Annotated in this window: 56 protein-coding genes and 1 pseudogene (1 of these 57 cut by a window edge); 26 read left to right on the top strand and 31 right to left on the bottom strand. The window is 44.5% G+C overall.

Annotated features, from left to right (window positions below; genetic code table 11):
* Positions 1 to 96: 96 nt before the first annotated feature.
* The 13 genes and pseudogenes from AB8613_RS18205 to AB8613_RS18145 form a co-directional block, all read right to left on the bottom strand.
* Positions 97 to 639 (bottom strand): DUF3833 domain-containing protein, encoded by a 543-nt coding sequence (locus AB8613_RS18205; RefSeq protein WP_285953385.1) that lies wholly within the window; start codon positions 637 to 639, stop codon positions 97 to 99.
* Positions 636 to 1211 (bottom strand): chalcone isomerase family protein, encoded by a 576-nt coding sequence (locus AB8613_RS18200; protein WP_285953384.1) that lies wholly within the window; start codon positions 1209 to 1211, stop codon positions 636 to 638. The genes AB8613_RS18205 and AB8613_RS18200 overlap by 4 nt, the downstream gene beginning before the upstream one ends.
* A gap of 3 nt (positions 1212 to 1214) precedes the next feature.
* Positions 1215 to 1736, bottom strand: a complete 522-nt coding sequence (locus AB8613_RS18195; protein WP_285953383.1) for a DUF2878 domain-containing protein — start codon at positions 1734 to 1736, stop codon at positions 1215 to 1217.
* Complete coding sequence (locus AB8613_RS18190; RefSeq protein WP_285953382.1) at positions 1714 to 2994, bottom strand: cyclopropane-fatty-acyl-phospholipid synthase family protein; 1281 nt, start codon at positions 2992 to 2994, stop codon at positions 1714 to 1716. The genes AB8613_RS18195 and AB8613_RS18190 overlap by 23 nt, the downstream gene beginning before the upstream one ends.
* 117 nt (positions 2995 to 3111) lie before the next feature.
* Positions 3112 to 3917, bottom strand: a pseudogene (locus AB8613_RS18185) (DUF1365 domain-containing protein).
* Positions 3914 to 5185 carry an NAD(P)/FAD-dependent oxidoreductase gene (locus tag AB8613_RS18180; RefSeq protein ID WP_372385479.1) on the bottom strand — a complete coding sequence of 424 codons (1272 nt, stop codon included), beginning with the start codon at positions 5183 to 5185 and terminating at the stop codon, positions 3914 to 3916. The pseudogene AB8613_RS18185 and the gene AB8613_RS18180 overlap by 4 nt, the downstream one beginning before the upstream one ends.
* Positions 5186 to 5187: 2 nt before the next feature.
* Positions 5188 to 5919 carry an SDR family NAD(P)-dependent oxidoreductase gene (locus AB8613_RS18175; RefSeq protein WP_372385477.1) on the bottom strand — a complete coding sequence of 244 codons (732 nt, stop codon included), beginning with the start codon at positions 5917 to 5919 and terminating at the stop codon, positions 5188 to 5190.
* Complete coding sequence (locus tag AB8613_RS18170) at positions 5919 to 6350, bottom strand: nuclear transport factor 2 family protein (RefSeq protein WP_285953380.1); 432 nt, start codon at positions 6348 to 6350, stop codon at positions 5919 to 5921. Before AB8613_RS18170 ends, AB8613_RS18175 begins: the two co-directional genes overlap by 1 nt.
* A gap of 14 nt (positions 6351 to 6364) precedes the next feature.
* Positions 6365 to 7795: a deoxyribodipyrimidine photo-lyase gene (phrB, locus tag AB8613_RS18165; protein WP_372385475.1), complete on the bottom strand. Its 1431-nt coding sequence runs from the start codon at positions 7793 to 7795 to the stop codon at positions 6365 to 6367.
* Positions 7792 to 8739 (bottom strand): YbgA family protein, encoded by a 948-nt coding sequence (locus tag AB8613_RS18160; protein ID WP_372385473.1) that lies wholly within the window; start codon positions 8737 to 8739, stop codon positions 7792 to 7794. The genes phrB and AB8613_RS18160 overlap by 4 nt, the downstream gene beginning before the upstream one ends.
* 144 nt (positions 8740 to 8883) lie before the next feature.
* Positions 8884 to 9564, bottom strand: coding sequence for a ChrR family anti-sigma-E factor (locus tag AB8613_RS18155; protein WP_285953378.1), 681 nt, complete (start codon positions 9562 to 9564; stop codon positions 8884 to 8886).
* Positions 9557 to 10204, bottom strand: coding sequence for a sigma-70 family RNA polymerase sigma factor (locus tag AB8613_RS18150; protein ID WP_086714594.1), 648 nt, complete (start codon positions 10202 to 10204; stop codon positions 9557 to 9559). Before AB8613_RS18150 ends, AB8613_RS18155 begins: the two co-directional genes overlap by 8 nt.
* Before the next feature lie 110 nt (positions 10205 to 10314).
* The gene (locus AB8613_RS18145; RefSeq protein WP_372385471.1) at positions 10315 to 10935 is read right to left on the bottom strand and encodes an LON peptidase substrate-binding domain-containing protein; all 621 of its coding nucleotides are present in this window, start codon (positions 10933 to 10935) and stop codon (positions 10315 to 10317) included.
* A 252-nt stretch (positions 10936 to 11187) separates the two neighbouring features.
* Here AB8613_RS18145 and AB8613_RS18140 point away from each other — a divergent pair, with 252 nt between their 5' ends.
* Complete coding sequence (locus AB8613_RS18140) at positions 11188 to 11574, top strand: tautomerase family protein (RefSeq protein ID WP_017070218.1); 387 nt, start codon at positions 11188 to 11190, stop codon at positions 11572 to 11574.
* 130 nt (positions 11575 to 11704) lie between these two features.
* On the opposite strand, the gene AB8613_RS18135 is transcribed toward AB8613_RS18140, so the two are convergent.
* Complete coding sequence (locus AB8613_RS18135; protein ID WP_372385469.1) at positions 11705 to 12502, bottom strand: DUF4344 domain-containing metallopeptidase; 798 nt, start codon at positions 12500 to 12502, stop codon at positions 11705 to 11707.
* 325 nt (positions 12503 to 12827) lie between these two features.
* On the opposite strand from AB8613_RS18135, the gene AB8613_RS18130 reads away from it, so the two are divergent.
* Complete coding sequence (locus AB8613_RS18130; RefSeq protein ID WP_060980886.1) at positions 12828 to 13184, top strand: YibL family ribosome-associated protein; 357 nt, start codon at positions 12828 to 12830, stop codon at positions 13182 to 13184.
* Positions 13185 to 13500: 316 nt separating this feature from the next.
* Positions 13501 to 14727 (top strand): sodium/glutamate symporter, encoded by a 1227-nt coding sequence (gene gltS, locus AB8613_RS18125; RefSeq protein ID WP_146492613.1) that lies wholly within the window; start codon positions 13501 to 13503, stop codon positions 14725 to 14727.
* A 201-nt stretch (positions 14728 to 14928) separates the two neighbouring features.
* Here the strand turns inward: gltS and norW are convergent, their stop codons facing one another.
* The 4 genes from norW to AB8613_RS18105 all read right to left on the bottom strand — a co-directional run bounded on the left by norW (position 14929) and on the right by AB8613_RS18105 (position 19716).
* Positions 14929 to 16098, bottom strand: coding sequence for an NADH:flavorubredoxin reductase NorW (gene norW / locus AB8613_RS18120; RefSeq protein WP_372385468.1), 1170 nt, complete (start codon positions 16096 to 16098; stop codon positions 14929 to 14931).
* 1 nt (position 16099) lies between these two features.
* The gene (gene norV, locus AB8613_RS18115) at positions 16100 to 17605 is read right to left on the bottom strand and encodes an anaerobic nitric oxide reductase flavorubredoxin (protein ID WP_372385466.1); all 1506 of its coding nucleotides are present in this window, start codon (positions 17603 to 17605) and stop codon (positions 16100 to 16102) included.
* A gap of 264 nt (positions 17606 to 17869) precedes the next feature.
* Positions 17870 to 18526: an NAD(P)H-dependent oxidoreductase gene (locus AB8613_RS18110; RefSeq protein WP_123285028.1), complete on the bottom strand. Its 657-nt coding sequence runs from the start codon at positions 18524 to 18526 to the stop codon at positions 17870 to 17872.
* 323 nt (positions 18527 to 18849) lie between these two features.
* Entirely contained in the window at positions 18850 to 19716 is an 867-nt protein-coding gene (locus AB8613_RS18105; RefSeq protein WP_372385465.1) for a glycerol kinase, read from the bottom strand.
* Positions 19717 to 20291: 575 nt separating this feature from the next.
* On the opposite strand from AB8613_RS18105, the gene AB8613_RS18100 reads away from it, so the two are divergent.
* The 3 genes from AB8613_RS18100 to AB8613_RS18090 all read left to right on the top strand — a co-directional run bounded on the left by AB8613_RS18100 (position 20292) and on the right by AB8613_RS18090 (position 24103).
* Positions 20292 to 22184: a PTS mannitol transporter subunit IICBA gene (locus AB8613_RS18100; protein WP_372385463.1), complete on the top strand. Its 1893-nt coding sequence runs from the start codon at positions 20292 to 20294 to the stop codon at positions 22182 to 22184.
* Positions 22185 to 22367: 183 nt separating this feature from the next.
* Complete coding sequence (locus tag AB8613_RS18095) at positions 22368 to 23516, top strand: mannitol-1-phosphate 5-dehydrogenase (protein WP_146492603.1); 1149 nt, start codon at positions 22368 to 22370, stop codon at positions 23514 to 23516.
* A 50-nt stretch (positions 23517 to 23566) separates the two neighbouring features.
* The gene (locus AB8613_RS18090; protein ID WP_222433371.1) at positions 23567 to 24103 is read left to right on the top strand and encodes an MltR family transcriptional regulator; all 537 of its coding nucleotides are present in this window, start codon (positions 23567 to 23569) and stop codon (positions 24101 to 24103) included.
* A 346-nt stretch (positions 24104 to 24449) separates the two neighbouring features.
* Here AB8613_RS18090 and nagB read toward each other — a convergent pair whose 3' ends face one another.
* Both nagB and AB8613_RS18080 read right to left on the bottom strand, forming a co-directional pair.
* Entirely contained in the window at positions 24450 to 25250 is an 801-nt protein-coding gene (gene nagB / locus AB8613_RS18085) for a glucosamine-6-phosphate deaminase (protein ID WP_008216780.1), read from the bottom strand.
* 565 nt (positions 25251 to 25815) lie between these two features.
* A complete protein-coding gene (locus AB8613_RS18080) occupies positions 25816 to 26169 on the bottom strand; it encodes a DUF413 domain-containing protein (RefSeq protein ID WP_019819999.1) in 354 nt (117 codons plus the stop codon).
* 154 nt (positions 26170 to 26323) lie between these two features.
* Here AB8613_RS18080 and AB8613_RS18075 point away from each other — a divergent pair, with 154 nt between their 5' ends.
* Positions 26324 to 27214, top strand: coding sequence for a LysR family transcriptional regulator (locus AB8613_RS18075; RefSeq protein WP_017630336.1), 891 nt, complete (start codon positions 26324 to 26326; stop codon positions 27212 to 27214).
* 197 nt (positions 27215 to 27411) lie between these two features.
* Here the strand turns inward: AB8613_RS18075 and AB8613_RS18070 are convergent, their stop codons facing one another.
* On the bottom strand, positions 27412 to 27615 hold the full coding sequence (locus AB8613_RS18070) for a hypothetical protein (protein ID WP_146492599.1): 204 nt from the start codon (positions 27613 to 27615) through the stop codon (positions 27412 to 27414).
* A 236-nt stretch (positions 27616 to 27851) separates the two neighbouring features.
* Here AB8613_RS18070 and AB8613_RS18065 point away from each other — a divergent pair, with 236 nt between their 5' ends.
* The 3 genes from AB8613_RS18065 to AB8613_RS18055 all read left to right on the top strand — a co-directional run bounded on the left by AB8613_RS18065 (position 27852) and on the right by AB8613_RS18055 (position 30334).
* Entirely contained in the window at positions 27852 to 29228 is a 1377-nt protein-coding gene (locus AB8613_RS18065; protein WP_372385461.1) for an AlkA N-terminal domain-containing protein, read from the top strand.
* 65 nt (positions 29229 to 29293) lie between these two features.
* A complete protein-coding gene (locus AB8613_RS18060; RefSeq protein WP_146492596.1) occupies positions 29294 to 29776 on the top strand; it encodes a methylated-DNA--[protein]-cysteine S-methyltransferase in 483 nt (160 codons plus the stop codon).
* A 171-nt stretch (positions 29777 to 29947) separates the two neighbouring features.
* On the top strand, positions 29948 to 30334 hold the full coding sequence (locus tag AB8613_RS18055; protein ID WP_086714579.1) for a hypothetical protein: 387 nt from the start codon (positions 29948 to 29950) through the stop codon (positions 30332 to 30334).
* Here AB8613_RS18055 and nhaD read toward each other — a convergent pair.
* Positions 30331 to 31770: a sodium:proton antiporter NhaD gene (gene nhaD / locus AB8613_RS18050; protein WP_146492594.1), complete on the bottom strand. Its 1440-nt coding sequence runs from the start codon at positions 31768 to 31770 to the stop codon at positions 30331 to 30333. The two genes, AB8613_RS18055 and nhaD, sit on opposite strands and share 4 nt — an antisense overlap.
* A 235-nt stretch (positions 31771 to 32005) precedes the next feature.
* Entirely contained in the window at positions 32006 to 32176 is a 171-nt protein-coding gene (locus tag AB8613_RS18045; RefSeq protein ID WP_167373185.1) for a hypothetical protein, read from the bottom strand.
* A gap of 531 nt (positions 32177 to 32707) precedes the next feature.
* Here AB8613_RS18045 and AB8613_RS18040 point away from each other — a divergent pair.
* The 4 genes from AB8613_RS18040 (at position 32708) to AB8613_RS18025 (ending at position 35446) form a co-directional block, all read left to right on the top strand.
* The gene (locus AB8613_RS18040; RefSeq protein ID WP_048610036.1) at positions 32708 to 33445 is read left to right on the top strand and encodes a nucleoside recognition domain-containing protein; all 738 of its coding nucleotides are present in this window, start codon (positions 32708 to 32710) and stop codon (positions 33443 to 33445) included.
* Positions 33445 to 33912: a YjiG family protein gene (locus AB8613_RS18035; protein WP_004737023.1), complete on the top strand. Its 468-nt coding sequence runs from the start codon at positions 33445 to 33447 to the stop codon at positions 33910 to 33912. Before AB8613_RS18040 ends, AB8613_RS18035 begins: the two co-directional genes overlap by 1 nt.
* Before the next feature lie 608 nt (positions 33913 to 34520).
* Entirely contained in the window at positions 34521 to 34907 is a 387-nt protein-coding gene (locus AB8613_RS18030; protein ID WP_146492593.1) for an MAPEG family protein, read from the top strand.
* 8 nt (positions 34908 to 34915) lie between these two features.
* A complete protein-coding gene (locus AB8613_RS18025) occupies positions 34916 to 35446 on the top strand; it encodes a DNA mismatch repair protein (protein ID WP_146492591.1) in 531 nt (176 codons plus the stop codon).
* A gap of 34 nt (positions 35447 to 35480) precedes the next feature.
* Here the strand turns inward: AB8613_RS18025 and AB8613_RS18020 are convergent, their stop codons facing one another.
* Together AB8613_RS18020 and AB8613_RS18015 are read right to left on the bottom strand one after the other, a co-directional pair.
* Positions 35481 to 36107: an START domain-containing protein gene (locus AB8613_RS18020; RefSeq protein ID WP_146492590.1), complete on the bottom strand. Its 627-nt coding sequence runs from the start codon at positions 36105 to 36107 to the stop codon at positions 35481 to 35483.
* Positions 36108 to 36269: 162 nt separating this feature from the next.
* Complete coding sequence (locus tag AB8613_RS18015) at positions 36270 to 36746, bottom strand: YHS domain-containing (seleno)protein (RefSeq protein ID WP_327784589.1); 477 nt, start codon at positions 36744 to 36746, stop codon at positions 36270 to 36272.
* Between the two features lie 110 nt (positions 36747 to 36856).
* Between AB8613_RS18015 and AB8613_RS18010 the strand changes: the two genes are divergently transcribed.
* Both AB8613_RS18010 and AB8613_RS18005 read left to right on the top strand, forming a co-directional pair.
* Positions 36857 to 37681, top strand: coding sequence for a cupin domain-containing protein (locus AB8613_RS18010; RefSeq protein ID WP_372385457.1), 825 nt, complete (start codon positions 36857 to 36859; stop codon positions 37679 to 37681).
* 233 nt (positions 37682 to 37914) lie between these two features.
* Positions 37915 to 38793, top strand: a complete 879-nt coding sequence (locus AB8613_RS18005; RefSeq protein WP_285954839.1) for a 6-carboxytetrahydropterin synthase — start codon at positions 37915 to 37917, stop codon at positions 38791 to 38793.
* A gap of 413 nt (positions 38794 to 39206) precedes the next feature.
* On the opposite strand, the gene AB8613_RS18000 is transcribed toward AB8613_RS18005, so the two are convergent.
* Positions 39207 to 40247, bottom strand: coding sequence for an acyltransferase (locus AB8613_RS18000; RefSeq protein ID WP_285954838.1), 1041 nt, complete (start codon positions 40245 to 40247; stop codon positions 39207 to 39209).
* A 123-nt stretch (positions 40248 to 40370) separates the two neighbouring features.
* Positions 40371 to 41327, bottom strand: coding sequence for an AEC family transporter (locus AB8613_RS17995; protein WP_372385456.1), 957 nt, complete (start codon positions 41325 to 41327; stop codon positions 40371 to 40373).
* 163 nt (positions 41328 to 41490) lie between these two features.
* On the opposite strand from AB8613_RS17995, the gene AB8613_RS17990 reads away from it, so the two are divergent.
* Positions 41491 to 42084 carry a TetR/AcrR family transcriptional regulator gene (locus AB8613_RS17990; RefSeq protein ID WP_008216752.1) on the top strand — a complete coding sequence of 198 codons (594 nt, stop codon included), beginning with the start codon at positions 41491 to 41493 and terminating at the stop codon, positions 42082 to 42084.
* A gap of 225 nt (positions 42085 to 42309) precedes the next feature.
* The gene (locus tag AB8613_RS17985) at positions 42310 to 43158 is read left to right on the top strand and encodes an alpha/beta hydrolase (protein WP_285954837.1); all 849 of its coding nucleotides are present in this window, start codon (positions 42310 to 42312) and stop codon (positions 43156 to 43158) included.
* Between the two features lie 112 nt (positions 43159 to 43270).
* Here the strand turns inward: AB8613_RS17985 and AB8613_RS17980 are convergent, their stop codons facing one another.
* Together AB8613_RS17980 and AB8613_RS17975 are read right to left on the bottom strand one after the other, a co-directional pair.
* On the bottom strand, positions 43271 to 45811 hold the full coding sequence (locus AB8613_RS17980; RefSeq protein WP_372385454.1) for a glycosyl hydrolase family 18 protein: 2541 nt from the start codon (positions 45809 to 45811) through the stop codon (positions 43271 to 43273).
* Positions 45812 to 46237: 426 nt separating this feature from the next.
* On the bottom strand, positions 46238 to 46702 hold the full coding sequence (locus tag AB8613_RS17975) for a DUF2850 domain-containing protein (RefSeq protein ID WP_372385453.1): 465 nt from the start codon (positions 46700 to 46702) through the stop codon (positions 46238 to 46240).
* A gap of 307 nt (positions 46703 to 47009) precedes the next feature.
* Here AB8613_RS17975 and AB8613_RS17970 point away from each other — a divergent pair, with 307 nt between their 5' ends.
* Complete coding sequence (locus AB8613_RS17970; protein WP_017057600.1) at positions 47010 to 47291, top strand: pyrimidine/purine nucleoside phosphorylase; 282 nt, start codon at positions 47010 to 47012, stop codon at positions 47289 to 47291.
* A 201-nt stretch (positions 47292 to 47492) separates the two neighbouring features.
* Here AB8613_RS17970 and AB8613_RS17965 read toward each other — a convergent pair whose 3' ends face one another.
* On the bottom strand, positions 47493 to 48365 hold the full coding sequence (locus AB8613_RS17965; protein WP_065583562.1) for a pirin family protein: 873 nt from the start codon (positions 48363 to 48365) through the stop codon (positions 47493 to 47495).
* A 158-nt stretch (positions 48366 to 48523) separates the two neighbouring features.
* Between AB8613_RS17965 and AB8613_RS17960 the strand changes: the two genes are divergently transcribed.
* Entirely contained in the window at positions 48524 to 48805 is a 282-nt protein-coding gene (locus tag AB8613_RS17960) for a hypothetical protein (RefSeq protein ID WP_086714564.1), read from the top strand.
* On the opposite strand, the gene AB8613_RS17955 is transcribed toward AB8613_RS17960, so the two are convergent.
* Complete coding sequence (locus AB8613_RS17955; protein ID WP_372385794.1) at positions 48802 to 49992, bottom strand: diguanylate cyclase; 1191 nt, start codon at positions 49990 to 49992, stop codon at positions 48802 to 48804. The two genes, AB8613_RS17960 and AB8613_RS17955, sit on opposite strands and share 4 nt — an antisense overlap.
* 315 nt (positions 49993 to 50307) lie before the next feature.
* On the opposite strand from AB8613_RS17955, the gene AB8613_RS17950 reads away from it, so the two are divergent.
* From AB8613_RS17950 to manA, 6 genes are all read left to right on the top strand, one after another.
* A complete protein-coding gene (locus AB8613_RS17950) occupies positions 50308 to 50646 on the top strand; it encodes a DUF1840 domain-containing protein (RefSeq protein ID WP_372385451.1) in 339 nt (112 codons plus the stop codon).
* Positions 50647 to 51047: 401 nt separating this feature from the next.
* Complete coding sequence (gene uhpT / locus AB8613_RS17945) at positions 51048 to 52442, top strand: hexose-6-phosphate:phosphate antiporter (protein ID WP_102398465.1); 1395 nt, start codon at positions 51048 to 51050, stop codon at positions 52440 to 52442.
* Between the two features lie 217 nt (positions 52443 to 52659).
* Positions 52660 to 53268, top strand: a complete 609-nt coding sequence (uhpA, locus tag AB8613_RS17940; protein WP_017061545.1) for a transcriptional regulator UhpA — start codon at positions 52660 to 52662, stop codon at positions 53266 to 53268.
* Positions 53268 to 54764 carry a signal transduction histidine-protein kinase/phosphatase UhpB gene (gene uhpB, locus AB8613_RS17935; protein ID WP_372385449.1) on the top strand — a complete coding sequence of 499 codons (1497 nt, stop codon included), beginning with the start codon at positions 53268 to 53270 and terminating at the stop codon, positions 54762 to 54764. The genes uhpA and uhpB overlap by 1 nt, the downstream gene beginning before the upstream one ends.
* Before the next feature lie 8 nt (positions 54765 to 54772).
* The gene (locus AB8613_RS17930; RefSeq protein ID WP_372385448.1) at positions 54773 to 56113 is read left to right on the top strand and encodes an MFS transporter; all 1341 of its coding nucleotides are present in this window, start codon (positions 54773 to 54775) and stop codon (positions 56111 to 56113) included.
* Between the two features lie 293 nt (positions 56114 to 56406).
* Positions 56407 to 56469, top strand: partial view of a mannose-6-phosphate isomerase, class I gene (gene manA / locus AB8613_RS17925; protein WP_372385793.1) — the 5' portion only. Its footprint extends 1143 nt past the window's final position; 63 of the gene's 1206 nt are visible here — the first part of the coding sequence; the start codon lies at positions 56407 to 56409; its stop codon lies beyond the right edge, outside the window.

Genomic DNA, 56469 nt, shown 5'->3' with positions numbered 1-56469 from the left:
CAGCCCACAATTTTCGTTATGGGCTGTTACGTACTGTAGTTGTAGTTGTAGTTGTAGTTATTGCTTTGAAGCTGACAGTCAGAAACGGCAGTTAAATCAAATCTTCTCGATGTATAAGATGACCTCTCCCACTTTAAAGCCAAACTTGGACATCTCAGTTTTGTTGAACAAGCGTTTGTCGTCCATTAAGAACATCCAATCATCGAGCACCACCTCATAAGTGCTGCCGTCTACTTGGATTTCTAGGTCATATTTCCAATACAGAGCCGAACCTTGGGTCTCGCCATAGGCAGTACCCACTACATCATTGGCAGTGCCTGAATAGGTGTTTTCACCGGTTTTTATCAGATTCCAAACGCGAGTTGAGCGCTCGCCATCAGCAAAAGAGAACCACTCTTTTATCTCTCCGTTGTCACCGTCCCAAGTCGCGATAAGTTTGGCATCAAAGCGGCGCAGTAGGTTACCAGAGCGGTCGAGTACCATGCCGTAGGCCATTAGCTCGCCATTAAAAAAGGTTTCAAGTTTGAGCTCTGGCGTAGTGTCTACGTGATCTTTTAAACTTGCAGAGCCACATCCAGCTAGCCAAGTGAGAGAAAGCAGTGTCATAGCGAATTTTATCATTGTTGTTTTTGGATTCATTTATTTAAACCTAATAGTTGTTTGCGAAGACCGGGCTCGGATGTGTTTTCAGATAACCAGATCGCTAAGAAGGCCTCACCAAATTGTTTGTCTTGGATTACCCCAATTGGTTGCTCATCAAAGTAAAAGCGGCTGACATTATCTTCAGCTACGCGAATCGTGAGAGTGCTTCCTGCTTCTACGTTTGGCCACATCGCGTACAACGGCTTCAACCAACGTTGAATGTTGATGTTAGAGTAGCCAAGCTTGTTCCATTGATCTTCGGTTGCATCGACTAAGTCTTTGCTATCGATAGCGCGGTAATATTCAAGCTTGAGTGCGCGCTCGGAATTGGTTGGTGTGGCATAGAATTCAGCAGAGTAGAGTGTCCAAAATAGGTAACTCATTTCGCCTTGGCCGCGTTTATTTAAGTCATCGACGGCTGAGGCTTTTGCGCTTCCGGTAAATAGAATCGCTGCAAGGATTAGCGATAAAGTGATGAAGGCGAAGAGTTTGTTTTTTAGTTGTTGATGAGCGCGAACAATAACGCTCTCAGGTTTGAACGTTTGTCTCGGGTTGCGTGGATAAGCCATAAGTCACCTCGATAATGCCATTTTAGGTTGTACTAAGTTGGAGTAGGCGGCCACCAGTAAGGGCAACAAAATCCCCCAGCTTATTGCAAGGGCAGCAACTACCGATGCATCTGGCCAAGTAGTCAGAAGGGCACCTGCTTTGATGCCTCCCCAATAACTACTAGTACCTGCTACGAACCCTATGACAAACAAGATCACTTTCGAGCATTTTAAAAGCCAATTTAGGCTGTGATTGAAGCTGATTAAAAACATGACCCACAGGCATACAAGCCACACTGGGAATATGGTTTGATTGGCGATATCAGGATCAACAGCGAACACGCCAAAATGAAGCATCAAGCTATCGAGCAGTAGCCCCAAAGGTAACAAACAGAGGATTTTGAGATCGCTACTGCGAGTCGGTGATAGGAGGAAGTGAACCACTACAATCAGTGGTGTGACGAACGGGGCTTGCGCTGTAAAGAAGGCACTGCAAACCCAGGTCGCTTGAAACAGTACGAGATTAATAATCCAAAACCGTTTCATCTTTTGCTCCAAAGTAACGAGGTTTTCTTGCGACTAAATGGTGAGTGCTGATCACTCGCTCTTTGAATGCACCTTCACAGTAGCAGAAGTAGAAGATCCACAAGCGCTTAAACTCTTCTGAATAGCCGAGAGACTCAAGTTCTTCCCAGCTATTTTCAAAGGCGATGTTCCAGTCGTTAAGCGTTCGAGCGTAGTGTAGGCCAATGTCGTCAATCTTTTGAACCACAAGGTCGGTACTGGTCGCAAGGTGTTGTGTCATGACTGAAACGGAGGGTAAACAGCCACCTGGGAAGATGTACTTCTGAATAAAGTCGACGCCCTTACGGTATTTATCGTAACGGCTGTCAGCAATCGTAATTGCTTGAATCAGCATCTTGCCTGAAGGTTTGAGTAGCGACGAACATTTTTCAAAGAAGGTTTGTAGATATTCATGGCCGACCGCTTCTATCATCTCGATAGAGACCAACTTGTCATACTTACCTGCAAGGTTGCGATAATCCTCTTTAAGTAGGGTGATTTTGTCGGTTAAACCAAGTGCTTTGACTCTCTGTTCTGCAAGTGCGTGTTGGGCATCTGAGATTGTGGTTGTAGTGACATGACAACCGTAGTGTTGCGCCATGAAGATGGCTAAGCCACCCCAGCCAGTGCCTATCTCAACCACGCTATCCGATTCCGAAAGTTCTAAACGCTCGCAGATGGTTTTCATCTTGTTTTGTTGTGCTTTGGATAGGGTTTGTGCATCTTCGCTATAGATAGCGGATGAGTATTGCATCGAACTGTCTAGGAAGCGTTCATACAGCTCGTTACCAATGTCGTAGTGAGCCAGAATGTTGCGTTTAGATCCTTGCTCGGTATTGGCATTCTTACGGCGTAACAGCAGATTTTTGATGCGAGATATCCACTGTGTTTTGTCGTCCAACTCGTCTAGTTGCGCTTGGTTGCGCGCCATGATCTGAATAACACGAGTCAGATTCGGGCTAGTCCATTTACCATCAATGTAGGCTTCGGATGCCCCGATACTGCCGTTGATGACAACATCTCTAAAAAAGGTCGCGTCATGAATCACGATTCGACCTTTCAATTCGGCTTCTCGATCACCAAATACCGAATGTTGGTCGCGCTCAATGATCTCAAGCGTGGCGAATTGCAGGCTTTCTAAAACCTTGAAGATTAAAGCTCGATATTTACAGTTGCTTGAAACAGCAACGGCTTTAGCTTGTTGTTCAATGTTGTTGTTTTGTTTGGCAAGCTGTTCCATGTAAACCTCGCTGATAACTCATTCTAATATTTTGTGCTAATTAAGCTGAGTTCTGCTCCTTGGTTGGAGCGAATCCAAGCTTCATTGCGTTGTACTATTTAGTTGCTGTGAAGGCGCTTAAGATGTTGAGTCTGGGTGCGCCACAAATGGTACTTTTTTCAGGAATAATTTGAGAGCCTGATAATAAATTCCCATCACGACTTTTATCGTCATCGCCGGAGTCTTGAATACTGTCCGTCTAATGTTTGTCTTGGTTACTGACTGTTTCGTCAGAGCCAGTGTCGCATCGAAAAGCTTGTCGTCTCGGCGGCTTTCGATGTGGACTAATGTGCGTTTCGCTGGTGGCTTAATCTTCCAAAAATAAGTCATGTTCAAGTCCATGAACGGCGAAACGTGAAACTCTTTTTTTACCTTTAATTCTTGGTGCATGTCGATGAGATAGTAGTGTCTTTCTCGCCAAGGCGTGTTACTCACCTCAGCCAGCATGTACTTACAATCTCCAGTCTCGTCATAACAGAAGAAACAGTTGATTGGGCTGAAATAGATACCTAAACAGCGACACTGAGCCAGCATCGTCACACGGTTTGAATCAGACCAAACACCACCAAGTTGTTGCACTTTGGAAGCTATACGTTGCTTAAGTGATTTTGGTTCATCTGTTGAGACATTTTCTTTTTTTCAGCGAGATAATCCGATTCGACAAAGCGAATCGGGTTATACCATCGAGTTCCGAACAGAGCACTGCGCGCTGTGGTTTGGGGCAGTTCATCAAGATCTAACCCCATCATATAAAGCTGATAACTGAACTCGTGGGTGATGTCGCCAAAACGGCGATGTCTGACATTACCCCAATAGATACCGCTGAGCTCTTCACTCTTTTCGGATGTGATCCCCATGTCGGGTGTCATGGTGTGCGTGTTCATAATGTCGAACTCGTACTCAAATCTAAGCCGAAGCGTTTGGTCACATCAAGCGCGCTATGAACGCCATCTTCGTGGAATCCGTTGTACCAATACGCGCCTGCGAAATGCGTATTCTGTTTACCGCAAATTCGATCTCGCTGTTGTTGTGCGTTGACCGTGTTGGAGTTCAATACTGGGTGGTGATATACAAAGCTGCGAATGATTTTCTCTGGGTCGATGGCTTCGCTTTGATTCAAGGTGACGCAGAAGGTGTCTTGGCTTTCGATGCCTTGCAGAATGTTCATGTTGTAAGTCACACAGGCAGGTCGTTTACTGTCGCCATCCAACATGTAGTTCCAGCTTGCCCAAGCCAGTTTTCTGTCTGGTAATAAGCGAATATCGGTGTGCAGAACCACTTCATTGCGGCTGTATGGGATCTCGCCCAGTACCTGTTGCTCTTGTTCAGTTGCGTCACCAAGTAGGCGCAGGGCTTGGTCTGAGTGACAAGCGAATATCACTTCATCGAAGTCTTGTGTGCCGCCATCTTCAAACTCAATGGTAATGCCAGTCTCTTGGCGGGTGACCTGTTTGATCGATGTGTTCAATGCGACCGGTTTGTTCAAACGCGAAAGAATGATCTCAACATAAGAGCGAGACCCTTTAGGGATCACGTACCACTGCGGGCGGTTAGCAATGTCGAGCAGGCCGTGGTTGTAGAAAAACTGAATAAAGAACTTAAGCTCAAACTCTTCCATCTCTTCTAAGCTTGTCGACCAAATAGCGGCACCCATCGGCAGAATGTAGTGCTGGCTAAAGAAGTCGGAAAACTGGTTATCACGCAAGAAACTGCCCAAGGTAACATCCGGTGTGAACTTATTGCTTTCGAATTGAGCCTTACACAGTTTGTTGAACTTGAGAATGTCAGATACCAAAGACCAAAATTGAGGTTTGAAAATATTACTTCGTTGAGCGAACAGAGAGTTGATGCTGTGGCCGTTGTATTCAAACTTAGTCGTTGTGTTGTGAACGCTGAAACTCATCTCGGTAGGTTGCCTTTCAACACCGAGTTGTTCGAGTAGCTGATTGAAATTTGGATAGGTTCGATCATTGAATACGATGAAACCGGTATCTATCGAAAACGCCGAGCCTTGATGTTCAATATCAACGGTGGCTGTGTGGCCCCCAACATAATCGTTTTTTTCGAATACGGTCACGTCGTGGTGCTTATCTAATATGTGTGCGCAAGTGAGTCCAGAGATACCAGACCCAATAATGGCGATTTTCTTCATTGTTATACCATCCTTGAAGCGAGTTTTTGCCAAACTGGAGTTGGAAGCATTCTTAGTAGCTTCATCAACATGATGAATCGTCTTGGGAAATCGATTTCACTCTTTCCTTGAGCAATACCATTTACGATTCGCTGAGTTGCGGCCTCACTACTAATAATCATAGGCATAGAGAAAGTATTTCGCTCGGTTAATGGCGTTTCAACAAAGCCTGGGTGCACAATTGAGACATTAATATTGTGCTCGGCCAGATCAACCGACAGTGTTCTGCCTAAGTAGGTGAGGGCTGCCTTTGAAGCGCCATAAGCCTCGGCTCTAGGCAAAGGTAAAAAGCTGGCGCTGGAGCTTACCAAAACCAAGCGACCGCCGGGTTTGATGTTTTTGAGCCACGCTTTTAAGGCGTAGCCAATTGAGATTAGGTTAATGTTGATGACGCGCTCGAAAAGCTCCGCATCAAAATTCATTGGGTCGTCGATGTACTCACAATCCCCCGCGTTCAAAATCAACAGGTCGAGCGGTTGATCTTGATCTAGTACCGGAAAGTTGTGGTAGTCGGTTAGGTCAAAACAAAGTGGCTCTATTGATGAGTGGGATAAATCCGTCTCGTGGGAATCGACTAAGGCTTGTAGTTTTTCTGGGTTACGGCCACAAGCAATCACCTGATGCCCTTGTTGAGCATAATCGAGTGTCAGTGATTGGCCGATACCTGAGGTCGCGCCTGTTATCATAATACGCATTATCGGCTCGCTCTTTTCTTGATGGATTTGATTGCGCAGCCCAATACTGGAATGTGCTCATACAACATAGAGCCGACGTCGAGGTAGTCTCTGTGGTAGACCACTTGATCGTCGAGCATCTTAAGGTGACTGTGCCCTTGTACTTCGATCGGTTTTTGCCCATTTAATTGCTTGTGAGCAAACTGCATCGTCCAATAAACAGAAGCTTCGTCGTTCGCTTCGATAGTGTGCTCGATATGAAAGTAACAGCTCGTTACCTGGGTGTAGAGGTTCTCGAAGTAGTGAGTCAACGCCGAGATACCGCTGACATGGTGCAGCGGATCTTGGAATTCAATATCAGGGTGATAAACCGTCTTAAGTACGTCGAAATTGTCGGTTCCGAGTTCTCGATACATGTTGAGAAAGTTATCAAGCCATAGAGAGTTATCCATAATATTCACTCTAATTATTTGAAGAAGGCTAAGGCTCTCAATCGTGCTTCTTTGTGCTCAACGATGGGTTGCCAGTATTCGCTGTCTATTCCGTTTTTAGCGATAAAGTCATGTGGAAAATGTACATGCTTATCAGGGATATTTTGCAGCTCTGGTATGTACTTACGAATAAAAATTCCTTTTGGATCAAACTTTTCACTCTGGGTGATTGGATTGAAAATTCGGAAGTAAGGTTGAGCATCACAGCCAGTACTTGAAGCCCATTGCCAGCCACCATTGTTGGCACTAAAGTCACCGTCGATCAGGTGCGACATAAAGAAACGTTCGCCCCAACGCCAGTCAATAAGCAGGTGCTTGGTCAGGAAGCTTGCCACCACCATTCTTAGCCTGTTGTGCATCCAGCCCGTTTCAACCAGTTGACGCATTGCTGCATCAACCAATGGATATCCTGTTTTTCCTTCGCACCAAGCTTTGAAGCTTGGATGATCGTGATACCAATCTAAACCATTGTATTTTTGCTGAAAGTTCGCACCTTTAACCAGTTTAGGATGGTGGAACATCAAATGCTTATAAAAATCTCGCCAAATCAATTCATTGAGCCAACAAAAGGCCGGTAATTGCGTATCAAATAACAAATCGGGTTGTTGCTGAATCAATTGAATCGCTAACCAACGTGGACTCACTGCGCCAATCGCTAAATAAGGCGATAGGCCAGATGTTCCTTTGACTGAGGGAATATCTCTCAGACGCGCATAGTCGTTGACTTTATTACCTAAGAAATTGGGGATCACATTGCCTAATACGTCTTGGCTCAATGGCCAGCGACTTGAATCAACACGAGGAAAGTCGAAATCATAGTCAGCGGAGATTGTTAAGGCTTGTAAGTCGTCAGGAAGTTGCTCTTGTGAAGGCTGTGTTTGTTGAAGCTTAACGGGCGCGACAGGAGCTGGGCTACAGATGATGCCTTTCACCTGAACTTCTTTTAGCCACGCGTTCTTAAAGGGCGTAAAGACTTTGAACATCTCGCCTTGTTTGTTAAGAACACTACCTAATGGCAGCATAACGTCACAGTCGCTTATCTTCAGGTTTAGGCCGCTTGTTATCAGCTTTTTATCGCGGGCTTGTTCATCGACCTCAGGCTCTGAATTTGCGTACACACACTTGGCATTAAGTTGTCCGTATAATTCGATGAGCTGTCGGGCTTGGTCAGCAAAATCGCTGGCTTTGAGGTGCAGCAGTGTAATCCCATACTCAGCGAGCTGAGATTTGAACTGTTCTAGGTGACGATAGATGAAATCAGCTTTGATTGGTGCAAGGTTGTGTTGCTGCCATTGCTGCGGGGTTGAAATGAAAACGGCGGTCGTAACACCGTTTTCAACTGCCGCGACGAGCGCTGGGTTATCGTGAATCCGAAGGTCTCGTCGTATCCATAGAATGTCGCTCAATATCCGTATCTCAGTTTAAGTTCTTGTGGATGAGGGTTTAGGTAAACCTGTGACTCCAAGTACTCGTTTGGGTATTCCATTAGATAGTGGTTGATCAACGTCAGTGGCACAAGTAGTGGAATCACGCCCTCTCTAAATGAAGCGATCTGGTTGGTGAGTTCTTGTTTGTGAGCGCTACTCAGTTGTTTCTTAAAGTATCCTTGCAAGTGATGCAGCGTATTGGCGTGACTGCCGCGGTTTGCGTGATGTGATAACGCCGTCATCAAACCTTCAATGTACTGGTCTGCAAGCTCGTTAATGTCGAGCTCATTTCCTGCTAATAGCTTACCAAGGCGTTTGTAACCCTCTACGTGATGACACATCACTAGATATTTATGAGCACTGTGGAATTGAATCAACTTGTGCTTAGTAATGCCTTCATCAACAAGGTCTAGCCACTTCTGGTAAGTGAACACTCGAGTCATGAAGTTTTCACGCAGAATTGGGTCGTTAAGGCGACCGTTTTCTTCAACTGGAAGCAGCGGATTGCCATCCATGATCTGTTGGGTGAACATGCCCACACCTGTTGATTCAGAGCCACGGCCATGATGGTGATACACCTTCACACGCTCCATGCCACAAGTGGGACTCTTCTGACACACGATGAAACCCGCGATGTGTTGGTTATTCTTCGAATAGTTTTGACCGAATTCGATTAACTCATTGGTCACATCACCAGACCCGTCTGGGCGAGAAACGTGGATGATGTCATCTAACATTCTTGTTTGACGAATGGTTGGACGTGGAGTTGGAAGACCAACGCCCATCTCTGGACAAACGGGTTCCAATTCCACGTAATCTGCGAGGTCGTCTGTACAGAAGCGAGAACGTTTATGGCCAGTATCGAACCGAACTTTATGACCGGCGACACATGCACTAATGCCTATTTTTATTTTTTTATCCATTGGTCAATTCCTTACGCTCATTGCTCATTATTGTTTTTATATTATGTGGTTTGTTGCTTATACCAGATTACTTTAGTCCGGTTGTTACTTTTCTACCTAGCCAACGCTGTGCATCTTGTGATCTACCCGGTAAATCTTTCTAAACTAGTAAATGTACTTACCTAACGGGTTGAACAGTTGGCTTACACCTTTAGTGAAGTACAAGGCATCACTTGAAACGGTCAAGCACACACAACCTTCTTTGGTCGCAGGTTGGTGAGTATGATTACCATCCAACCAGATGAAATCGCCTTTGTTGTAGACGCCCATTTCGTCTTCGAAACTACCTTCTAGAAGCAGCGTGATCTCGAAGCCTTTGTGAGTGTGGCAAGGTACTTGTCCATCTTTATCTATGTGCAACAAACTGGAGTGGTGTGCTTCGTCATCGAAATCGAGTCTTGCTCGTGAAATTTTGCCTAGGTTCATCCAATCTTTTCTCGCCACTGAGTTCAGAGCGCGGGGGATTGTGAACGTGGTATCTGCAACGGTAACTTGTTCTACCTTTGGCTCAACTTCGACCGACTGAGATAAATCAGCAGTGATTTGATCAATCGCGTCGAAATCAAAGCCCATATCGTCCATTGAGAAGCTATTTAGGTCATCGCTTGAAAATACTGAATCCGCGTCGAATACGTTATTCGCCGCTTCAGCGGTAAGCTGCTTAACTTGCTGTTGGCAGTGTTCACACAGTTCTACGTGACTAGAAACAATCAAAGAAACAGAGTCTGCGAGCGTGCCATCGACAAAATCTTTCAAAATTTCAGCATTTGGGTGATGTTTAATCATGACTTTGTTCCCCCATATGAACCTTAAGTTTGGCTAAAGCAAGTCTTAGACGTGATTTCACGGTTCCAAGTGGGACGCCAAGTTGCTGAGCGAGTTGCTCTTGAGAGAGCTCTTGAAAGTAAACACCTTTGACAATGGTTTTCTGGGCCAGAGGCAGCTTCTCTATTTGTGTCATTACGTGTCGGCTCATCAAATGATCGCCAAACGGTAATTGATCACTCTGAGATTCCGCAACCATCGCGTCGATAGGCCAGATGTCGTCTGCGATTGTTTGTTCAGCCTTTGCTTTTACTTTGCGCAACATATCAAATGCAGCGTTTCGCATGACCGTGTAGACCCAAGTCGTCGCAGCGCCTTTGTCTTCTTTATACAGATGAGCTTTCTTCCAAACGTTGGTCATGGTGTCTTGAACTAGCTCGTTTGCAGCAGCTTCACCACCTAACTTGCTAATTCCGAAACGCTTTATCTTGGGAGCAAAGAACTTGAACAAACAGGTAAATGCCTGCTTGTCTCTGTCTGTACCAACCAAGATCAACCAGCTTGAAAGTTCTGCTGGAACCTTGGACTCGGTCGTTGTTTTTTTGTCTGGGATAATGACATGCTCCTTGCCTTTCCCTGAACTTCTACTTTCGACTTGCATAGTAAATAACCATCATGCGAATTTGAGTGGCACTACGTGTAAGTTGAAGGTCGGGATCACTTAAATTTAAATTAATTTCCACTATACAAAATTATAGTGAAGAAAAGTGCTTATTGCCCCGTGATGATTTGATTCAAAAAAGGAACTAGGGACGGAAAACTAGCAGGCTCAGTAAATTCTGTTTTCTTTTCCAATGGGATAGGCATCATTTCGAGCAATCGTGCACAGATCCATTGAGGACTCTCGAAATCTGGAGTGGGATAGAGTGTTCTTATCGAATCGTGGTCGCGAAACAACTGAACCAAAAATGCGGTAAACACGTTTGGCACTTGATATTCATGGGCTGGCCAGTGGGGCAACAAGCTGAACTTGCTTTTAATTAAGTCATCATTGTCTCGAAACGAGTCATGAAGTTGCACCAACTTTTCGCCTTCGACATCAATTTCCAATATCTGGTCATCCGACATATTGAAGTCGACGATGTTCACCTTTGTTCCCCAAGAACTGAGATGATCAGGGTTCGAGTTGTCTTGAGTGGAGATAATGAAACCATCGCTCTGCGCTGCGTGAGCAACCATCGCGAGATACTTTGGCTCAAAAATGCGCAGTCTTTGTCTGCCTCCGGGGAGAAGGAAGATAGGGAGAGGAAACACAGCGAGCTCGAAAGAAGACTCTATGGGTGTTTCTAGTTCGGCGTCTGTCGGCGTGGTCTTCCTCGGTGAATTCGGCACATAGCACTCCTTAGTTCAAATGTGATTTGAGAAGATATACGCGGGGAGGGTGGTGTTCGATCAATTCGCTTCGGCTTATGTTCGCAAAGGGATAGGTATTTTGTTGCACCTGTTCATAAATTCATTGTTTTTACCTTTTCTCATACGCGTCATTAGGTAATATGTGTACAAATAGTAAGCGAATGGGTGGTCGCAAGACGATGCTTCTATCTGACGTTCTTCTATACCTAACATTGCATCAAAGGAATGGTCATGATTGTTATTTATGGTATCAAAGAGTGCTTAAATCCAATTAAGTTGCAGCTCTCTAATGTGTTGCAGCAGTGCTTGAACAGTGAGATGGGTTTACCCGATGACAAGCGAGCACATCGATTTGTGCCATTGGAACGAGATGACTTCTTTTACCCGGAAGGAAGAACAGAAGCTTATACCGTCATTGAGATCAACATGATGGAAGGTCGGGCGGTAAACACCAAAAAGCGCTTAATCAAGAAGATATTTTCTGAGATAGAGAAGCAGTTAGCTATCTCTCCAATTGATATCGAAATCACCATTAAGGAACAGCCATCGCACTGCTGGGGATTTCGAGGTATGACGGGCGATGAAGCTCAAGATCTGAAATATAAAGTGAAGGTCTAGGGTTTAAACTCTTAACTCTTAACACGTAAGACTTAAGCCAACCTATCGGGTTACGGCTTTGGAATTTGATGCCAAAGCCGTTTTGTCTCGTTCTCGACACTAACCTCTAAGCATCTAAGCATCTAAGCATCTAAGCATCGTCACTCTCTTTTAAATACTGATGCCAATTTTCATTGATCACGTCAAAGTGCTCGACACAGAACTCTTTCCTATCTTTCAAATAGTCGTTTTCCACTTCATCGAGCAAGTTTTTATAAGCATCGGGGTCGCTGCCATACACCAAGCATAACGTGGAGAAGTAACGCTGCAGATCGAAACTGTGCTCGTCGATGTATTCCCCCAAGTCGTAATACTCCGGGCGGTCTTCTGACTCGAAAGCGAACATGTCTGCTGCGCTGATCGCGGCATCGGCGCCATGTTCCACATAGTTAAGTAATAGGATGGTTGCTAGGTTGTCTACCGCATCTTCCTCTTTGCCCAAGATGGCAATCTTTTGGTCTTCAATATAAGCATGCCCAGCTTCGTGTAGCAGGGTGTGTAGCAAGGTATCAATAGCGCCGGTTTGCGCAGATTTGCCATACTCTTTTTCATATTGGTTCTGCTCAAAGTAATTGAGTGACTCAGCGTAAAAGCGGTAAGGGATCAGCACTTGATGGGTTTGTGGATCGTAGAGCGGTCCTTCCTCCCCGCCATATTTAATGGTTAACGGCTTTTCAAACATGAAGAGTTGGCTTGATAGTTCAATCACGGTGTCATTAACGCCACTGCTTTGAATCTCGCGTTTGAGCTGCTCTTCTTCGGCATTTTTCGGTGCAAAGTATTCGACGATTAAGTTACTTTGGGCTGTTTGTTCACTAGATGCATAAGTTGCGGCAAACATTGAACTCAGAGCTAGGCTACAGGTCAATGTTCTTTTCAATAATGTCATCGGCTATCCTTGTGATTACGCTACGAATCAGAGTCGTTGCAGGAGTGGATACCCCAAGCTGTGTACCCTGAGTTAGTTACTGCGTTAGAGTATAAGTTTAGACGGAATTTTGATGCATCGAGGACTGCAATTTTTGAAGTAGGCGCTATCCTATCAATAAAAAACCGTTTAGATATTCGTTATAAAGGATAGGTGGGCTGAATGAGTGGTGTTCGTGTGATTCGGTTTTGTTGGTAATTAACAGATAAATTTCGGTTCAACAGAACCCTTGTGCTATACTCCGCGCCCCAATCCGAATTGGCTTGTTAAATCTTAGGAAATTATTATGAGTGTTAAAAACGAACTTCAACAAATTAACAACCGTCTAGACAAGTGTCGCCACAAGTTAGATGCTGCTAAAACTCGTAATGATCGTCCTGTTGTTCGTCAGTTCGAGGAAGAGATTAAGAAGCTAACTAAGAAAATTGCCCAGCTTAAACACAAAGAAAGCTACGATGTGAATCAAGAGCGTAAGTCTCTGATTGATATGCCATTTAGCCGCGAGATTACTAAGGCTGAGCAAGCGGATATGGGCAAACTTAAGAAGTCTGTAAAAGGGCTTGTAATTGTTCACCCAATGACAAAGATCGGTAAAGAGCTTCGCATTGAGGTTATGACTGGTTACGCACCGAAAAAATTCTAATTACCAGCGATGGTGATGAAAGAGGAGCTAGCAATAGCTCCTTTTTGCTTTTTTAGGTATTGAAAAAGCAGAATCAACGGCAAAAATACTCACGCCGTTTTTAACTTTTTGGAGGTGATTGTTGTCACAAATCCTTTTATCTCCTATAAAAGTTAACGTGCTACTAACATGGCACTAAGCGACCGCAGTAATGTGTTCGTTTTCTAATCCACAATTTCTCTCCAGTTTGCAATAAATATAGGTAGAGCAGCACAAATAATTACAGATAAAACTAGACTCATTAAGGAAGATGAGAACGTAAAAAAATAGAGGTTATATGAATCAATTAATTTCAATTGGACCACTAGAATCCTTCCTAATCGCGATTAGTGTTTTGTTTCTAGGTCATTTCGTCAATGCAAAGCTTCCGGTTCTCAAAAAGTACAACATCCCAGAGCCCATTGTCGGCGGCTTGATTGTCGCTTTTGCTATTACAGCCCTGCACTTTAATGGCCTTGATCTTGAGTTTTCTTTGCCCTTGCAGAACACCTTCATGTTGATGTTCTTTGCAACGGTCGGCCTTGCGGCTAACTACACGCAGCTGATGAAAGGTGGTGCCAAAGTCTTCCTATTTTTAGGGGTGGCGTCGGTCTACATCATTATCCAAAACGGTGTAGGCGTAACCTTAGCAACGGCACTAGGCCTTGAACCCTTGATGGGTTTGATTGCTGGCTCTATCACGCTTTCGGGTGGCCATGGCACAGGCGCGGCTTGGTCTCAAACTTTTGCAGACACGTTTGGCATTGCAAATACGTTAGAAATCGCAATGGCTTCAGCGACCTTTGGCTTGATCATCGGTGGTATTATCGGTAGCCCAGTGGCGCAAAAGCTGATTGACAAAAACCAACTTGAATCTGAGTACGGCACTGGCACGCAAACGCACGAACGCTTCCCTGAACTTGTTACTTACAACGAGTATGAAGAAGACAAAGTGACGGCGAAGAAGGTGATTGAAGTGTTGTTCATCCTTCTTATCTGTATCACGGGTGCGAGGTACCTAGAGCAGTGGGTGGCGACTTTTGAAATTTCTTGGTTGATGATTCCTGACTTCGTTTACGCGTTGTTTATCGGTGTGTTCATCACTAACGTGTTTGAAGTGACTAAGCTGCATAAGACTGACAGCGAAACGGTCGATATTCTTGGTACGGTGTCATTGTCACTATTCCTAGCAATGGCGCTAATGAGCCTTAAGCTTTGGAACATCTTTGATCTTGCGATTCCGTTCTTGGCTATCCTTGCGGTTCAGGCGGTTGTGTTAGGTATCTTCTCTTACTTTGTGACGTTCAAAGTAATGGGTTCTAACTACGACGCAGCGGTTATGGCGGGTGGTCACTGTGGTTTCGGCCTAGGTGCAACACCAACAGCGGTAATGAACATGGGTTCTTTGGTGAATCGATACGGACCATCGCCACAAGCCTTCATGGTGGTGCCAATTGTTGGCGCGTTCTTCATTGATATTGTTAACTTGATCATCCTGCAAGGGTATATCTCGTTTATCGGTTAATGTTCGCCTTTGCTTAAGTGCGATAAGCTCATCGCACTAAGATGAATACAAGAAAGCCAGTCTGTTGACTGGCTTTTTTATTGCTTGCTTATACTCGAGTTGCTCTAGTATAAGCATCAAATTTTCCCGAATTTGATGTGCATTTTTGTGTTGAATATAGCCGATCTATGTAATGCGTCGACTGCTTTTACACCTTTGTACTTATGATGGTGAACTTATTTGCAACTCCTTTAGTAAAGGAAATGCAGCCTTGATGTGCTCTCCTGTGACAATGAATCCAACCAACTGGTTATCTTCATTGAAGCCTTTGGCGACAATGCCTTTAGGATCGAATCGAGTTTCCCAGCTCTGAGCTGTGTGAATATTGCGCCCTGCCAGCTGAATAGGATAACTCGGTGTTTTCACCTTGGTGATGATATGAGGCAAGCTGAGATTTGCTTCACCCACTTTGAGTTCTCCTTTACCTATAGTCAGCTGCTTAGCCAATACGTTTGCAGACAAAATAGCGGGCTGCAGATAAGCCATCACACGACCTTCGATTTCGGCGCAGTCACCGATCGCATACACATTCTCGGCACTAGTTCTCATGGTGGTATCGACCACAATCCCTTTGTTTACATCTATTCCCGCTTGTGTGGCTAAAGCCGTATTTGGCCTTAATCCTGCTGCGGCAATCACGATATCTGCTCGTATTAATCGTGAGGCGGTAGTTTGTAGCCTGACTCCATCGTGGAGGTAAGTCGCTCGACAAATCGCAGAGTCCGTTTCAACGGTCACCCCTGACTTTCTTAATACTTGCTCCAATTCTAGAGAAACGAAAGGTGGCACCAAGCTGCTTAATAGATAGCTCGCGGGCTCGATGATCGTGACATCTTTGCCCGCAGTTTGAAGATCGAAGGCGAGCTCAACCCCGATCAAGCCTCCACCAATCACAGTGACTCGTTGGGCATCGTCAACTTGAGCCTTGTGTTTCTCGAACTCTTCCAAGCTATTGAGAGTAATGGTCGCGCTGCGTTTTAGCCCTTTTGCTGGTGGAATAAATGGTGTAGCCCCCGTTGCTAACACTAACTTTGTGTAGTGGATTGGTTGGCCATCGACACGAATATACTGTTGCTCGATATCTATTTCGCTAACGAGCGCTTTAGTTTTAATAACCACGTTATACTGCTCAGCTAACTGCTGAGCATTATGTACGGTGAGTGTTTCGGGCGTTTGTTCCTGACTGAACGCATGCGAAAGGTTCGGCTTACTGTACTCAACCCCCGAGTCCGCCGTGATCATGGTGATCGCGATATCTTGGTCGAGTTTACGTACCATCTTGATAGTTTGTAGGGCAGCGAAACCACCACCCACAATCACAATGTTCGACATGTTACTTCTCCACAAATACTTCTTTGCCTAAATGACACTCAGGGCAAAGGAAGTCGTCAGGCACTTGTGCCCATGGTGTTCCTGGTTCAACACCTTGGTACGGTTCACCTAATTGTGGGTCGTATACCCATTCACACACTGTACAACGCCAGCACGTGCAGTCTGCCGTGTGTACTGAGTTATCTTGAGCTACTTCTGTTTCCTGCTCTGTCGTGTCTTTGAGTTCGGCAGTGTTTTCTGCAGGTGCAGGTGTGGTTTCAAGCGGTGTTACATTGCGTGATACTTGTTTCGGTGCGCTTACTTCGTCTGCTTCTACACGCCAAACCTCGGCCAGTGTCATGCCGTAATCAATGCATTGACGAAGGGCATCTGTGTCTGGTTTCCAGTGGATGTGTTGTGGTGCACTAACCTCGAAGTTCGCTTCACGTAGGCGAGCATCAATGCGTTTTACAGCGCCACCAGTCCAACCTGAAGACCCGAAGGCTGCTGCTCTTTTACCTGCAAAGCGTAATCCGTGTATCTCTTCAAGTAAGGCTGCGATCTGCGGCATCATCACATTGTTCATGGTCGATGAACCAACGAGCACGCCTTTTGAGCGGAAGACATTGGCAAGGATGTCATTTTTATCGTGCTTAGAAATATTGAACACTTTGATTGCCGTTTCTGGGCTGCCTTTGCGGATACCCTTTGCGATAGCATCAGCCATCATACGAGTGTTGTTCGACATGGTGTCGTAGACAATGGTAATACGATCTTCTTTGTAGGCCTTAGACCACTCGTAATATTGCTCAACGATTTGAGTCGCGTTGTCGCGCCAAATACAGCCGTGAGAAGTAGCAATGACATCGATCGGTACGCCTAAGCTCAGCACTTCTTCAATCTTTGCTTTAACCAGCGGCGCAAACGGCGTCAGGATATTCGAGAAGTAACGCAGGCACTGTTCATGCAGTTCAACTTGGTCTAGTTGGTCGTTGAATAGGTTCTCGTCACAGTAGTGCTGGCCGAAAGCGTCGTTACTAAACAGGATTTCATCACTGGTTAAGTAAGTCGCCATTGAGTCTGGCCAGTGCAGCATTTTCATCTCTACGAAGATAAGTTGTTTTCCGTTACCGACATCAAGAGTGTCACCAGTTTTTACGGTTCTGAAGTTCCAGTCTGGTTGGTGGTGGTGGCCAACAATGGAGTTCACTCCAGCTTCAGTACAATAAACCGGTGTATTCGGAATTTTAGCCAGTAGCGCAGAGAGTGCGCCTGAGTGGTCTTCTTCGGCATGCTGACAAATGATGTAGTCGATCTCGTTGATGTCGATTTCCATCTCAAGGTTTGCAAGGAATTGCTCTGTAAAGCGATGATCGACAGTATCGACAAGTACAGTCTTCTCTTCACGGATCAGGTACGAGTTATAGCTAGTACCTTTGTTCATGTGGTATTCCTTACCATGGAAGTGTTCGGTTTCCCAATCATGGACGCCGACCCAGTGAACATTTGATTTAACGTGAATAGTCATAATGATAATACCTTATTGAAATATCTAAGGTCATCATTGCACTAGTCGTGCCATGTTTTTAAGGTGTTGTTTTTGAATGGTTTGTTTAATTCTCGAGCTTGTTTTTGTGTCTTTATGACATCCTTAGCATTGTGATTAATATGATTCTAAAGTGTCCATTTGACTCGGGTGGTTTTCAATGCTGATTAATAGCCAAAAGACGCGCATAAAAAAGGCCAGACAAGAGTCTGGCCAAATAAAGCAGTGCAATTTATTTGTTAGTTTTTAAAGCGTAGTTACGACTTCATCAAGAGCTAAACGCGCTTTTGGTTTACCGTGGTTGTAGTCTTCGCCGTCTTTGTGGTAACCGATAGCTAGTGCTACATCAACAACGTGGCCTTCTAGCTCATCAGCAAACTCTTCGCTGATCATAGCCGCGTCTACACCTTCCATTGGAGTTGAAGCGATACCAAGGCGAGCAAGTGTGTGCAGTGTGTTACCCAGTGCAATGTACACTTGAGATTTAGTCCAGTTACCGTTGAAACCTGTTTCGTCAGTGTTCATTTCTGCGAATGCGTAAGCACCTAAAAACTGTTCATACATTTCAGCAGGTAGGTGACCAGAGCTTACTTCCGTATCTGCGCGTTTCGCGAATTTCTCTTTAGTGTACTTAGGATCGTGAGCGAACAGGATTGTGTGTGACGCTTCTTTCGCATGTGGTTGGTTAAACTGGAACATGTTCTCGAAAGTGTTGTGGAAACGTTGTTTTGCTTCGTCGCTCTCAATGATGATGAATTTCCAAGGCTGAGAGTTGATAGAAGAAGCTGACAAACGAAGTGCTTCTTTGATTACTTCCATGTCTTCCGCAGAGATGCGCTTTTCTGCATCGTATTTTTTAGCTGTGTAGCGAGTGTTTAGATCTGAAATGATTGGATGAGTCATGTTGAATCCTAATATCTATCAATATAAATGTTGTAGGGTTTTATGTTCGGTAACGTCAACAATAAACGGATAACGCATTTAGGCTAGATCTCTATAGAAGTCGTTTCTAGAACAGTCAGCCTCTAAAAGGCTGAACGCTTAAATGGCTATCGAACATGCCCCAAGAAATCGAGTATCTGCGGTAGCTCAAGTCGATGGGTGTAAGATAATAGAAGAGTTACTCGGGAAAAATAGCGAACATATCAAATCACTATGGTTAATAATGTCCATAATGATTCGATAAGTGTGATCTTAATAGGTTTGAATTGTCTAGATTCAGTCGTTTAGTACGCCTTGATGCCATATTGACGCAATAATGGTGGAAGTACGCTGTCTAGATTTGGGGTATCTTCTGGCGTGATTTCGATTAAGCCAAAACCATGCTCTTCATAGATTTTTCTCGTAGTTTTACGTTTATCTTCGGCGATTGGCGCGGAATCGGTTCCCCAAAACTGGATGTACACTTTGCCACTTGGTAGATAAAAATCGCTGATCACTTCTTTTGATATCGGAAGCGGGCGCTCGTACGCATGAACCACTCCTGCCATATAAAGCCAGTTATCGATGATCAGCTCTCCCTTTGATCTAACATAATGCCCATCTAAGCTTCGGTGCTTCGCCTCGAATTTCTGACGAAAACTGGAGAATGACACATCGGTCGAGTGGCTTTCAGCATCATGCCCTAGGAATTCAACAACAGACTGCTTCAAACGTTTATTGCGAACCAATGAATCGTGCCACACCACGAATAAGTTTTGTGTGGCTTTATCTTCTCTCTGTTCACCACCGGCCTTTAAACCTGTCGAGGTAACGTGCCAACCGTCTTCTTCTCTTGTGATCCAACCAAGCTCATTGAGCAGTAAGTTGATTTTCTTTGCGCTGAGTTGAAAGGCATTGCCGAGCTGAGTTGCGGTTAGTGTTTGCCCTGAGAAGGTGTCCAAGTCGATGAGCAGTTTCTCTGGCCATACAATGAACACACCAAACTTTTTGTGTTTGACATATTCCCCACCAAAGCTTTCCCCTCGTTCGGTCAGCACCCAGCGGTCTTCTGAACGTACGATATAGCCGGCTGTTTTTAGGTCACTGAATAGAGTTTTAGCGTCTATATCTCTCTGTTTAGCGAGAGCCGATGTGGAGATCTTGTCTGACATAGTCTTCTCTTAAGTCGTTATTGGGCTACTGGATAACGTTGGGATAGGAATTACAAAGGAACTGATTACTAGAATAACACATCTATTTTACGCAATTTCGCTCCTTCATTGTTCATGTCTTTTGAAGTTTGGGCGCTAGGAAAATCAGAATTTTGAAAAACAGGCATTAATCTGTTTTTGTAATTAAATTACAAAATAACAAGATAAATTCATCTGGGTGCATAGAAAACACACTTGGAATGGCGTTCTTTCATACATGATTTATAGTTTTTAAGGTGTGCCTTTTATTAAGTGTGATCCGTATCACTAATTATTTTTGATGGTTGAATTCATAAGTGTGATCTGGATCTTGTGTAAATGAGATTTATTATCGTTAATTTTGCTTTGTAATTTTAATTCATGGCGTTTTTGTGATCTAAATCGTTCCCAGTAACCCCTAAGTGTTTTTTGTGTGTGATTGCTATCACGAAAATTGGCTTGAGGTGCATTTTGGAAATGTTGTGATACATTTCAATCAACTTTTGAGCACACATTTTCGGTCATTTGACCAACCAATACACTACGGGGTTCTACCTATGTTATCACCAGAAGCGAAGATCAAGGTTCAAAATTTTGGTCGTTTCTTATCCAATATGGTAATGCCAAACATCGGCGCATTCATTGCGTGGGGTTTCATTACAGCACTATTCATCCCAACAGGTTGGTGGCCTAACGAAACGTTAGCATCAATGGTTGGCCCTATGATTACTTACTTGCTGCCACTATTGATTGGTTACACCGGTGGTAAAATGGTTGGTGGTGACCGCGGTGCGGTAGTGGGTGCCATCACAACAATGGGTGTTATCGTTGGTACTGACATCCCGATGTTCATGGGTGCAATGATTGTAGGTCCACTAGGTGGTATCGCAATCAAGAAATTCGATGAAGCTGTTCACGGTAAAGTGAAGAGTGGTTTCGAAATGCTAGTGAACAACTTCTCTGCTGGTATCATCGGTATGATCTGCGCGATTATCGCGTTCATCGTGATTGGTCCTGCTGTGAAAGTTCTGTCTTCTGGTTTAGCAGCTGGCGTTAACGTGATGGTTGAAGCGGGTGCACTACCTCTTGCTTCTATCTTTGTAGAACCGGCGAAAATCCTATTCCTAAACAATGCAATCAACCATGGTATTTTCTCTCCACTAGGTATTCAGCAGTCTGAAGAAATCGGTCGTTCTATCTTCTTCCTAATTGAAGCGAACCCAGGTCCTGGTCTAGGTCTACTACTTGCTTACATGGTATTTGGTAAAGGCAGTGCGAAGCAATCTGCTGCGGGTGCATCTATCATCCACTTCCTAGGTGGTATCCACGAAATTTACTTCCCATACGTTCTAATGAACCCACGTCTAATCCTAGCGGTAATCGCAGGTGGTATGGCTGGTGTATTCACTAACGTAATGTTCAGCTCTGGCCTAATCTCTCCAGCGTCTCCTGGTTCTATCTTCGCGATTCTGTTGATGACACCAAAAGGCTCTTACATCGGCGTGATTCTATCGGTTATCGCAGCAACGGCAGTATCGTTTGTTGTAGCGTCAATCCTTCTTAAAACATCAGCGCAAGATGATGAGGAAGATTCACTAGAGAAAGCATCAGCGCAAATGAAAGACATGAAAGCGTCTTCTAAAGGTGCAGCAACGGGTGCAGACATCAACCTAGCTGACGTGAAAGCAGTATACGTAGCGTGTGATGCGGGTATGGGTTCAAGTGCAATGGGTGCTGGTCTACTGCGTAAGAAAGTAGATGCAGCGGGCCTAAATATCACGGTAACCAACTACGCAATCAACAACCTACCAGCTGATTCGCAAATTGTTATCACGCATAAAGACTTAACAGACCGTGCTCGTAACACCGTACCAGGTGCAATGCACATGTCTCTAAGCAACTTCCTAGACGGCGGTGTATACGACCAGCTAGTTACAGAGCTTACCGACGCTCAAAGTGGTGAAGCAAAAGTAGAAGCTCCGGCTCCTGCAGCGGCTCCAGCACAAGAAGGCAACAAGCTTGCACTGACTAATGACAGCATCTTCCTTGGCCTTAAAGCGACTCAAAAAGAAGACGCAATCAAGTTCGCTGGTGAGCAACTGGTCAAACTGGGCAACGTATCTCCAGAATACGTAGACGGCATGTTTGCTCGTGAAGAGCTTGTGTCTACCTATCTAGGTGAGTCTATCGCAGTACCACACGGCACAATCGAAGCAAAACAGTACGTACAAAAAACCGGCATCGTATTCTGTCAGTACCCTGAAGGTATTCAGTGGGGCGAAGATGAAGACGATATCGCGAAGATGGTTATCGGTATTGCCGCACAAGGCGATGAGCACAACATGGTGCTGATGGCTATTACCAATTCACTTGATGATGAAGACGCTGTGGAATGCCTACAGAACACAACAAACCCTGCTGATGTTCTACGTATTCTCAACGGAAACTAAAAAGCTCTAGTCAAGCTCCTAAGTGAAGGAGGCCGGTATCCCCCTACTGGCCTCATTTTCGGTCTAAATCTGTCTTAACAAGATTCAGTCTGAATAGCTTACTGCTTAATGTCTCTAGTTAATCATCAGGCATGTTGTTGAGCAGTTAGCTATCTAGATTCAAATATTTATAAGGTCAAAATTATGAAAGCGTTACATTTTGGTGCAGGTAATATCGGTCGTGGTTTCATTGGTAAACTTCTTTCTGACGCTGGTATGAAGGTTACTTTTGCTGACGTAAATGAAACGGTTGTTAACGCGTTAATTGAACGCCAAGAATACCCAGTGAAGATTGTTGGTGAAGAGTGCGTTGTTGAAACTGTTAAAAACGTGACAGCAGTAAACTCAGCAACAAGCGCTGTGGTAGATTGCATTGCTGAGTCTGACATTGTGACGACAGCAGTTGGCCCAACGGTTCTTAAAATCATTTCTAAGTCTATTGCTCAAGGTATCGAAAAGCGTGCAGCAGCAAACAACACGGCGCCAATGAACATCATCGCGGCAGAGAACATGGTTCGCGGTACTAGCCAACTAAAAGCAGCGGTTCTAGAGCACCTTTCTGATGAAATGAAAGCGTTCACTGAAGAGCACATTGGCTTTGTTGATTCTGCGGTTGACCGCATTGTTCCACCTGCAGAAGCGGGCGAAACAGACCCTCTTGCAGTAACGGTTGAAACGTTCAGCGAGTGGATCGTAGACCAAACACAATTCAAAGGTGATATTCCAAACATCCCTGGTATGGAATGCACTGATAACCTAATGGCGTTCGTTGAGCGTAAACTGTTCACGCTGAACACAGGTCACTTGGTAACGGCATACCTTGGTGTGCTTGCGGGTCACGAGACAATCAAAGATGCTATCGAAGATGACAAAATCCGCGCTGAAGTAACAGCAACGATGGAAGAAAGCGGTGCTGTTCTGATTAAGCGTTACGGCTTTGATCCTGAAGCGCACGCGGCATACATCCAGAAAATTCTTGGTCGTTTTGCTAACCCGTTCCTACGTGATGAAGTTGACCGTGTTGGCCGTCAGCCTATTCGTAAGCTGAGCCCACAAGATCGTCTAGTCAAGCCATTGAACGGTACGCTAGAATACGGTCTTCCTAATGCGCACCTTGTAAAAGCGATCGCAGCTGCGTTCCACTATAAGAATGAAGATGACCCTCAAGCGGTTGAACTTCAGGCAATGTTCGCAGAAAAAGGTTTTGCTGAGACATTAGCGCATTATTCTGAGCTGAATATCGACTCAGAAGTTGTTAAACTAGCGGAACAAGCTTATCTAGCATTGAAATGATAAATCATCAAAGTGCCACCCCGGTGGCACTTTCTTATTGCCGAGCCGTTATGCCAATACAAACTAGCCATGAAACTGAATTACTTGAAGCCCTATCAGAAGCTGAGAGTGCTGGCGCCTGCCTAATGGCTGCTTACGATGCATTGGATGACACGGTAGATGCCGTATTAAAGAATATCTTCAAGAAAGACGATACTGCAATTAAGTTTGTTGTAGAACCTCTTCTTAACAGCGGTGGCCCGTTAGGCGAGATTATGATTCGCGCTAAGCTACTATTAGGGCTTGGTGTCATCAGTAAAGAGCTTTATGACGATTTAGAGGTTTTCGTTACCTTGAAAGAGTGGGCGAAAATACAGGGTGACGACACCAGTTTCACAGAAGTCGACATTATATTTGAGCTTAATAAGGTACACGCGATTCAGCGTATTATGCCAATTGAATATGATGCGGAGATGGTGGAGACCATGTCTGGTCCAATGCTTGAAATGTTTTTGGGGCGACATAATCAAAAAGTGAAGTCGACGATCGTTTTAGCTATCACTGACATTATCACTACCTTGTGCCGAGATAACGCGCTGAGTTCTTAGCTTTCTATTCTTCGTTCACTGTGTCGAGCCTTCACATACATATCTTGCATTTGCTCGTTTGTTTCATTCCAAACTTAAATTGATGGCGGTTTCTCTAGCTTGAGAAATCGCTTTTTTGTATTCACTCCAGCTTTACTATTTCTTTCGAGCTAAGCATGACACGAATTGACGATTCTTATGTCGATTACTATCTGCACCTTTTGTTTTAATCGCTGGGTAGTTTTGTACCTTGACCGCGAATTTCAGGTACAAAAAAAGCCACATTATGAACTGACCCCCAATAGTTGGACACCAATTATTGGGGGTCAGTTCATAATGTGGCTTTTTGTTCCAACAAAACCTGAGATTATAGGTCTTGGATGTTCTCAGCTTCTAGCTCTTGGAAGTAACGTAGAGTCTTAACTTTTAGCTCTTGTTGAGCTGGCTCATCAGCAACGATGATCGCTTTACGGTGCATCTGTAGAGCTGTAACAGTCCACATGTGGTTTACAGAGCCTTCGATAGCCATTTGAAGCGCTTGAGCTTTGTTGTGACCTAGAGAAAGGATCATTACTTCTTCTGAATCTAGAAGAGTAGCAACACCGATAGTTAGTGCGTATTTAGGAACTTGGTTGATGTCGCCATCGAAGAAACGAGAGTTCGCGATACGAGTGTCTTCAGTTAACGTTTTGATACGAGTGCGTGAAGATAGAGAAGAACCAGGTTCGTTGAATGCGATGTGACCGTCGATGCCTACGCCGCCCATGAACAGGTTGATTTTGCCGTATGAACGGATTTTCTCTTCGTATGCTGCACAGTGCGCATCGATGTCTTCAGCTTGACCGTCTAGCAGGTTGATGTTTTCTGCTTGGATATCAACGTGGTTGAAGAAGTTCTCGTGCATGAAAGTGCGGTAAGACTCTGGGTGGTTAGGGTCGATACCAACGTACTCATCCATGTTGAATGTTACAACGTGCTTGAAGCTAACTTCGCCAGCTTTGTAAAGTTCAATTAGCTCAGCGTAAGTAGTTAGAGGTGTGCTACCAGTAGGAAGACCTAGTACAAATGGACGCTCAGCAGTTGGCGCGAATTTGTTAATAGAATCTGCGATATGACGAGCAGCCCATTTACCTACTTTTGCTTTGTTGCTTAATGGAATAAGTCTCATTGATTTTGCCCCTAGAAATAAAATTTTATAGTGTTCTGAAACATTAATTCGCATTATAAAATAAGTTGTCGAGTTCCGCTATTGTTTTAGGTCAAGTTTTTGCTTTTTTCGTCATATGTGTGACTGGAACTATCAAAATTGCACAATTATTGTATGGATATTTAGTTACGTTAAACAAGATTAATACGTTTGTCATATAGAGCAATATTGATCTAATTCAGCGCCTGAAAGGGACGGTGTTTCTACGTATTAATAGGTATTGAGGTTTTGATATACTTCGGCGTATTAACAAGCTTTGAAAGTATAGTTGAGGCTAGAAAATAATGATGGCAATGAGGTGCTATCGTGATAAAAGACGGGAGCGGGATAAAGAACGATGAATATCATTGGGATGAATCCCTAGGATATTGAGAAAGAGCCGTGTTTTATTCACGCTATCACTATGAATTATATATAAATATTGGTAAAAATGGACAGTTTGGCTAAACTTATCAATTACAATGAAGATGTGTGTTCGAAGGCAAAAAAAGCCCAAAGTGATGAGGAATCACTTTGAGCGGTTTTACTAATCTTCTAACACTAACTCACTTTCGTATTCTTCCCTAGGCACTTCACCGCGTTTGCAGCCGTTTAGGGTATGAAAGCGACGGCGTCCACGAGCCAGTTGAATGTACTTCAACCAAACACGCTCTAACTTGGACTTTGCCTTATGAGGGTGAGATAACACTTTAATGAAGTGTTTTTCTTCTGCATTGATTGGTGCTAGTTCACCAGTTTCAAGTGCAAGCATAGTGTCACCAAACAAGGTTAGGATTTCCTCTTCTGAAAGAGTAAAATCACCCGACTTAGCGAACCCTCGTGGGAATTTAATGGTGTCATAAAAACGTTTTTTTCCGTGTCGGAATTCGGTCTCAGACATATCAGCCTCAGTAATGTGGTTAGATAGAAATTAGTGTTTATTGTTCACGCGAAAATATTGTTAAAAGGCTAAAATAGGAAACAAAACGTTTTTGCCTTTACGATAAACAATCCTAGATCGGCTAGTTAGCAGATTTATTACAGAGATGTATTTGATGGATGTGAAAGTATTTAGAACCTTTCTTGAGGTTGCAAGGGTGCGCCATTTTGGGCGTGCAGCTGAAAACTTGTATTTAACACAAGCGGCGGTGAGTGCGCGGATCAAACAGCTTGAAGGCTATTTTGATACTCAACTCTTCATTCGTGATCGCAATAACATCAAACTCACATCTTCCGGTGAACGTTTGATTGGTTATGCCGAAGTGATGGTGTCCACCCTACAACAAGCCAAATTTGAGCTGTCGTTAGAGAGTGGTAAAGCCTTGCAGTTAACGCTGGGTGGCACGCCGAATATTTGGGATGCGTATCTACAAAACTGTTTAAGTGTGGTGACCGACTCTTTTGGTGGTTACGGCTTTATGGCAGAGGTGATGGGGCGCGAGCAACTGAACCGAAACTTGTTAGAACGAACTTTAGATATGGCGTTCGCGTTCGATCAGATCAAAGCGGAAGAGCTGAACTGTAAAAAAGTGGCTGATTTGGTTTTGGTGTTGGTATCAACACAGCAAGATGATCTGGAATCGGTATTCCAACATAAATATGTGTATGTTGATTGGGGAACGCGCTTCGGTTCAGAACACGCAGAACGTCACCCTAAAGTTCCGGCACCTTATCTTCGTACCTCTACAGCGCGTATTGCCCTCGATTTCATTTTAGAGAAAGGCGGTAGTGCGTATCTTCCGGTTTCTCTAGTCGAACCTTTTATCGATTCGGGTCAGCTGCACAAGGTGAAAGGGGTTGAAGACTGGTATCGCCCAATTTATCTGAGCTACCGCAAAAGCAGCACCTCGGTGGATGCGATCATGCAGGTTGAGAAATTGGTTAATGAGATTGACCCATCGACCGCTTACACGCTGCAACAAGCCGCTGAACAGACGCCAGAGTAATAGCACGCGCAGCCAGCAATATGCTTTGTTGACGAGATAAAAAAATGGCTCCTAACTAGTTGTATAGTTGGGAGCCATTTTTGTTTTAAACCAGAGATGTACTTCTTTTTTGAATTAGAGATCGTTTCTAATTCAAATAAAATCGTTTAAGCCTGGTATACCTAGCCCTATTTAAAGGCTCTATAGTGTTAACACACTTATAGGTTCATTAGATTCTCAATAGACTCTTCGAGAGAGTGTGACATGTACGAATGGATTGTGTGGCCATCCGTTGCGTCAATCTCAATCATAGAAATCCCGTTGTCCGCTTTGTCTTCAAGAAAGCTCAGAGATTGCTCGACTGATTGACTGGTGAGAACCTGTTGGTTTGATAAAACAATACGACATGTGTGTAGAACCATAGCCTTTTCCTTTTTATATTCGATAGGTCTCTGCATCTTGGTGTGCTAAGTACCTATCGTTGACGTTGTGAGAAGAATTTCTTCTCAAGATTAAATTTAGTCGAATTGAATAAAATTAAAACCCTTTTTTGTGATTTATCTAACCTTCGCTTCCGAAAGTGGCTAGCGATGATGCTGGTTCACGGTAAACTTTTAGTTATAGGAGCAAAAGCTATGGCAAATGGGAAGAGCACAGAATGTCGAAAAATATTCATCACAATAGTACCTTAACGTGTGAGCAGTGCCATTTGGCTCGATATGCGCGAGATGCTCGCTTTGATGGTATGTTTTTTACAGCAGTGAAAACGACAGGGATTTTTTGTCGTCCGATTTGCCCAGCAAGCCCGCCCAAAGAAGAAAACGTCGAATATTTTTCTCATCAAGCTCAAGCATTGAAAGCGGGGTATCGTCCTTGTTTGCGTTGCCGACCAGACAGTGCGCCTTTCTCTCCGGCATGGAAGGGCGTTGAAACCACTTTTTTACGTGCGATGCAGTTGATTGATAACGGCGCGCTGAATTCAGGATCTATCGTTGACCTTGCAACGCGGTTAGGTATTTCCGATCGTTACTTACGGACCTTATTCAACAATTACATCGGTGTGTCACCCAAGCAGTACAGCCTGTATAGCCAATTGATGTTCGCCAAACAGTTGCTACATACCAGCAGTATGAGCATTACTGATGTCGGCTTTGCGAGTGGCTTTAATAGCACACGTCGCTTTAACGATGCTTTCCAAAAAGAGTTGCAGCTTTCGCCGAGCCAAATTCGACGAACGAAGCCAAGTGACAAACTGAGTAATCATATTCAGCTTGGTTTTAATGGGCCGTTAGACTGGAAGCACTTGTTGGGTTTTTATCGACGAAGAATGATTGAAGGCTTAGAAGAGGTTGGCGAAGATTGTTATAAGCGCACGGTGAATGTGAACGGGGCGAAGGGGTGGTTCAAGGCGACTTTAGCCAAAGAGAACCGCTTAGATATTGAGTTTGAGTTGGATGATATAAGCCAATTAAGAAGTTTGATTACGAATATCCGACGCATGTTCGATCTTGATGTCGATATTGTAAAGGTCGAGACTTTCTTTGCGACGATCGATCCTAACTTGGTCGCTAAGAGTGGTATCCGTATTCCTGGCGTGTGGAGTGCTTGGGAAGCCGGAGTGAGAGCGATTTTGGGGCAGCAAGTCTCGGTAACCGCTGCAATTGGTCAGCTCAATTTATTGGTCAAAGAGCTTTCTGAAGCACATGAGGAGGTTAGCTTTCCCATGCCGCAACAGATAGCGAAGGCTGATTTGAGCTTCTTGAGAATGCCGGGAAGCCGCAAAGAGACCTTAAAGCGTTTTGCTGAATACATGGTCGACAATGAAGCTGAGCATCCTTCTAAATGGATTGCGCTAAAAGGTATTGGGCCTTGGACGATTCAATATGCACTGCTTCGTGGTTTAAGTGAGCCTAACCATCTGTTGGTTGGCGATTTAGTGGTGAAGAAGTTTATTGAGCATCGCCCCACCATCAATATAGAGAGTGTTTCGCCTTGGGGTAGTTACGCGACGTTCCACTGTTGGAATCAGTCTTAATAGAAATAGCTATCCACGAACATCAGCAATCCACAAACATCTGCAATACCAAGCTAGGAGATATTATGGCTAACCGATTTACTTATTATGAGAGTCCATTGGGAACCGTGACTTTACAGGCGAACGATCAAGGGTTGCTAGGCCTGTGGTTTGAAACACACACCACTAAGCCGGAACAGTTAGGTGTTCAAGATGATAGCTTTCCGATCTTTGTAGTGGCAATCGAGCAGCTTAATCGCTATTTCTCAGGTGAAACTATCCAATTTTCTGTGCCTATCGCAGCCAAGGGCACGCCATTTCAGCAGTCGGTTTGGCAGGCGCTGACGACCATTCCTTATGGAGAGACTTGGAGCTATGCACAACTGGCTGATGCGATAGGTAATCCGAAAGCCGTTCGTGCTGTTGGCTTAGCGAATGGCAAAAATCCGGTTTCTGTGATTGTGCCGTGTCACCGTGTGATTGGCAAAAATGGCAAGCTGACGGGTTATGCGGGTGGTGTAGAACGCAAACAGCGCTTATTGGTGATAGAGGGCAGAGATCAAGACTAGTAAGCGATTTGGCAACGAGCCTGTCGCGATGCTGGCTGAGGATCACGTACTACTCAATGGTGAAGGCTAGTGGTTCTTAAAATGTGACTTTGCATTAAAATCAACGCTTTCTGGAAAATGTCGATTTGGTTGCATATTCTTTGACTATGTTCTCTAGGCAAGGATGCCCAAATGAATAGCCATCACTCTCTGATAATTGGCTGCAGTAGCGCGCTATTGCTAGCCGGTTGTTTAACCGATACCAGTCGTCCCTTCGAAGTACCACAGCTTGTTCTGTTCAAAGGTATGTATGAGAACGCAGATAATGACAGTTTTCTAGTTTTTGAATCTGGGCAAGTGACCTATCAAACAACGGATAATTCCGTGACTCGAACCTATAGTGTCGAAGGTGATTTGCTCAACATTAAGTTGAATTCAGCGAATAGCCGATCAGATTCTGGACTGGTAATGCGAATACAACACGAAGGCGAGGTGCTAACCTGCAATCGGTGTCCAGCAATGCAGTTAAGCAACGTCTGGACACGTGTTGAACAACCTTTGAAAGGAGCATCGAATTAGAAAAGCCCACCATTTAGCCATAAGTGGGCGGCGATACTGACGGCATATCCAATCATGATTACTGGCATCCATTTCAAGTGGCCAAAAAAGGTGTATTTACCATGTGCCGCTCCCATTAATGCGACACCTGCTGCACTACCAATAGATAACAAGCTGCCGCCAACGCCTGCAGTCAAGGTGATCAGTAGCCAGTTGCCCATCGACATTTGCGGCTCCATGGATAACACGGCAAACATCACCGGAATGTTGTCGACAATCGCAGATAAGATCCCCACCATGATATTGGCCCAAATAGGATCCCATTGGCTATACATCACGCCAGAGGCAAGTTCCAAGTATCCAAGCAGACTCAAACCACCGACACACATCACCACACCGTAGAAGAACAACAGCGTGTCCCATTCGGCATGCGACACTCTTCGAAATACATCAAATGGCACAACAGAACCGAGTCTCTTTAATGCCCCCTCATCATTATTGGCAATCGCCACCGCTTTTTTCTTGGCCAGTGAATTAGGTAAGGTCTTACGCAAGAAATACCCAAAGAACTGTAGATACGCCAGCCCCATCATCATCCCCATGACCGGAGGGAAGTGGAGTACGGCATGGAAAGCAACCGCAGTGGCTATCGTCATGATGAACAAGAACACGATGCGTCTTGCACCACGTTTTAATTCAACGTGTTGATGCACCGTATCGGGTTGGGTTGTTGGAACAAAGTAAGACATGATCAGTGCAGGGACGAGGTAATTCATCACTGAAGGAATAAATAAAGGAATGAACTCACTGAAGCTCACATAACCAGCTTGCCACACCATCAGTGTTGTGATGTCGCCGAATGGGCTGAATGCGCCGCCAGCGTTAGCGGCTATTACGATATTTACACAGGCTAAGTTAACGAATTTAGGGTTGGATCCTGCGACTTTCAGAACCACGGCACACATCAATAGAGCTGTCGTGAGGTTGTCTGCGATAGGTGAGATAAAGAAGGCCAGAATACCGGTTAGCCAGAACAGAGATCGGAAGTTAAAGCCTTTGCCGACCATCCACGCTTGCAACGCATCAAACAGTCTTCTCTCTTCCATGGCGCTGATGTAAGTCATAGCGACGAGTAGGAAAAGTAATAGCTCGGCGTATTCAAGTAAGTTGTGTTCGAGCGCTTGTTTAGCGACTTCAACGAGGTTGTGTTCTTGGTAGGTAAAACCAATGATTATCCAAATCAGGCCAGCCGCAAGTAGCACTGGCTTGGATTTTCGGAGCTTTAGGTACTCTTCCATCATCACCACAATGTAGGCGATAACGAAAATGGTCAGTGATAGGTAGCCGACAAATGAGTTAGTTAGCTTGAGAGGCTCTCCTAACTGAGAGGTAGCCGCACTTGTTACTGAAGAAAAGAAGAATAAAAAGAGAACAGCAGGAAGCTGGATACCTAACATGAATTACGCTCCAAAGTTAATAAGTTATTAACACGCGTAAAAGCGTAGACCTAAATAACCATGTGGAGTGTGATAGATATCTTAATAATTCAATAGATTATAGTGAAAGCAATAGACTGTGATGTGAACGAAATATGGTCTTACATGCTCAAAATTACTGTCTTGAGAACTCAAAGCCTAAAGAAAAAGCCCTACCGGATTCACTGCCGATAGAGCTTATTCGAAATTGCCAATATTATGCAGCATTGAGATCAAACGTCAGTGTTTGTTCTGCAGCACATACTTCAACAGGCCAGCCGTAGGATTGGTATTCCAGCGCCAGCTTGTCCGCTACTGCGCGAGATACCGTTGCAGTGATCCACATGCCCTTGCCCATTACTTGATATTTAAGCGTTCTCATTTCCATTGTAATCACCGTTTTCCTTCAATATTGGCTGCGCGAAGTCTATAGCACCTCTGAGGGCTGAAATTTCGAATCAAGCTCAAATTCTTTATAAACGGGCTCACCGTTTTCGCTAGGCTCAAAACTCAATCAACTAAGGGCAAACGGTTGCACTTTGGAAGCGAACTCACTCTTTAAGTCTCTGTATTATAATTGAATTAAAATTAAACAAAACACCATGTAAGAGATCACTTACATCATTATCAGAGATCTGATTAGGTAAAAAACTCTCACTAGAAGCCAGAGTTGTGTGTTGATTGTGTGCGTTTTTGGTTGCGGTGTTGAAGCAAGGTTTGTTTAGTTTTGTATGTGAAATATTCTAATTTATTTAGCGTATGGTCCTGCTTTTAAATCCAAGTCACAGTTTTATATGTTGTTGTGCTTCTTTTATTCAAACCGATACGCTATTTGATTTTGGTCATTAACCTTTTGCTCATTAGTTTGCACTATCTATACGTGTTCTGTTCCACATAAACGAGATGTATAGAGGTCCTTATGACGAATCCAACCAAAACCGATCGTAAAGTCACGATCGGTAGCTATATCGCACTCGCATTCGCGATTGTGTTCTTTTCAGGCTTAATGCAGTCCAATGAATGGTATGGAGTGTTCGATTTTACAACGCTCAACGGTTCATTCGGTAAGGTCGCTTACGATGTGAGTGAAACGGCTGATGGTATTCAAGCGGCAACGACGTCATTGCGTGGTAAAGGTGGTAGTGGTGCTCGCGACGGTTTCATTTTTGCTTTGACACTTATTCCGACCGTGATGTTTGCACTGGGTATGATCAACGTACTTGAGCACTATGGTGCGCTGGATGCGGCTCGCAAACTGCTGACACCTCTACTTCGCCCTCTGATGGGTATTCCGGGTAACTCTGGCTTGGCATTGATTGCTTCTCTGCAAAGTACTGATGCGGGTGCAGCGATGACGCGTCAGCTAAAAGACGAAGGGCATTTAACTAAGCGTGAAACCGATGTCTTTACGATGTTCCAGTTCACCGCGGGTGCCGCGATCGTTAACTTCTTCTCGTCGGGTGCCGTGTTGTTCACTCTAACCGCGATGGATGGCTCTTTGGCAGTAACCTCGTCAATTGGTCTTGCTGTGGCAGTGATGTTCATCTTCAAGTTTGTTGGCGCGAACCTATTCCGCATTTACCTAAATATTACTGAAGGCAAAGAAGACAAACCAAAATCAGACAAAGAACAAAAACTGGAAGAGGAAGTAGCATAATGAGCGAAGTTAAAGCAAAGAAACCTATGGTTACTGATATTTTCGTTGAAGGTGCCAAGAAAGGCTGGGTTATTGCGACCACCTCGACCGTGCCAAATGTTCTGATGGCGTTTGTGATTATCAAGGCATTGCAGATTACGGGCGCGTTGGATCTGATGGGCAGCGTATTTGCTCCAATCATGGCGGTATTTGGTTTACCAGGTGAAGCGGCAGCGGTGTTGATTGGCGCGTGGATGTCGATGGGTGGCGCAGTAGGTGTGGTTATCACGTTGTTTGACCAAGGCATCTTGAACGGCAACCACATTGCTATTTTGGCGCCAGCTATCTACCTGATGGGTTCTCAAGTGCAATACATGGGCCGTATCATGGGGCCAATCGGAACTGAAGGTCGTTACATCCCAGTGATGATCGCGATTTCGGTACTGAACGCATTTGGCGCGATGTTCTTGATGAACATCATCCTATAGCCCGATTTCTGAATCTTTATAAGCTTTAGAAAAAGGAAAACCCGTTTGGCTTTCACCAAACGGGTTCTGTTCTTTTTCGTAGCCATCCTGCTACTAACGTTGTTACTTATTTTTCAATAAGGTAACGCATGCTCCCTGCATCGTTCCTTGACTTGGCTAAATCCTTTAACCTATCCAATTCATCGCCGTCCTAGCGGTGTCCTTACTAACTCATCATCCTGATAAGTGACTCTATCCTAGAGTATAACTTCCTTGCTGATAACTCATCCGAAGTCATCAAATCTTCGTCCTGAAGATACCTAATCCATTAGGCTTTTTCCTGTTCCTGCCAACTCCCTGTCGACATGTATATTAAACACTCTGGAGGCTTCTCCGACAATCTACCTCAAGTAAATAATCTGAAGGCAAAGCTAAGCAAAACTGTGCGGACTCATACAAAACAAGGGCTTGGGTTTGTAATCTAGGATTTTTCTGCGAAGCTTGATTGTAATCTCTTACGTTTGTTGTGAGAGATCTCTTACACATGTGCGGGCGTGAATGCTCCTTGTTTTCTGAATACAGATACGTTGAGGTAGTCCGCCGAATAAACTAACCAGTAGGAAATGATAATGGTTACAGCGTTATATGCTTCGTTGCTTACGTTAGTCATGTTATGGCTTTCCATTGAAGTGATTAAGCAAAGAAGAAAGAATCAAGTAGCACACGCAGATGGTGGTGTTGAATCGTTACAAGTGGCTCGTTCCGCTCAAAGTAACGCAATGGACTATATTCCGATTACCGTGATACTGATGGCGTTGCTAGAGTTCAACGGCGCCAATGTATGGCTGATTCACGTTATTGGTATTGCTTTTGTTGCTGGTCGTATTATTCATGGAAAAAGCATTCTTGTTCGTAGCCTGAAGGGAAGAAAGCAAGGCATGTATTTGACCTTTGCCAGCATGGTGTCTTTAGTTGTTCTAAACTTGATTTATCTCCCGTTTGATAAGCTTATGTAAGGACAAGCATGGCGCTACGCCTCCCTCCACCATGGATGATTGTATTAACAGGTTTAGTGCTGAATATTCTGGCCATTGTTGTGTCGAGCCTAGTGCTCGACAAAATGGTGGTTGAACAAGCTCAGTATCGAGAGCGCCAACAGGGCAATGTCTACTCGATTCAGTTGGCTTGGAATACGATTGAAACCTTAGAACGTAAGCGTGAATCTATGTTGCTGCACATGGATATTAGTACTTCTTCAAGTTCGGCGGTGACGCCGGAATTAGAAGAAGCGAGGCGCGGTCAGCTTGGTGCGTGGGTCAGTGGCGAAGTTCCAGAGATTACTGTCGAAAACCTTTCTCAGATCATGATGCTGATTAACCAAGCTCAGCAATCGCAACGCATACGCATCGATGACTTCTACCTTGATAATCTAACCTTATCTGAACTCCTCCAAGCTCTTGAAGAGCAGATGACCCTCTATAAAAATATCGCGCTCTTTCTTCAGATCTTTGGTTTAGCATTGATTCTTGCGCGTGACCTAGCGAGACGAAATTAACCGTTCTACAACTGCAGCCAAACCTGATGTTGAGTTATTTGTCGAGATTAGGGTGCTGTTGCCCTTGGTACTTTGGAAGCTGGTCTTTAAGCTTTTTGAAGGTACTGAATGCGTTATTAGCTGATAAGCGGTTCATTAACCAGTCAGGCAGGATACCGCCCGCATTCGCATATGCCGTATAAGTGATGTGAGTCAGGCCATTGGTTAGAGGCTGTAAAACCCAAAGCGCATCGACCTCGTTGATTCGAATATACCCAGACTCTTTAGCCAAGTAATTGGATGCATCTTTAATGGTTAAGGTGAATTGACCGTCTTCTACTTCATATTTCGAATACGTCACCATATCACGGTCACGAGCTGGCCAAGGAGCTTTGAACTGGGTATAGACGATATTCTCATTACTAGAGATCTGCATTAATACTTCACTGTGCGACACATTGTCGATCCAATTCGGCACGTTATCGCTGTCTTCCAACAATAAGAGAAAACCTGAGTAGCTCGTTTCGACCTGCATTTGGGCTCGAACTTCAACAAGACCATTCCCATGATTGCGCTTATGAATGGTGATGCCATTTTCACTTTTGACGAACTGCCACGGAGTCGCATAAGAGAGGGCTGAAAATAGACAGAGTCCAAGTACCAAAATCCTAGGTAATATCATTATTCTTCCATGAAATGAAAAGCTTATCTTCCATGATTATAGAATAAAAATAGGTTGGATTCGCGTCGTAAGATGCTGCGTATTGAATATGGTTATTTGATATTGGGAAAAGCGGAAGACAGAGGTCTTCCGTTTATAGAAGGGAGGGTAGTGGCAATTTATCTAGAGCTTATAGGCTTCAACCGTTTTTATAGTGGTCCAATTGCTGTCGGCATCTTGGATGAATTCTTGTGTGTTCTCCAACCAACGTTTTTGTACTGACTTGTCTAAGTTCAGATATAACTTTCCATCTTCTATTTTCCAAGCTTGTGGATCGGTCTCAAACTTCTTACCCATTGCCACACCAAATGCGCAGTAACCGCCATATTGAGGAGCATAGGCTTCTGGATTGGCTCGAAATTCATCTCTGTTTTCACTGTTCGCAAAGTTATAGATCGCATTCTTATAGGTCGCTGTGAACTCTGATGTACCTTTTACTGGTCCTTCATTGGCAAAGTAAGCAACAGGGTCATAACCTTTAATCGCGAGGTCATTGCTGTCGACGCTCATATCAAGGTCGGCTGCCATGATGGAAAAGCTGGCACCTAATAACGCGGTCATTAGAGTGATTTTTTGACTGGTCGATTTCAAATGTGACATATCAAGTTCCTTGTCAGTATTAGTTAACTTGTATGAAATAAATTAGCTCACTCGTCCGGTCTATAGAGGGACAAAAGAACTAAAAACTAAGCGAATCGTTCGGAGGGTGCATGGATCTGCTTTCACAATTAATGGAACACTTCTCGATACGTACAGGCGTTTTCTATTCAGGGAACTTGTGTGGGGTGTCGTCATTTAACGCGCAACAAGGTAAAGAGGGGCACCTTCATGTACTGAGTGCGGGGGAGTTGAGCTTGTCTAGTGCTCACACGGAACACAGGCAACTGTCGCAACCTTGTATTGTTTATCTGCCGAATAGCACACCACATGCGATTGAAGGTGTGGGAGACGGCGCGGAGGTCGTATGTGCGAACGTAGAGTATCGCTCAGGACAGGTGAACCCATTGTTGTCTGCGCTTCCTGATGTGATAGTGATTCCGTTTGTGGACGCACCTAACTTAATGCCAGTGATCGAAGTGTTATCTAACGAGTCGAGCCAAGAATCGTCGGGGCAGCAGTACTTAATGGACAAGTTGAGTGACGCTTTGATGGCTTTGATTTTTCGTCATCTTATTGAGCAACAGAAAATTGATAGCGGTGTTTTCTCGGCTCTTGCACACCCTCGATTGGCTTCTGTAGTGACGGCCATTCATCGATTACCCGCTCGTCATTACTCGATTGCCGAAATGGCGTCATTGGCCGCGATGTCTCGTACTCAGCTTATTGAAGCATTTAAACGAGAAGTGGGTGAAACGCCGGGAGATTATGTGCAAAAGTGGCGAGTATCAGTGGCTCAATCGCTGTTATTGCAAAATAAGCCCATCAATTGGGTTGCCGATGAAGTGGGTTACATTAGCTACTCAGGATTCTCACGTGCCTTTCAACATGTTACGGGTGTGTCGCCGCGCCTTTGGCTAAAGCAAAATGTGTCGTGAAGCGCCAGGCACTCCCCCACTCGGTTTATGGCTATTCGCATCAGGCTGGTCTATGTTTTAGCGGAAATTGTATGTAGTTTGTTCTTTTATCGGAAGAGGGTGTAAAAAGGTGGACTTTATAAGCTCGTTGTAACATCCTGCCCGTCCTATTTTATCTAGACACCAATGAGACGAAGTGCCTGCTGAACATTATTCAGCCTCCCGTATCTCATTAAAGTATTAAGGAGTTCAACTTGAACCTATTTGTAAGAGACCTTACCGTTATCGATTCTTCATACATTTGTGAGCACAGAGGGGTCGTAGGAGATAGTTGGATTTTAGATGTCACCATGTCTGGTGAACTTAATGAAATGAGCATGGTGCTGGATTTTAGTAAGGTCAAAAAGCAGATCAAACAGCTGGTTGATCAACATGTTGACCACCGCTTACTGCTGCCAATGAAAAGCGCTGCAATCGTGCATCAGGCGAGCAAAGCCGGTTACTCTAAGGTCGATGTGTTGCGTGGTGATAAAAGCCTGCACCTGCACTGCCCTGATGAAGCATACTGTTTGATTGATGCTGAAGCGATCACCATCGAGAGTGTGACCGCTCATGTTTATCATATTCTTCGCGATAACCTACCAAGTAACGTCACAGGGTTAGAGATCACCCTTCGCCATGAAAACATTAATGGTGCGTTTTACCACTATACCCATGGCTTGAAAAAGCACGACGGTAATTGCCAGCGTATCGCACATGGTCACCGTTCTCCTGTCGAAATTGTGGTTGATGGTCAACGTGATGAACAACGCGAGCAGGCGTTTGCTCAGCGCTGGGAAGATATCTATTTAGGCTCTAAAGAAGACCAAGTTTCAGTTTCATCACTTAACCTGAGTGAACACGCGAATAGCGTTAATGACGAAAGTCACTATGGCTTCCGCTACACCGCGCCACAAGGCGAATTTGAGCTAGCGATTGCTAAGAGTGAAACGGAAATCTTACCAACCGATACCACGGTGGAATTACTGGCAGGCTACATTGCGGATCAAGTAGCCCCAAGTTTGGTAGAAAACCAATCACTACAAATTGTGGCTTATGAAGGGGTAGGTAAAGGCGCGATGGCGTTCCGATAACACCTCACGAGAGAGAGTCTCAGTTCTAATATGATGAAAGAAAGGCAAGATATTCAGTTATCTTGCCTTTTTTTTGTGGCTCTTTAAAACTGATTTAGCGGATAGTTTTAGGCATAAACACTAGGGCGTGTTGATCTTTCGAGCTGATTTTTGCAGCGAGTTGCTGGGTATTTATACAAGGCAGAGGCATCGATGTGTAGCTAGCCTACATGAGAAGCCGATAACGTAGTAGAAATGACCAGCAAACGCTGCCCGAAGGGTTCGAGCTGGGCGCCCCCGCAAAAAGCGTTTTACTCTTTGTTGAGGGAGATTTGCTTAGAATGACTAGGCTATTTCTCCCTCGCCGCGATTAAAACGCTTTTGACTAGGCGTCCCCATCCGAACAAAATTTAACCGCGAAAGGTCAACACGCCCTAGCGAAGTAGCACGCGTCGCAGTGGCGTTTTCTCGATTCCAGCAACCAACCCAAAGCTCAACAATACGGTGCCAAAAAATACCGTAACGTCTTTTGCCAATTCCGTAATGCCTAAGATTCCACAGACATTGAACAACACGATAATGATCAGTAAGTGGCTTACGTAGATACCCAGCATGCGATTTGAAATGGCACGAACCCAAGCGTAGTTACCCATGTTTGGATTTGCTAAAAGCCACATGAACACACCAATCCCCCACAAAGCCGTACCAAATAAGAAATCGTGAATATTAAAGGCGATATCAAACTGGGTTAACCATGCTGCTTCTGAAAAATGGATGATCATTCCCACAGCGACTAACCCCAACGCTTTTGCTGATGATAGCTGCCATTGGTGTTGGCGAATCAGAAAACCAGCGGTAACGAGTAAAGTGCTAAAGAACGGACCATTGCGCGTGAAGAAGGGTGCTTCTAATCCGGTTAGCGTTGCGTAGCTTCCTGCCAAAGCACCGTAGCCATAGAGCGCAATAGCGATCGGCAATAGAAGTTTATTGAGCTTCAATTCAACCAATAAAGCGATGATCAACACTGCGCACACAAGGGCTGGAATGAACCACAAATGCACCAATCCGCCCTCTAAGAAAGAGTTAAGTGGAGTGTTCATTAAGAAACCCCAATAGCCTTCGCGCTCACCTAGGTAGCCAAACTCTTCTACCTTTGCGAGGTTGAATGGCATCACTAAGCAAATGATGCTCCATGCCAACCAAACCTTAAGCAGTGGTTTGGAGTAATTAATGACGGTTTGCCACGGGGATGCAGTTAGCTTGGGCTGAATAAGATAACCGGAAATTAGGAAAAACAAAGGCACCGCAAAACGAGCAGTTTGGTTGAGAACATAACCGATCCAAGGCACTTCATCTATTTGCCAATAAGTGAGTGCCATTTGACCGTGTAAACCAATGATCGCCAAGATAGCAATCACTCGGCCTAACTCGATACTGGCGATGTGCTGTGAAGGCGTATGTTGAACGGAAGACATATCAGATCTCTTAGTAAAATTTTTACGAAATCTAGCAGTCTTTATGCCCAACTAGTTAGTCCTAAATCAAGGCTTATGACCTTTGTTTCAAGGCTTGTGTTGGTTTTTTGAAGCCTGTCGCAGCTATATTAAATCCATTGCAGTAAGCGCAAAGATGCCAAGTGTACAAGTGATAAGCGAACCCATAGTTGTGAGCGCGATAATATTGGCAGCAAGCGTTGCATTTCCGCCCATTGCACGTGCCATGACATAACTCGCGGCTGCGGTTGGTGCTGCACTCATCAGGAAAATTAGGCCCAGATCGAGACCTTCAAAGCCTAAGGCCAATGCTGCTAATGTGATAAGTAAGGGGGAAACAATTAATCGGTAACTTGAGGAAAACCAAGTCGCGAGTCTCTCTTGTTTGAGAGAGCTGATATCCAATGAGCCGCCTGTACAAAGTAAAGCCAAAGGCAAGGTCATTTTTGCCAAGTATTGCCCGGCGTCAGTGACCATTTTAGGGATTGGAATAGACAATGCGTAACAGAAAACGCCGAGGAAAATGGCGATAATAAGAGGGTTCTTGGTTATCGACTTTGCGATTGCTTGAATGGCTTTATTGCCGGTATCTGTCCCCTTGGGAGTTAGGGCAATCACCGCTTGGATATTGTAGAGCACTGTAATTGATGCGACATAGATAGCGGCCAGTGCCACGCCTTGGTTGCCGTAGATATTGGCTACATACGCTAAACCTATGATGCCAGTATTAGCCCGAAATCCACCCTGGATGATAACACCTTGGTCCTTCGACTCTTTAAACAACAGCTTAGTGGATAGAGTAGCAATTAAGAAAAAGGCGAAGTTAGCAGCTAGAGCAAATAACACTAAGGTGCTACTGGCAGAGAAGTTATGTTCGGACTGAACAATACTCAAGAACAGCATCGCAGGTAAGGTGATTTGAAAAACAATTTTGGAGGCGACATCAATGAAGTTGTCGTTGATCAGTCCAATTCGTTTGAGTATCACACCAAGAAACAGCATTAAACAGATAGGGCCTGTTACTGAAGCCGAAAACGCAAACTGTTCCCTAAGTGTGTCCATTATTTTTCCTTAAATTTAGCCGACTTCAATATCCTTTGAATACTGTCGCATTTTTCCACAATTCTTTGAGAAGACAAAATGAATACCAAGAGTTAAGTAAAAAACCTTGAAAAAAAGAACGAACGTGCTAAAAATAACGTATCAGATTTATCATTGGTGAATAATGAGCAAGGGAAAGATAACCAAAGAGTATATTTTGAGCCATGCATTCGCGCTTGCGAGTGAAAATGGGCTTGAGAGTTTGACGATTGGCGAGTTAGCCAAGCAGTGTGGCATGTCTAAGAGTGGCTTGTTTGCGCACTTCAACTCTAAAGAGAACCTGCAACTCTCTGTACTCGAATATTCCAACGCCATATTCACTGAAAGAGTTATCATTCCGGCGAGAGAGCTCGGTGACGGTGATATTGAAGCCAAGCTTAAACAACTGCTCGATAACTGGCTGGGTTGGAATCATTCATTCCAAGGCAGCTGCATGTTTATTGACGCATGGAAAGACGCTGGCAGTGAAACCTCTGTGATTCAGAAGGCATTGCAGAAAACCATTTCAGTGTGGATTGATTACTTGACGATTCAGGTAGCAAAAGCGGTTGAGAGCAAACAGTTCAGAGCCGATTTAGATCCTAAGCAGGCTACCTTCGAGTTATACGGTCTCTACTTGAGTGCGAACTTGTTCTATTCGTTGCGAGGCCAACAAGCGAGCCATACCCATTTTTGGAGTGGTGTAGAGCGCTTAATTGCTAGCTGGAAAGCGGTTTAATACATATAGCAGGTTAACTCGCAAATCATTTAGTTCGCAAACCATTGAGCTCGCAAAGCATGTGACCTTGCTTAATTAATGTTTGCAAAAGATTTTAAGAGAAGTGGCGGCAAGCAGTCATAAAAAGCGCTATCGCCATTTTTTATATTAATAAATAGCACGGTCGTTCGATTTTTTAGGGCCGAGCTCGACCCGCCAATGATGATGGCGATACAAGGAACGGTCATGAGTGACAAAATCTATTTCAATACATCGAACAAATTCAGCTTCAAGCGCAGCCTGATTGGTGCAACAACAAACCTGCATTACATTCTTGCGCCGAGCCATGCAAAGAAAACAGCGCGTAAGTTACTCCTTACTCCAATGCGAACTGAGCAAAAAAACGCCGATCCACAAGGGCTGATTAAGAGTGAAATTAAAGGCCGTGATGGCGTTTTAAAAACCTATTCTTTGGGTACGGGGCCTGTTTGGGTGCTGACTCATGGCTGGTCTGGCACTGCGAGTCAGTTCTTCCCTCTGATGGAGTACATCGCCGCTAAAGGCTTTACGGCTTTGGCTTACGATCATCCTGCTCATGGTGGCAGCGATGGCGTACATGGTCATATCCCTGCGTTTGTGAACGGCCTTGAAGCCATTCTTGATTCGGTGGGCGAGGTAGCTGGTTTGGTCGGTCACAGTATGGGTACCGCTTCTGCGTTGGAATGTAAGCACGTTAAATTGGAAAACAAGCCATTATTGCTGATTGCACCTGTACTGGATTATCTAGAAAACCTATTTGGCAGCGTTGCGCGTTCAGGTTACTCAATGAAACTGTTTGAGGCGGTAGTTGGAGAAGTAGAAGAGCAGTTTAACTACCCAATTCAGTCTGTTGATCCATATGGAAAGCTAGCGCTTCGTGAGTCTCAAACGATCATTGTTCATGACGAGCAAGACAAGTTTACTAAGTTTGATGTGTCTCAGCGTGCTGCGAATGAAATGGAACGCGTTACTTTGATTGCTACTCAAGGTCAAGGTCACGGGCGAGTAATGAAGTGCCCGCAAGTATTCGAGAGCTTTGATAACCTGATTGGTTAAGGTTAACTAATCAAATAAGTAGAACGTGGGTTAAGAAAACAAACACGAAAAAGGCCAACCAGACATTCTCTGGTTGGCCTTTGCTTTTAGTTGGCTTTAGCTAATCTTGTTCTTAGTTAGCACAGCTTGCTGGGCCGCTCTCTTTCCACACGCCCCATTGGCCTGTCGTTGTTGGATCTTCACCAGTTGTCCACCATTTCGCTTCCCAAACCTTACCGCCTTGAGTCACTTGGTCGCCGCCAGTGTAAACCGCACCTGAATCCCAAGCGTTAGTACACGTACCGCCGCCTGTGGTTTTCTTAAGAACGTTCACTGAAGTAGCCGCTACTGATGTCTCTGTGCCATCGCTGACCGTTACAGAGAAGTTCAGCGTTGTATCTTGCGTGTATTCCGTCGCGACAAAGCTCACTGAAGAACCTTGAACAGTCGCATCAATACCAGCAGGCACATCCCATGTGAAGGTCAATGTGTCTTGGTCAGCATCGCTCGAAGCCGAAGCATCAACCACGACTACATCACCCGCATTGACTTCTGCCGGAGCTGTAACTACTGCAACTGGTGCTGTGTTAACCGGGCCTGTATCTTTAGGGTTTACCGTTACAACAACGGTGTCTGTTGACGTTGCGCCTTCGTTGTCTGTTACGGTTAGACTAAAGGTCAGTGTCTCTTGTTGAGCAACCTCAACAACATCGAAGCTTGCAACCGCGGCATTGGCATTCGCCAGCGTTACGGCTGTTCCGCTTACTTGCGACCACACGTAGCTCGCAATCGTGCCGTCGCTGTCTTTTGAAGCGCTGCCGTCTAGAGATACAGAAGCTGGGCCTTCAACCGCTTGGTCTGCACCTGCAGCTGCCGTAGGTTTGCGGTTGACAGGATCTGTTGTACCGCCAGCAAGACCTTCATGCATTGCGTTTAAGATATCGCCGTTGTCCGCATCAATTTCCCAAGAGAATAGACCCGCAAGGCCAAGGCTACGAACGTACGCGCCTTTTGCTTTTACCGAGCGGTCATCATCAAATGTGATTAGCTGACCTGAAGTACGGTTCCAAACGTAAGGCGCTTCTGCCATTTCGTCGTAACCATATTCAAAGCCGTTGATGCCTTGGTTATTCGCGCCAAGCATGTTCGCTTTAATGCCTTTGTAATCAATAACGCCATCTTCCCATACACCTTGCGCAGAGCTACCTTTCAGTTTGCCGTTACCAACACCTGTCATAGGGTCGCTAGGATCAGAAAGTGTTGATGGTAATACACCTTCCCAACCACGACCGTACATTGCTGTACCAACGACTAGCTTGTTAGCTGGAACGCCTTGCTCAAGCAGCAATTGGATACCGTTGTCAGTGGTGTAAGCTGGGCCTGTGTATGGTTCGCCATTCTCATCAACACCTGAGCCATCACACTGACCAGGACGCATGAAGTTACCGCAGTTTAGTGCCGTTTGGTGACCCAACACGTTGTTCCAACCACCGTAGAAGTCATAAGTCATTGCAAAGATGTAATCCATGTACTGGATAGCATCGCCGTAGTTCACGTCTTCAATCTTATCGTGACCAACACCGATCGCTGAGGTTAGTTCATAAGTACGGCCATTTTCTGCTTCTAGCTCATCGAGCATTGCGCGCAGCTCTGCCATCAATGCGATGTATGCTGGGCCATCATTTACTGGGTCACCAAGATCTGGCGCAGCACCGCCACCACCAGGGAATTCCCAGTCAATATCTACACCGTCATAGAATTTCCATGTGTTTAGGAATTTTTTAACCGATGCCACAAAGGTGTCTCGGTTCGCTTTGGTTGTGAAATCGAAGAATGGGTCTGACAGTGTCCAACCACCAATCGATGGTATGATTTTCAAATCAGGATTACGCTGTTTGAGTGCCATCATCATCGCGTAGTTACCCTTGATCGGTGAGCTGTATTCGTGGCCCGCTTGAGGGAAACTTTTCTGGAAAGCGGCCCATGGGTCATGAATCACCACTTCGTAATCATTAACACCCTGACAAGCTGTCATTAGTGCGTTGTAGCTGTTTCCACCTACCGATTTTACTGATTCGTTAGGACCACAAATTGGGATGAAGCCATAAAGGATATGGGTCAAGTTATCAGCGGGTAGGTTATCAACTGTGTAATCACGGCCATAGATGCCCCATTCAACAAAGTAAGTACCCACTACTGTGTTTGGATCTGTGTTGTATGACTTGTTGTTCGGATCAACATTCATCGCAAGTGGGGCTAAGTGTGAGCCATCAGTATCAGCGATCGTGATTTGAGCGGGTGCACTTTTGGCACAGCCTGTTTCGTCACACGCTTCGATTTCCATCTCAAATAAGCCGCCTTGGCCGTATTCGAATGAAGCTGTGGTTTGACTGCCAGTAATTGGGCCAGTGGCAACTTTCACGCCATCGAAGTAGATGTTGTACGTGTTTCCTGACGTTCCGCTCCATTGGTTGAACTTAACGTCGACCTTTGCTTTGTCGTGATATTTAACCATCTGGTTGTAGCCTGATGTGGTTTCCATCGCGAGTTCAATTTTAGAAAACTGCAGGTTGTTGGAACCGTACATGTCGATGCTAGGTGCTGTTGGAGCAGCTAATGCTGTACCAGATAGCGCTAGAGCAATGCTTGCAGCACAGGTATTTATACGAATCATACTTTTTCTCTCATTCCTTGAAGGTTACGAGAACCAATTGGCCCCATAAACGGCTCCAGTCAGTTTTGAAGGAGCTTCCCAGTCAGTATTCGAGAGAGTTTTTATTTTATAACTGAAAATAAATCCGTTTACGATGGACAACTAAAAAATTGTATCTTGTTACAATTCTGTTGCTTAATGAGTGAGAGGTTGAGTCCATGTTTTATAAAATAAACCCTTCTTCAGAATGAAAATCTCATAAGTGAAAATTCACAACATTAAGTGATGAAAAGATGCGACAAACTATAAGAAAATATCGCTAATTGAAGCCGTATCACAAAGTGAAGTGTGTTGGATGAGTGGGCAGATCAACAAGGAGATATGAAGGGTATAACTGCAGATAATACTTTTATGGAGAATAGATTTACTGAGAAGATAGAGGTGAGGTTATTTTTTGAACTGCTCAGCTAAGGAAGCGCGTCTTTGTTGCATTACACTGTGGGTATCACCCGTCGCGGTATCTTCGAAGCCTTCTTTGATGAATTGCTGAGAGGGCACACTTGGCATCAGTCGCTTTAAGCGAGGTGAATCATAAGTGCCACTGATGGTGTAAACCGTTGGTCCGGAACCTGTATTGATTGTGACAATTTTGCCATCAAAGTCAAACGAGGTAGCAATGAGGCGATGATTCATCATTACACCTTTATCTGAAAGTGTAAGGATATCGGTGTTGTAAGGTGGCGCCGCAATCTCTACCCATGTGCCATAGACGTTGCTTGGGCTGACAGATTGTTGGTGGGCTTGGTAAGCAAAATAGCCGGCGGTGAGGGCAACCATAAAGCCAACTAATAGGAAGCCGTAGAGTAACGAGTTGGCAAATAGATCTCTGCTTTTAGTCGGCTTTTTTACCATTATCTCTTCATTTTTCGACTGATATTGTTTTAGATTCTATTAACTAAAACCTTAGTTTGCAAAAATTGTTCTAAGAGTTAGAAGCAGGATCGAATGTTCCAATAAATCTGGTTGCTTTGGCGATTTTTAGCATTGTCCCTCAGTATTTGCGCTGTCAATGAAAGCGAATTCCAGAAATGCTTAAGCTATGCGTATTTATTTCTTGTAGGAAAGTCTCGAATTGGTTAAAACAATTATCACCTAAATTTACGCATAGGCTTACTCGGTGAGCTCAATAATTGCAATTTGAAGATAACAAGGAAGTACAATGATTAAAGAAAACACATACTTTGAAGGTGGCGTTAAGTCGTTAGCGTTTAACCAGTCTGGTGCTGATGTGAGTGTTGGTGTAATGGCGGCTGGTGAGTACACGTTCGGTACTGCGGCTCCAGAAAAGATGACCGTTGTTAAAGGTGCTTTGATTGTAAAGCGTGTTGGTGATGATGACTGGACGACATACCAATCTGGTGAGTCTTTTGACGTTGCGGGTGACTCTTCATTCGACCTACAGGTAAAAGAAGCGACTGCTTACCTATGTGAGTACTTGTAATCAGGTCTAAATTTGTTCAATCAGGCATCGTTTGTCTCTGATTTAATAGAAAAAAACCACGCTCTAGGAGCGTGGTTAAATAAGTGATAGTAACCGGCAGTGGATAGTGTCACTTGTTTTTGTAGTCATCAAATGGATGACCAAATCGTTGTTCGTTGCAAAGTATCTTCAATCTTCAAAGCTCAACTCAAAGCCAAGACATCAGTAAGTCTCAAACACACCGTTGTTGTAGTCTTGAATTGTTTGTTCAATCTCTTCCATCGAGTTCATGACAAACGGACCATAGTGCACAACAGGTTCATTAATCGGTTCACCAGAAAAAATCAGTACCCCTGAATCTTCTAAGCTACCCAAAGACAGCAAGTCAGCTTTGGTGAGTTGGGCAAGTTGACCTTGGTTGATGACTTTGTCGCCGATCTTAATACTGCCTCGGTACACGTAAGTCATGGCATTGTGATTAACATTAGTCCCTAACGTGACTTTTTGCCCAGAATGAGAGCGCCAATCCGCAACGCTTAATGGCACACCTGTTTTCTGTAATGGGCCTTGAGCTCGTAAAGCCTCTGAATCATCGTCGGTTTGGTTGTGCAGCTCAAACCCTCCGGCAATCATTCTTAACAAACCACTTTGTTCACTTTGATGTTCCACAATGCTTTCACTTTGGAAGTCGTGATATTGCGCCGGCTGCATTTTGTGTGTCGCAGGTTGGTTTATCCAAATCTGGAAACCATGCAGCGCGCCTTCTTCCATCATTGGCATTTCACTGTGAATGACACCACGACCTGCAGCCATCCACTGCGCGCCACCGCTGCGCAGTTCTCCAACATTCCCCATATGGTCTTTGTGTTGGAAGTGACCTTGCAGCATGTAAGTGAGCGTTTCTATCCCACGGTGAGGATGTGGAGGAAAGCCGCCAACATAGTCTTTGCTTTCATCCGATTTAAGTTCATCAATCATCAAAAATGGAGAGAAACGTGCGTTGTTAAAACCAGCGAGTCTTTGGATTTTGACGCCATCACCGTCGGAGGTGGCATGTGCTGTAATCACATGATCTACTGCTCTTACATTCGTCATTTTAAAACCCTCATAAACTTGAATAGCTGTAGTTTATGTAATTTGATTGAAAAAGAAGATGGCATAGCGTTGAGTGACTTATTCGAAAATCTTGAACAGGTAACAAGATGAAATTATGTCTATACTTGAGTAGAGAGTAGACCGCCAAGGAGGCCGCTATGGCAGTTCAGCAAAAACATGGCGAAAGGCAGGGTCGGATGGGTTTTGATAACGATTTTACAACGGAGCAAGGTCAGCGTTTTACTGAGGTAGCGAATAACGCCGTTAAGCGACGGGGAAAAAAGCGTGAGATAGAAGCGGCTTTTGTGCATTCGGCAAAACAAGTCGCTTTTAAGCCAGTTGCTAGGTCCAAACGTATTAACCCGGATCGTACTCGACAAGTTGTATGGATTATTGTTATTGGGCTAGTAAGCCTTTGGGTTATGTATATGGCCGGCTAACGTTGACGTGTTTTTAACAGCGTTACATTGTTCCCTTCCACTTTCGTTTCAAGACAATCTACAAGTTCAGAAGAATTCGATTCTGAGCAAGATAGACTCGTCGGTAATTCTTCTATCAATGTAGAGACTGGGTTGTCGTGATAATAAGCATATCGGTTTTTTCCTGAATGCTTGGCCACGTACATGGCTTTGTCGGCACATCTTGTTAACTCATGCAATTCTGTCGCATCTTGTGGGTATAAAGACACCCCCACACTGAGTGTCAGTTCTTTTATTCTTTCGTTTGTCTGGCAACCGCTCTCAAATAAACCACATATTCTATCGAGAATACCGTCGAGGTCTTTTCGAGTTGGAATATCGTAGAGCATCAGAACAAACTCGTCTCCAGCAAAGCGCGCGATGGAATAATCGTATTCATGGTTTTTTCTGTCTCTGGTTCGAATGTTGTTGCTCAAGCGATTGGCAAAATGCTGCAAGACACTGTCTCCGACGTCGTGCCCGTAGCTGTCATTAATGCCTTTAAAGTCATCAATATCCAAAAAGACCAGTGCCGTAAGTGATCGCTCACTATCGACTGTCGCAAGTTTTTCAGCCGCCCAGCGCTCAAAGCTCCAACGGTTTGCCAAGCCTGTGAGTTGGTCTCTATAGGCTAAGTCTTCAATCCCTTCTTTGTACAAGCGCTGAATATAGCTCACTGCTTGTGTGTAATAGTAAGCGGATGTATGGCAAACCAAACTCATGGTAAATAAGCTAAGAACAAATCTGTGTGTACTGTTAAATGGCAAAGAGAAGTTGTTGGGCATTGCTGTAATCAAGGTACTGATAAACAGGCAAAACGAGGTGCTTAAGATAATGCCAATTCTGAAATCGTTAATGAAAATGACTGCCGCCAGAATCGGGTAGAGCCAAAGTATCCGATCGGGAATAGCATAACTGTACAAAAATAGGATGATGCCTTGAACTAGAAGGACTCCGCTCAGGATCAATTCTGAATATTCAGGATTAATAACTTTTTTTACGTAAAATGCATTGGAGATAGCAATAAGTGCAAAACACAGTTCGAAAATTGACAGCGTGTAATGCTGACCTTGGAAGTAAGCCCAAGTGTAGAATGTGAATAACGCAGCGGCAGCCAGTGAAAAGGAGTGGACAATTTTTTGCTTGCGAGTGGATCGTATGTCCGCCATTTCTTCTAGGTGTCTGCCGACGAGCCTTTTCATGTGATTTGTGCCAAAGATTTTGATAATGGTGTTAATAGTAGATTAAATAATAGTCATTACGGAGTGTTGGTGGCCTTTTTAGTGTGACTACTATCAAGGTTTCATATTAAAAAATAAGTAACCCATAATAAATAGTGATGTGTATCACGGACGGTGTAGACCCGCCCCACAACTGGCCATCCAATGAGCAGATTGGGAGAAGCGATTTGGCTATTATCTACTTGCTTTCCAGTGAGTTACTCAACATAGTTTGCAGATAACCAAAACCAAGAGAGGCTCATAATGTTAATTACTTTTAGTTGCAAGGCTCATGCTAGCGTCACGATGTTTGGTGAAGTCGGTCTTCAGTTCATCAAGATGCTTGGGCACAGCGGCACTATCCCTGGCGCTATGGATGCTTCAGAGGTTCCTCAAGCTCTGGATAATTTACGTGCTGCGATCGCAGCAGAGCAGAGTAAACCTGTAGAGCAAGAGAATACTGATGACGACAATGAAGAAGAGGTTGTTGAAGCGCCTGTTAATATTGGTAGCCGAGCGTTCCCACTGGTTGAATTATTAAAGGCCGCCATCAAGGATGAGTGCGAAGTGATGTGGGAAGACGGTAGCGGCAAGCGACTATAGTACGATTCGCGCGAAACGTAACAAGCCTATTGAATCTATTTTAATAAGAATGAATGTTGAATCAGTATCGGTAACACCATGGAGTTTGATGGTGATGAACCGATACTGGTGTTTTTTTTAGTGAAGTAATCCACTCGTTTCTGTTTGTTTACAAGGTTCGTCCGCCTTGAAATGAGTGACTTTTGTTATCGTAATATCAATCCATAACACACCGTAAACAAAGTGATGCTGTTCACGCTTTCTTGACTCCCAATTCTGAACTAAGAATTTTTCCTAGTTATTCTAAGACCCTCTCTCATGCGGTCGATTTTTAGACTCCTTATTATTTCCCTGTCAAATAACAAACAATGCATGGTCGCAACTATGCCGTGCAGACCTCATAAATAATAAGAGAGTTCACAATGTTAAAGTTCCTAGATCAGGTTCGAAAACCGACGCTGGATCTTCCGGTCGAAACTAGAAGAAAAATGTGGTTTAAACCATTCCTACAATCTTACCTAGTCGTGTTCATTGGTTATCTAACCATGTATTTGATCCGTAAGAACTTCAATGTCGCGCAAAACGACATGATTTCTACTTATGGATTATCGATGACGGATCTAGGTCTTATCGGTCTGGGTTTCTCTATCACTTACGGTATCGGTAAAACTGTCGTTTCCTATTATGCCGATGGTAAAAACACCAAGCAGTTCCTACCATTCATGCTTGTCCTTTCTGGTATCGCTATGCTGGGCTTTAGCTTCAGTATGGGCGGTGGCAGTGCTAGCTTATTCTTGATGGTGGCCTTCTATGCGTTGAGTGGTTTCTTCCAAAGTACCGGCGGTCCTTCAAGCTACTCAACCATCACTAAATGGACGCCTCGTAACAAGCGTGGTTCTTATTTAGGCCTTTGGAATATGTCACACAACGTGGGTGGCGCAGGTGCCGCTGGTGTGGCTCTGTTCGGCGCTAACTACCTATTCGATGGCAACGTGATCGGTATGTTCGTGTTCCCATCCATCATCGCGATTGTGGTTGGCTTTATTGGTATGCGCTTTGGTAATGATTCTCCAGAAGCCTACGGTCTAGGTACGGTTGAAGAGTTGTTTGATGAAGAAGTCAGCGAAGAAGATACGGCTGCTGAAGAAAATCAAATGACTAAGAAAGAGATCTTTGTTGAATACATCCTGAAAAACAAAGTGATCTGGTTGCTCTGCTTCGCGAATATCTTCTTATACATTGTTCGTATCGGTATCGATCAATGGTCTACCGTTTATGCGTATCAAGAGCTAGGTCTATCAAAAGAAACCGCGATTTCAGGTTTCACACTGTTTGAAGTTGGCGCACTGGTCGGCACGCTAATGTGGGGCTATTTATCAGACCTTGCGAATGGACGCCGTGCTTTAGTTGCTTGTGTCTCGCTTGGCCTGATTATCGTTTCGCTAGAGTTCTACCAGCATGCAACGAGTGAGTTCATGTACCTAGCGTCACTGTTTGTGCTTGGTTTCCTAGTATTTGGTCCTCAGTTGCTGATTGGTGTTGCTGCGGTAGGTTTCGTGCCGAAGAAAGCAATCAGTGTTGCGGATGGCGTGAAAGGCACATTTGCTTACTTAATTGGTGATAGCTTTGCCAAACTTGGCCTAGGTATGATTGCGGATGGAACGCCTATTTTCGGCTTAACGGGTTGGAAAGGAACGTTTGCTGCACTCGATACTTCAGCGGCTATTTGTATCGTATTGCTGCTATTCGTTGCGGTTGCCGAAGAGAAGAAGATTCGCCACGCTAAGAAAATGCATTTAGCGGCTCAAAACGCGTAGCGAGTTTGGTGAGCCTGTTCTTGTGTATTTGCTCTCGCGCATTTGTGGTCGCAAAGAGAGTTTCGGGTAGATAGTCTCACGTGATTTATTGGTTTAAAGCACGTGAGATCATACCAATCGTTAGTTCGATTCAGTATCATCTCTATCAATAAACTTAATTTTAGATAGCTCCTGTTGGGGCTATTTTTCTTTCTTACTCTTAATTTTGGTTAATATCATGATTAATGTTGCGCTTGTTGATGACCACGTCATTGTTCGATCTGGCTTTGCTCAATTACTCAGTCTTGAAGCTGATATTACGGTCGTGGGTGAATTCAACTCTGCGGCAGAAGCGCGCCTAGGATTGCCAAGCTGTCACCCTGATGTCGTGATCTTGGATATCTCAATGCAGGACGAAAGTGGCCTGAGCTTATTGGAAGAGATTCCATCTGGCATTGCCAGCATCATGTTGAGCGTTCATGACTCTCCGGCGATGGTTGAGAAGTCATTAGAGTTAGGAGCCAAAGGTTATCTCAGCAAGCGCTGTAGCCCTGATGAGTTAATCCAAGCCGTACACACGAGCGCAAATGGTGGCTGTTATCTCACGCCTGATATCGCCATAAAGCTTGCGACACCCATGAAGAATAAAGCCTCTTTAAATCAGCTCACCCGCAGAGAAAGCGAAGTGTGTCAGTTATTGGCAACAGGGCTCGATGTAAAATCTATCGCCGTAGAGCTAGGGGTTAGCCATAAAACGGTGCATGTACACCGTGCCAATGCGATGGACAAACTCAATGTTAAGAATAACGTCGAGTTAGCGAAACTGTTTACACAAGACCAGTACTAATGCGTTCTTACCTAGCCACCTCCCTGTGTGGGGTTTTTATGGCTGGCTGTGCATGGTTCTGTTTATGGGTTATTGCCTTCTATTTCATTAATGACCCTGAGTTAGCCATTCTGCTTTTCCCGTTTTCACTTCGACTGGGAATGACGCTGCACACTCGCACCCACTATTGGCCTGCCATCTATATTGCAGAGTGGGGGCTCGCGATTGCTTTAGCTCTACTGCTTGATGAACCTCAATGGCTGACGATACTCATCGCCAGTGGATTGAGTATTCCTGCTACGCTAATTGCCAAGCGTTATTATTCTGGTGACCAGAATCGTCACTTGTTAGTGATGGCGAGCTTAATCATGGTCACAGCATTCATTAACGTTGCCGTGGTGGGTTCTCATGTTCCGGCTGTTTACATGGTGTGGTTGGTGAGTATCACCGGCGGACTGATGTTGGTACCGATGTGTTATCTAGTCTGGAACTACCTATTCCAAAACAAGTGGGCGCCACTGAGCTCTTACTTAATCAACAATGTCGTTGAGTTCAAAATCCGTCACATCGCTTTATACAGCGTCTTGTTGGTCGCCAGTATTTTGATACAAACCAGTTTGCCTGATGAGCTAAGACGCTTCGCCCCGTTCTGTATGGCGATCCCTATTATCTTGCTCGCGGTTCGTTACGGGTGGCAAGGTGCTTTGTTAGCGACCCTGTTAAACAGTGTCGCATTGATTGCTGCTCACAGTGGAACATCTAAACTCGAAATTACCGACTTACTCTTGTCTCTATCTGCTCAAACCATCACAGGTATATTGCTTGGTTTAGCGGTTCAAAAGCAGAAAGATCTTAATTTGAAATTGCGGAACGAACTCTCAAGAAATCAAAACCTTTCTCGTCAGTTAGTGACGGCTGAAGAGTCGGTTCGTCGTGATATTGCGCGTGAGTTACATGATGAAATTGGCCAAAACATCACGGCTATTCGCACGCAGGCAAGCATTATTAAACGCGTCGATGCGGCTGAGATGAGTGTTCGCTGTGCGGGTACGATTGAGTCATTGTCTTTGAATGTTTATGACACCACCAAACGTCTACTTACAAAACTAAGACCTAAAATGTTGGACGATCTTGATCTAAAAGATTCCGTGGAACAGCTTATTCGGGAGATGGAGTTTTCGGACCATGGCGTTGATATCCAGTTAAATTGGCAAGGTGATTATTCATGTTTGAGTGACACGCTCAAGGTCACTCTCTTCCGACTGTGTCAAGAATCTTTAAACAATGCCCATAAATATGCTCAAGCGAGCGCAATTAGAATTGAACTGATTTTAGATGAGCAGGCTTACCTTCAAATCACAGACAATGGCGTTGGTTTTACAGCGCAAGATCTTCTTAAAGGAATGGGGGTTCGCGGTATGCAAGAGCGTGTTCAGGCGCTCGGCGGCAAGATGACAATCAACGCTAATGGCTCATCTTCGGGTACCAATATCAGCGTTACATTACCTAAAGTGTGAGAACGAATATGTTTGGATTTCTGCGCTCAACAACGTCAAATACTCATGCTCTAACAGATGATGAAGTCAACCAGAGTTATCGCTACTGGCGTCTCCACATCATGATAGGAATGTATGTCGGCTATGCGGGTTTTTACTTCACTCGTAAAACCTTTAATTATGCCGCGCCCGCAATGATCACTGACCTTGGCTTAGACAAAGGTGATATCGGCTTAATTGGCACGCTCTTTTATCTTTCTTATGGTTTATCGAAATTTATTTCAGGCACGATATCGGATCGCTCAAACCCGCGCTATTTCATGGGGCTTGGCTTAATCGCGACAGGCTTGATCAATATAGCGTTTGGCTTTTCTAGTTCTTTGGCGGTTTTTATCTTGCTTTGGGTGCTCAATGCATGGTTCCAAGGTTGGGGCTGGCCATCGTGTTCTAAGTTATTGACGACTTGGTATTCTCGCTCCGAAAGAGGCTTTCGCTGGGCAATCTGGAATACAGCACATAACGTGGGTGGGGCGCTAATTCCTATTCTTGTGGGTTATCTGACGCTGCAATTCAGTTGGCGAGCGGGGTTTATTTGGCCGGGTGTGATTGGCGTTTTTATTGGTCTGATTGTTTGTTGGCGTTTGCGTGATAAGCCCACCACCATGGGACTTCCGACGGTAGGAAAGTGGCGCAATGACCATCTAGAGTTGGCACAAGAGAGCCACGGGCAAGGGTTAAGCTATCGAGAAATCCTGAAAACCTACGTGTTCAGCAACAAGTATATTTGGTTGCTCGCCTTTAGTTATGTGTTGGTTTACATCGTAAGAACGGCGGTTAACGACTGGGGTAATTTATACTTAACCGAAGAGCACGATTACAGTTTGATCAATGCGAACGCAGCTTTGTCTCTGTTTGAGATTGGTGGCTTTGTTGGGTCACTTGTTGCTGGGTGGGGATCGGATAGGCTGTTTGGTGGCAACCGCGGTCCAATGAACATCCTGTTTGCGATTGGTATCTTCCTCTCGGTATCCGCTTTATGGCTTATGCCTTTAACCAACTTTGTGTTTCAAGCTGCTGGGCTATTTTGCGTTGGCTTTTTTGTTTTTGGTCCTCAAATGCTTATTGGCATGGCGGCGGCAGAATGCTCGCACAAAGACTCTGCTGGGGCGGCGACAGGCTTTGTTGGCTTGTTTGCTTACATGGGTGCAGCACTCTCGGGTTATCCATTAGCGCTCGTTCTAGAAACTTATGGCTGGAGTGGATTCTTCATTACCATCTCTACTTGTGCTGCGGTCATCGGTTTACTGCTACTCCCTTTTCTACAAGCTCAATCACCTCAGAAAAGTGCAGAGGTTTGCTCTGGCTTTTAAGGAGCCTTCTCGATAACAAGATAGTCGCTGGTGTTTGTATTGTTGCTTGTATCGCTGCTGTAACCAGTGCGATACAAGCAGCTATCTGATCCAGCGCTTTCTACTCGTGATATTCAAATGTGACTCTTTTCACGCTTTTCATCGATCTCACCTGTTTCTAAGAATTTTTCCTATTGCGTCTAAGACCTCATCTCATGTGGGTCCTAGCTGCTCTCTGTAGTCTTTCTAATTATTTACGTTATTAGAAATCAGCTCTCTGAATTATGTTCAAAGGGCTCACTATGGAAAACGCCATGTCACTCAGCCACTTCTCAGAACACTCATTTTTCCCAATGGAAAACACCATCCAAAATTAT

Origin of the sequence: Vibrio sp. BS-M-Sm-2, from assembly GCF_041504345.1 — a bacterium.
GTDB lineage: Bacteria > Pseudomonadota > Gammaproteobacteria > Enterobacterales > Vibrionaceae > Vibrio > Vibrio satsumensis.
This window is presented reverse-complemented; position numbering and strand designations above follow the sequence as displayed.

Excerpts from the sequence above, each read along its gene's own strand:
- AB8613_RS18130 (WP_060980886.1), top strand. The coding sequence starts at position 12,828 with ATGAGTGTTAAAAACGAACTTCAACAAATTAACAACCGTCTAGACAAG.
- AB8613_RS18000 (WP_285954838.1), bottom strand. The coding sequence starts at position 40,247 with ATGTCTTCCGTTCAACATACGCCTTCACAGCACATCGCCAGTATCGAG.
- uhpB (WP_372385449.1), top strand. The coding sequence starts at position 53,268 with ATGCGTTCTTACCTAGCCACCTCCCTGTGTGGGGTTTTTATGGCTGGC.
- AB8613_RS17955 (WP_372385794.1), bottom strand. The coding sequence starts at position 49,992 with ATGGCGGACATACGATCCACTCGCAAGCAAAAAATTGTCCACTCCTTT.
- AB8613_RS18105 (WP_372385465.1), bottom strand. The coding sequence starts at position 19,716 with ATGTCAGACAAGATCTCCACATCGGCTCTCGCTAAACAGAGAGATATA.
- uhpA (WP_017061545.1), top strand. The coding sequence starts at position 52,660 with ATGATTAATGTTGCGCTTGTTGATGACCACGTCATTGTTCGATCTGGC.
- AB8613_RS18160 (WP_372385473.1), bottom strand. The coding sequence starts at position 8,739 with ATGGATAAAAAAATAAAAATAGGCATTAGTGCATGTGTCGCCGGTCAT.
- AB8613_RS18195 (WP_285953383.1), bottom strand. The coding sequence starts at position 1,736 with ATGAAACGGTTTTGGATTATTAATCTCGTACTGTTTCAAGCGACCTGG.
- AB8613_RS18080 (WP_019819999.1), bottom strand. The coding sequence starts at position 26,169 with ATGTCTGAGACCGAATTCCGACACGGAAAAAAACGTTTTTATGACACC.
- AB8613_RS17995 (WP_372385456.1), bottom strand. The coding sequence starts at position 41,327 with ATGGACACACTTAGGGAACAGTTTGCGTTTTCGGCTTCAGTAACAGGC.
- AB8613_RS17970 (WP_017057600.1), top strand. The coding sequence starts at position 47,010 with ATGATTAAAGAAAACACATACTTTGAAGGTGGCGTTAAGTCGTTAGCG.
- AB8613_RS17965 (WP_065583562.1), bottom strand. The coding sequence starts at position 48,365 with ATGACGAATGTAAGAGCAGTAGATCATGTGATTACAGCACATGCCACC.
- AB8613_RS17950 (WP_372385451.1), top strand. The coding sequence starts at position 50,308 with ATGTTAATTACTTTTAGTTGCAAGGCTCATGCTAGCGTCACGATGTTT.
- AB8613_RS18075 (WP_017630336.1), top strand. The coding sequence starts at position 26,324 with ATGGATGTGAAAGTATTTAGAACCTTTCTTGAGGTTGCAAGGGTGCGC.
- AB8613_RS18140 (WP_017070218.1), top strand. The coding sequence starts at position 11,188 with ATGATTGTTATTTATGGTATCAAAGAGTGCTTAAATCCAATTAAGTTG.
- AB8613_RS18010 (WP_372385457.1), top strand. The coding sequence starts at position 36,857 with ATGGATCTGCTTTCACAATTAATGGAACACTTCTCGATACGTACAGGC.
- AB8613_RS18150 (WP_086714594.1), bottom strand. The coding sequence starts at position 10,204 with ATGCAAGTCGAAAGTAGAAGTTCAGGGAAAGGCAAGGAGCATGTCATT.
- AB8613_RS18095 (WP_146492603.1), top strand. The coding sequence starts at position 22,368 with ATGAAAGCGTTACATTTTGGTGCAGGTAATATCGGTCGTGGTTTCATT.
- AB8613_RS18030 (WP_146492593.1), top strand. The coding sequence starts at position 34,521 with ATGGTTACAGCGTTATATGCTTCGTTGCTTACGTTAGTCATGTTATGG.
- AB8613_RS18040 (WP_048610036.1), top strand. The coding sequence starts at position 32,708 with ATGACGAATCCAACCAAAACCGATCGTAAAGTCACGATCGGTAGCTAT.
- norW (WP_372385468.1), bottom strand. The coding sequence starts at position 16,098 with ATGTCGAACATTGTGATTGTGGGTGGTGGTTTCGCTGCCCTACAAACT.
- uhpT (WP_102398465.1), top strand. The coding sequence starts at position 51,048 with ATGTTAAAGTTCCTAGATCAGGTTCGAAAACCGACGCTGGATCTTCCG.
- AB8613_RS18205 (WP_285953385.1), bottom strand. The coding sequence starts at position 639 with ATGAATCCAAAAACAACAATGATAAAATTCGCTATGACACTGCTTTCT.
- nagB (WP_008216780.1), bottom strand. The coding sequence starts at position 25,250 with ATGAGACTTATTCCATTAAGCAACAAAGCAAAAGTAGGTAAATGGGCT.
- AB8613_RS18200 (WP_285953384.1), bottom strand. The coding sequence starts at position 1,211 with ATGGCTTATCCACGCAACCCGAGACAAACGTTCAAACCTGAGAGCGTT.
- AB8613_RS18175 (WP_372385477.1), bottom strand. The coding sequence starts at position 5,919 with ATGCGTATTATGATAACAGGCGCGACCTCAGGTATCGGCCAATCACTG.
- AB8613_RS17980 (WP_372385454.1), bottom strand. The coding sequence starts at position 45,811 with ATGATTCGTATAAATACCTGTGCTGCAAGCATTGCTCTAGCGCTATCT.
- AB8613_RS17985 (WP_285954837.1), top strand. The coding sequence starts at position 42,310 with ATGAGTGACAAAATCTATTTCAATACATCGAACAAATTCAGCTTCAAG.
- AB8613_RS18180 (WP_372385479.1), bottom strand. The coding sequence starts at position 5,185 with ATGAAGAAAATCGCCATTATTGGGTCTGGTATCTCTGGACTCACTTGC.
- AB8613_RS17960 (WP_086714564.1), top strand. The coding sequence starts at position 48,524 with ATGGCAGTTCAGCAAAAACATGGCGAAAGGCAGGGTCGGATGGGTTTT.
- AB8613_RS18070 (WP_146492599.1), bottom strand. The coding sequence starts at position 27,615 with ATGGTTCTACACACATGTCGTATTGTTTTATCAAACCAACAGGTTCTC.
- AB8613_RS18045 (WP_167373185.1), bottom strand. The coding sequence starts at position 32,176 with ATGGAAATGAGAACGCTTAAATATCAAGTAATGGGCAAGGGCATGTGG.
- AB8613_RS17990 (WP_008216752.1), top strand. The coding sequence starts at position 41,491 with ATGAGCAAGGGAAAGATAACCAAAGAGTATATTTTGAGCCATGCATTC.
- AB8613_RS17930 (WP_372385448.1), top strand. The coding sequence starts at position 54,773 with ATGTTTGGATTTCTGCGCTCAACAACGTCAAATACTCATGCTCTAACA.
- AB8613_RS18065 (WP_372385461.1), top strand. The coding sequence starts at position 27,852 with ATGTCGAAAAATATTCATCACAATAGTACCTTAACGTGTGAGCAGTGC.
- AB8613_RS18170 (WP_285953380.1), bottom strand. The coding sequence starts at position 6,350 with ATGGATAACTCTCTATGGCTTGATAACTTTCTCAACATGTATCGAGAA.
- AB8613_RS18060 (WP_146492596.1), top strand. The coding sequence starts at position 29,294 with ATGGCTAACCGATTTACTTATTATGAGAGTCCATTGGGAACCGTGACT.
- AB8613_RS18055 (WP_086714579.1), top strand. The coding sequence starts at position 29,948 with ATGAATAGCCATCACTCTCTGATAATTGGCTGCAGTAGCGCGCTATTG.
- AB8613_RS18025 (WP_146492591.1), top strand. The coding sequence starts at position 34,916 with ATGGCGCTACGCCTCCCTCCACCATGGATGATTGTATTAACAGGTTTA.
- AB8613_RS18090 (WP_222433371.1), top strand. The coding sequence starts at position 23,567 with ATGCCAATACAAACTAGCCATGAAACTGAATTACTTGAAGCCCTATCA.
- AB8613_RS18155 (WP_285953378.1), bottom strand. The coding sequence starts at position 9,564 with ATGATTAAACATCACCCAAATGCTGAAATTTTGAAAGATTTTGTCGAT.
- AB8613_RS17975 (WP_372385453.1), bottom strand. The coding sequence starts at position 46,702 with ATGGTAAAAAAGCCGACTAAAAGCAGAGATCTATTTGCCAACTCGTTA.
- AB8613_RS18110 (WP_123285028.1), bottom strand. The coding sequence starts at position 18,526 with ATGACTCATCCAATCATTTCAGATCTAAACACTCGCTACACAGCTAAA.
- norV (WP_372385466.1), bottom strand. The coding sequence starts at position 17,605 with ATGACTATTCACGTTAAATCAAATGTTCACTGGGTCGGCGTCCATGAT.
- gltS (WP_146492613.1), top strand. The coding sequence starts at position 13,501 with ATGAATCAATTAATTTCAATTGGACCACTAGAATCCTTCCTAATCGCG.
- nhaD (WP_146492594.1), bottom strand. The coding sequence starts at position 31,770 with ATGTTAGGTATCCAGCTTCCTGCTGTTCTCTTTTTATTCTTCTTTTCT.
- AB8613_RS18035 (WP_004737023.1), top strand. The coding sequence starts at position 33,445 with ATGAGCGAAGTTAAAGCAAAGAAACCTATGGTTACTGATATTTTCGTT.
- AB8613_RS18015 (WP_327784589.1), bottom strand. The coding sequence starts at position 36,746 with ATGTCACATTTGAAATCGACCAGTCAAAAAATCACTCTAATGACCGCG.
- AB8613_RS18190 (WP_285953382.1), bottom strand. The coding sequence starts at position 2,994 with ATGGAACAGCTTGCCAAACAAAACAACAACATTGAACAACAAGCTAAA.
- AB8613_RS18020 (WP_146492590.1), bottom strand. The coding sequence starts at position 36,107 with ATGATATTACCTAGGATTTTGGTACTTGGACTCTGTCTATTTTCAGCC.
- AB8613_RS18100 (WP_372385463.1), top strand. The coding sequence starts at position 20,292 with ATGTTATCACCAGAAGCGAAGATCAAGGTTCAAAATTTTGGTCGTTTC.
- AB8613_RS18135 (WP_372385469.1), bottom strand. The coding sequence starts at position 12,502 with ATGACATTATTGAAAAGAACATTGACCTGTAGCCTAGCTCTGAGTTCA.